Raw genomic sequence first — 57671 nt, 5'->3', positions numbered from 1 at the left:
CGGGCCCACGATCCCCTGCTCCACGGCGGCGCGGACCGCCGCGTCACGGCGGTCCGCGAGCTGTTCCCCGGCCGCGCTGTCATCCCCGGCCGCGCTGCCGCCGGCCTCTGCGTTCTCCCGTATCCCCATGAGATCCAGCCAACCACCGGCCTCGACGCCCCGCAGAGGTACGAAGGGATTGACTAGTTCTATTCAGCTGGACAGGATGTGAATAACGACATCACGAGGAGGCACGCCCATGTCCGGACCCCGTCCAGTCCGAGCGCCCCGCGGCACCGAGCTGAGCGCCCTGGGATGGCAGCAGGAAGCCGCCCTGCGGATGCTCCAGAACAACCTCGACCCCGAGGTCGCCGAGCACCCCGACAAGCTCGTCGTCTACGGAGGCACCGGCAAGGCCGCCCGTGACTGGCGCTCCTTCGACGCGATGGTCCGCACGCTGAAGACGCTCAAGCAGGACGAGACGATGCTCGTCCAGTCGGGCCGCCCGGTCGGCGTGATGCAGACCCACGAGTGGGCGCCCCGCGTCCTGATCGCCAACTCGAACCTGGTGGGCGACTGGGCGAACTGGGAGGAGTTCCGGCGCCTGGAGCAGCTCGGCCTCACCATGTACGGCCAGATGACGGCCGGCTCGTGGATCTACATCGGCACCCAGGGCATCCTCCAGGGCACGTACGAGACGTTCGCCGCCGTCGCCGCGAAGAAGTTCAACGGCACGCTGGCCGGCACCATCACGCTGACCGCGGGACTCGGCGGCATGGGCGGCGCCCAGCCGCTCGCCGTGACCATGAACGACGGCGTCGCGATCTGTATCGACGTCGACCCGCGCGCCATCGAGCGCCGGATCGAGCACAAGTACCTGGACGTGAAGGCCGACTCGCTGCAGCACGCCATGCGCCTCGCGGTCGAGGCCCGCGACGCGCGCCGGCCGCTCTCCATCGGTCTGCTCGGCAACGCGGCCGAGCTCGTTCCGCAGATGCTCGCCGAGGGCGCCCCGATCGACATCGTGACCGACCAGACCTCGGCCCACGACCCCCTTGCCTATCTCCCGCTCGGTGTCGACTTCGACGACATGGCGGACGCCGCGGCCAAGGACCCGGCCGGGTTCACGCAGAAGGCCCGCGAGTCCATGGCCAAGCACGTCGAGGCCATGGTCGGCTTCATGGACGCCGGGGCCGAGGTCTTCGACTACGGCAACTCGATCCGCGGCGAGGCCCAACTGGCCGGATACGAGAGGGCGTTCGCGTTCCCCGGCTTCGTGCCCGCGTACATCCGTCCGCTGTTCTGCGAGGGCAAGGGCCCGTTCCGCTGGGCCGCGCTGTCCGGCGAGGCCTCCGACATCCACAAGACGGACAAGGCGATCCTCGACCTCTTCCCGGAGAACGAGTCGCTGCACCGCTGGATCAAGATGGCCGGCGAACGCGTCCACTTCCAGGGCCTGCCCGCCCGGATCTGCTGGCTCGGCTACGGCGAGCGCGACAAGGCCGGCGAGCGCTTCAACGACATGGTTGCCTCAGGGGAGTTGCAGGCGCCGCTCGCGATCGGCCGCGACCACCTCGACTGCGGCTCGGTGGCCTCCCCGTACCGCGAGACCGAGGCCATGCTCGACGGCTCCGACGCCATCGCCGACTGGCCGCTGCTCAACGCCATGGTGAACGTGGCCTCCGGCGCCTCCTGGGTCTCCCTGCACCACGGCGGCGGCGTCGGCATGGGCCGCTCCATCCACGCCGGCCAGGTCTCGGTGGCCGACGGTACGAAGCTCGCGGGCGAGAAGATCCGCCGCGTCCTCACCAACGACCCCGGCATGGGCGTCATCCGGCACGTGGACGCCGGTTACGACATCGCCGAGTCGGTCGCGGACGACAAGGGCGTACGCGTCCCCATGCGCGAGGGCGACGACGCGTGACTTCCTCGTTCCAGGAGATGTGGGCCGATCTCGGGCCCATCGGGCGGGACGCCGGCAGCGGAGGCTACCGGCGTTTCGCCTGGACAGAGGCCGACCGGGACTGCCGCGCGTGGTTCCGGTCCGAGGCCGAAGCGCGCGGGCTGGCCTACGAGGTCGACCGCAACGGCAACCAGTGGGCCTGGCTCGGAGACTCCGGGGCGGGAGACGCGATCGTGACCGGATCGCATCTCGACTCCGTCCCGGACGGCGGCGCGTTCGACGGCCCTCTGGGTGTCGTCAGCGCGTTCGCGGCCCTTGATGAACTCCGCCACAGGGGAGTGGAGTTCACCAAGCCCCTCGCGATCACCAACTTCGGTGACGAGGAGGGCGCGCGCTTCGGTCTCGCCTGCGTCGGCTCCCGGCTCATGGCCGGGCAGCTGACGCGCGAGCAGGCGTACGAGCTGCGCGACGGCGACGGGGTGTCGCTGCCCGATGCCATGGAGCGGGCGGGGTACGACCCCTCGGCCATCGGCCGCGACGACGAGCGGCTCGCCCGTATCGGCGCGTACGTGGAGTTGCACGTGGAGCAGGGCCGCGCGCTCGACCTGAGCGGCGACCGCGTCGGCATCGCGAGCGCCATCTGGCCGCACGGCCGCTGGCGCTTCGACTTCCGCGGCGAGGCCAACCACGCCGGCACCACCCGGCTCGTGGACCGCCGCGACCCGATGCTGCCGTACGCGGAGACCGTCCTGGCCGCCCGCCGCGAGGCCGAACTCGCGGGCGCCGTCGCCACATTCGGCAAGATCGCGGTCGAGCCCAACGGCGTCAACGCGATCCCCTCCCTCGTACGGGGATGGCTGGACTCGCGCGCCCCCTCGCCGGACGACCTGGACGCCACGGTCACCGCGATCGAGAAGGCCGCTCGCGAGTACGCCGACCGGCACGGCGTGGACCTGGCCGTCGTACGGGAGTCCTTCACGCCCGTCATCGAGTTCGAGCACGCCCTGCGCGACGAGCTCGGGCGCCTGCTCGGCGGCGGCGGATCTCCGGTCCCTGTGCTCGGCACGGGCGCGGGACACGACGCGGGAATCCTCTCCTCTCGGATCCCGACGGCCATGCTGTTCGTACGCAACCCCACGGGCATCTCGCACTCCCCGGCCGAATACGCCGCGGAGGACGACTGCGTGGCGGGGGTGCTCGCACTGGCCGACGTACTGGAGGGACTCGCATGCAGGTGAGCACTTACTGGGCCGAACATGCCTGGCTGGACACCAACGTCGAGCCGGGGGTTGCGCTCGACGTGTCGGCCGACGGTCGTATTTCCGCTGTACGCAAGGGAGTCGGCGCCCCCGAGCCGGGCGCCGTCGTGCTGCGCGGCCTCACGCTCCCGGGCCTGGCGAACGCCCACTCGCACGCCTTCCACCGGGCCCTGCGCGGGACCGTGCAGGTGGGGTCGGGGACCTTCTGGACCTGGCGTGAGGTCATGTACCAGGTGGCGTCCCGGCTCACCCCCGAGTCGTACTTCCGGCTCGCGCGGGCCGTGTACGCGGAGATGGCGCTCGCCGGGATCACGGCGGTGGGCGAGTTCCACTATCTGCACCACGCACCGGGCGGGCGGCCGTACGACGAGCCCAACGCGATGGGCGAGGCGCTGATCGCAGCGGCCGGCGAGGCGGGCATCCGGATCACGCTGCTCGACACGGCATACCTTTCGTCCGGGTTCGGGGCCGCCCCCGACCGGCATCAGCAGCGGTTCTCGGACGGGTCCGCCGAGGCCTGGGCCGAGCGGGTGTCGGCGCTGAAGCCGGGCGAGGGTGTGCGGATCGGCGCGGCGATCCACTCCGTACGGGCCGTTCCCGCGGGCGAGTTGGGGACGGTGGCCGCGTGGGCGCGCTCCGCCGGCGCGCCCCTGCACGTCCATCTCTCCGAGCAGACGGCCGAGAACGACGCCTGCCTGGCCGCGCACGGCTGCACGCCGACGCGGCTGCTCGCGGACCACGGGGTGCTCGGGCCCTCGACGACCGGCGTCCACAACACGCATCTGACGTCCGAGGACATCGAGCTCCTCGGCTCCACGGGCACGGGCACGTGCATGTGCCCGACCACCGAGCGTGACCTCGCGGACGGCATCGGCCCGGCGGCCGCGCTGCAGCGCGCGGGCTCGCCCTTGTGCCTGGGGTCCGATTCACATGCGGTGATCGACCCCTTCGAGGAGGCGCGCGCGATGGAGCTCAACGAGCGGCTGCGGACGCGGACGCGAGGGCACTGGACGGCTGCGGCTCTGCTGCGTGCGGCGTCCGCGGACGGCTACTCGGCGTTGGGGTGGGGGTCGGGCTTCGGCCTTGAACCCGGTGCGCTCGCGGACTTCACGTGCGTGGCGCTGGACTCCGTACGGACCGCGGGCCCGTTGCCGCGCCTGGCCGCGGAGACGGTGGTGTTCGCGGCGTCGGCCTCGGATGTCCGGCACACGGTGGTGGGTGGGCGGCACGTTGTCCGTGACGGCGCGCATGTGGCGGTGCCGGACGTGGCGGGCGAGCTGGCCGCGGCTGTGGCGGCGCTGCGCGGCTGATTTCCCCTACCCGCCCCTTCCCGAAACCGGGGGCTCCGCCCCGGGCCCCCGTATCCGACCTTCGGCCGGATGGCCTCAAGCGCCGGCCGGGCTGAAGTTGAGAGGAACCATGACGACCACCGTCATCACGAACATCGGGAACCTGGTCACCAACGACCCCGAGCGAGGCGACGGCCCCCTGGGTCAGATCCGTGACGCAGCCGTCGTACTGGACGGTGAGACCGTCGCCTGGGTGGGCCCCACCACGAAGGCCCCAGCGGCCGACGAGGCGTACGACGCCGAGGGCCGAGCCGCCATCCCCGGGTTCGTGGACTCCCACTCCCACCTGATCTTCGCCGGCGACCGCACCCAGGAGTTCAACGCCCGTATGGAGGGCCGCAGTTACGAGGCGGGCGGCATCCGCACCACCGTGAAGGCCACGCGCGCCGCCACCGACGAGGAACTCGAGGCGAACCTCGTCCGCTACCTCGCCGAAGCCCGAAGGCAGGGCACCACCACCTTCGAGACCAAGTCCGGCTACGGCCTGACCACCCACGACGAGGCCCGCGCCCTGCGCATCGCGAGCCGGCACACCGACGAGGTCACCTACCTCGGCGCCCACATCGTGAGCCCCGACCTCGCCGACGACCCCGCCGCCTACGTGGACCTCGTCACCGGCGAGATGCTCGACGCCTGTGCCCCGTACGCCCGTTGGATCGATGTCTTCTGCGAGAAGGGCGCCTTCGACGGGGACCAGGCCCGCGCCATCCTCACCGCGGGCCAGGCCAAGGGCCTCATGGCGCGCGTGCACGCCAACCAGCTCACGTACGGCCCCGGCGTCCGGCTCGCCGTGGAGCTCGACGCCGCGTCCGCCGACCACTGCACCCACCTCACCGACGAGGACGTCGCCGCGCTCGCGGGCGGCAACACCGTCGCGACGCTGCTGCCGGGAGCCGAGTTCTCCACCCGCGCCCAGTGGCCCGACGCCCGCCGGCTGCTCGACGCCGGGGCCACGGTCGCGCTCTCCACGGACTGCAACCCGGGCTCGTCGTTCACGTCCTCGATGCCGTTCTGCATCGCCCTGGCCGTACGCGATATGCGGATGACCCCGGACGAGGCCCTGTGGTCCGCGACCGCGGGCGGCGCGCAGGCGCTGCGCCGCACGGACGTCGGCCGTCTGACCCCGGGCGCCCGCGCGGACCTCGCCCTGCTCGACGCCCCCAGCCATGTCCACCTGGCGTACCGCCCGGGCGTCCCCCTCGTCCGTGCCGTCTGGCAGCGCGGGCAGCAGGTGCCCGCCTAGCCCTGGCGGACCACGAAGCGGCAGGTACCCGGCCGGCGGGCGGAAGGGCGTGAGGCGCCCGCAAAGGCGTGAGCCGCCCGCAAAAGGCGTCAGGCGCCCTCCGAACGAACGGAGGGCGCCTGAGGAAACCTGGAGAGCCGCAGCTCACTCCTCGACCGTCAGCCCCTTGCGGAGGCGCCCGAGCGTGCGCGAGAGCAGCCGGGAGACGTGCATCTGCGAGATGCCCAGCTCCTCGCCGATCTCGGACTGCGTCATATTGGCCACGAAGCGCAGCGAGAGGATCTTGCGGTCACGCGCCGGCAGGGACGCGATCAGCGGCTTCAACGACTCGACGTACTCGATGCCTTCGAGTCCGTGGTCCTCGTAACCGATGCGGTCCGCGAGCGCACCCTCGGAGTCGTCCTCCTCGGGCTGGGCGTCGAGCGAGCTCGCGGTGTACGCGTTGCTCGCGGCCATGCCCTCGACGACCTCGTCCTTGCTGATGTCGAGCCGCTCGGCCAGCTCGCCCACGGTGGGCGCGCGGTCGAGCTCCTGCGCGAGCACGTCCCCGGCCTTGGCCAGGTCGAGCCGCAGCTCCTGGAGCCGGCGCGGTACGCGCACGGACCACGAGGTGTCGCGGAAGAAGCGCTTGATCTCACCGACGATGGTCGGCATCGCGAAGGTCGGGAACTCGACGCCACGGCTGAGCTCGAAGCGGTCGATCGCCTTGATCAGGCCGATGGTGCCGACCTGGATGATGTCCTCCATCGGTTCGCTGCGCGAACGGAAGCGGGAGGCGGCGAACTTCACCAGGGCGAGGTTGAGTTCCACGAGCGTGTTGCGGACGTACGCGTACTCGTGAGTGCCTTCCTCGAGCGTCTCGAGGCGGGCGAAGAGAGTCTTGGACAGGGCCCGTGCGTCCTGCGGGGCCACCTCGTCGTACGGCGGGATCTCGGGGAGGTCCGAGAGATCCGCCAGATCTGCGAGCTCCTCGCCGGTCTCCGCGGCGGACGGGGCTGTGTGGGGGGCCGCCGTGGCGCGGGGAGCGGGGATATGGGTTTCGGTGTCGATGTGGTCCGGTGGGGGTGTCGACGTCGCTTTGCGGGTAGGCGATGCGTCGAGCCGGGGTGACATGGTGTCCTCCATCGTTCTCGGCGTACGGCTGCCGATGCCAATGTGTGCGGTGCGGTGTGCGGCGCCTCCGAAGCCGGCCGTTGTGAACAGGTCTTCTTCTAGGCCTACCCGGTTTCCTCACCGGCTCGCAAGTGCGATTGCGTCCTAATTGTCCGATATCAGGTGGTTGTTCGGGTACCCGGAGTCGTTCGGAAGGCGTATGTTCAGAGGGGTCAACCACCAGCTCGGGACGCAGCGGAAGAGGAGCGGCATGGACCGCGGCACAGTCGGCAGCGCACATCGGGGCCGGCTTCAGGTCGGCGTGTGGAGCGAGGGCGCCAGTGCCGTCTTCGCGCCCGCGGGCGAACTTGATCACCACACCGCGGATCTCCTGCGTGAACCGCTCGAGCAGGCCATCGCCGAGGGAGTGACCAGGCTCGTCGTGGACTGCTCGCGGCTCGAGTTCTGCGACTCGACCGGACTCAACGTGCTGCTCGGCGCCCGTCTGAAGGTCGAGGCCGAAGGCGGCGGGGTCCACCTCGCGGGGATGCAGCCGGTGGTGGCCAGGGTGTTCGAGATCACGGGAGCGGAGGCGGTTTTCACCGTGCATCCCACCCTCGAGGCCGCGCTCAGGGAGTGACCGGACGGCCCGCCGTGATCGGCCGGAAGCCGCCCCGTGACCAGTGCGTCATCTGCATCACATTTTCCGTAGCGAAAAAGTGGGTGTTCGTACCGTCCGGGCGGGCAGGAGACGCATCGGAACCCGTTGGATGCGACAGGACAAGAACGTGCGGGGCCGTGGCCCCTGGTAACTACGACTGGTGAATCGGTGAGGTGAAGCGCTGATGAGCACCACCCGGCCCCTCTCGCCGGGCGACCGCGGTCCGGAGTCCGGTGCCGCCGGCCCGGCTGCGGATGCAGCGCCCGCCCGCCGTCAGGTGCGCAGGCTCAGCCTTGCGGGCGAGAGCGGTGTCGTGCCTCTCGCGCGTGACTTCACCCGGCAGGCCCTGCACGAATGGGGCTGGCTGCCCGCCGCGACCGCCGACCGCCGCGCCGCCGCCGAGGACGTCCTCCTGGTCGTCTCCGAGCTCGTCACCAACGCCTGTCTGCACGCCGAGGGCGCCCGCGAGCTGTGGATCGGCAGCGACGGCAAGGTCCTGCGCCTCGAGGTCTCGGACCAGGGCGCGGGCAATCCGGCCCCCCGCACCCCGCATCGCGCCGGCCGCCCCGGCGGACACGGCATGTTCATCGTCCAACGCCTCTGCCTCGACTGGGGCGTTGTGCGCACACCGGGGGTGTCGGGCAAGACGGTGTGGGCCGAACTCGCCTCACCCGTATAAGGGTTTCACACCTTCCCGATCGCGCCGCTCGAACCCTTTTCCGTACGAAAATGACGGTCTCCGAGCCCAAAAGCGCAGGTCAAAGGCCTCCACCAAACCGCCTCGTTGTTTGTCTTCCCATGTCTTGGCCCCGGGCGTACCTTGAGCGCCCAATCTGATGTGTCGTCAGTAACTTGCAGGGGCGAGGCCCCGAGTGCCGACGGCCTTCAACTCCCGGCATGAGGGGAATTCGAGGTGTCGTACCAGAAAAGCGCCGCCGCGCTTCTAGCCGCGGCCTTGGCCGGCTCGGCGGTACTGCTGGCCGCCCCCGCTGCTCACGCCACCGTGGTGGACGTCAACTACGACTGCAAGACGCCGATCGGTCCGAAGAGCGCCGTCTCTCCGGTCGACATCAAGGCGGAGAAGGCCGGCAGCGGCTACAAGATCACGATGACGTTCAACAAGGGTGTCTCGTCCAGCCCGATCGCTCTGGAGAAGGGCGTCATGAAGCCCAGCGCCCAGATCAAGCTGGGCGGTGCCGAAAGCGGCACCATCAAGGTCTCGGCGGGCGGCAACCCCGAGACCATTCCGGCGAACGCGCCGATCAAGATCCACCCGATGACGGGTACGTACACGCCCAAGGGCAGTGGCAAGGTCACCTTCACCGCGGGGACGCTCACCATCTCGGCGATGTCGACCACCACCACGTGCACGGCGAAGAACAACCCCAAGCCGTCCCTGGAAATGGACGTCAAGGGTTCGGGCGGTGGCGGTTCGACGGGTGACGCCGGCTCCAGCGGCGAGTCGCAGAGCTCCCCTGACGGCGGCGCCGAACTGCCGCAGACCGGCCCCGAGGACTCGGCGGTCGCGCTCGGCACGCTCGGCGGCACGGTGCTGCTCGTCGGTGCGGGCGGCGTTCTGTGGCTGACCCGGCGCAACCAAGCGGTCCGCCGGTAGGTCAGAGGTGGTGGTCCCACTGTCAGCGGTGGTGGTCCCACCGACAGAGGTGGTGGTCCCACCGACAGAGGTGGTGGTCCCACCGAAAGCGGTGGTGGCCCCACCGTCGCCGGTGGTGGTCACACCAACGCACCTGTAGGGCAACGCACTTGGAGCCGCCGATGCTGTCCGCTCACCGCACCGCCGCCGTATGCCTGCTGGCCGTGGCAGGCCTGCTCGGTCTGCCCGCGGGCAGTGCGGTGGCGGACACACCGGCGGACAAGCCCACCTGGTCCATCGCCCCGTCCTCCGGCAGCGGCACGCGCGCTGCCGAGGACGGGCGGCCCTACTTCTACATGGAGGGGGCGGCGGGCACCGTCCTCGAGGACACCGTCACGGTGACCAACCCGGGCGCCGTGCCCACCACGGTGAAGCTGCGGGCCGCGGAGGCGTACAACCGTGCGGACGGTTCCTTCGCGGTGCGCGACACCAAGGGCGCCGAGAAGGCGCAGGACGCGGGGAGTTGGCTGAGCTTCGCGGACGACGAGGTGAAGATCCCGCCGCGCACCGCCGCCAGGGTGCCGTTCTCGGTGGCGGTGCCGGACGGTGCGATGCCCGGCGACCATCCCGCCGCGGTCATCGCGCAGGTCGGCGAGCGCAAGCTGGGGGTGCGGGTGCATCTGCGGGTGAGCGGCCCGACGCTGTCGGCGGTCACGGTCGAGAAGGTGGCCATCGACGGCGACTGGATCACGTACTCCCTGGTGAACCGCGGCAACACGGTGCTCGCGCCGAAACTCGCGGTGCACGCCGAAGGTCTCTTCGGCGAGGTGCTCGACCGCGCCGCGCGCCCGCTGCCGGTGGAGCTGCTTCCCGGCCGCAAGGTGACGCTGCGCGAACCCTGGACGGACCGTCCTGCCTTCGATTCGGTACGGGTGGAACTCACGGTCTCGGCGGACGGCGCAGCCGAGGACAGCCAGGCCGCCGAGGTGCGCCTGGTGCCCTGGGCCGCGGTGGCGGGCGGGGCCGCACTGGTCGCCGGGGTCGCAGGGCTCGCGGTCTTCGCAGTACGGCGCAGACGCGCGCTCGAAGCGTTCAAGGCAGAACTCCAACCACAGGACGGACAGCGCGCGTTGGTTTCCGCAGGGCCGGTTTCCGCAAGGACGGATTCCGAAGGGCCGGTTTCCGCAGGGACGGATTCCGCAGAGACGGTCTCCGCAGGGACGGGAGAGATCAAGTGAACGTCGACCGTTGCCGCTCGAAGTGGCTGAGCCCCCTGGCGGCCGCACTCCTCGCGGCGCTGGCGTTCGTCACGCTTGTGCCGCAGAGCGCCACCGCGGCCGAGAAGCCCTCCCTGTCCGTCGACAAGGAGGAGGCGGGCAAGGGCGGTGACGTCACCGTCAGCGGCAAGGGCTGGAAGCCCGGCGCCCTGATCACGATCCTGATCTGCGGCCAGAACATGATCGGCGGCACCCCGAGCTGCGCCAACTCCGAGGGCGTGGCCATCAATACGAACGCCAAGGGCGAGTTCAAGCAGAAGGTCCCGGTCGCCGAGCCGCCGAAGGCCTGCCCCTGTGTCATCCATGTGGCGACCGTGACGGGCGAGAAGTCCACGGCCCAGATCCCCTTCAAGGTCGCGGGCCACCCGGTCAAGGCGCTGCCCGACCAGACCGCCGGCGGCAAGCTCGCCGTGCTCGCCGCACCCCGCTTCGAGGGCGACAGCGGCATTCTCAACTGGTTCGGCTCCCCGCAGAGCCGCAAACTCGTCGTGACCATGGGCAACTTGGGCTCAGCGCCCGTCAAGGACCCTGTCTTCAAGGTCGGCACCTCGCACGGCGTCTTCGCGCCGCAGTGGGAGGAGCAGCAGTGGAAGGGCACCATCGCCCCCGGCCAGAAGGCCCAGGTCGAACTGTCCGTCCAGCTCGACGCCGGCGCACACGGCGACTATCTGGTCTCCCTCCAGTACGGCGGCAAGGTGCTCGCCGAGCAGCCGTGGGGCGTGCCCAGGCCGTGGGGCGTGACGCTGTTCTGGATCCTGCTCTGCATCGTCGTACCGGCCGCCGTGTTCCGTATCGGCATGGCCGTCGTCGACCGGGTCCGCCCGCGCCGCAAGGGCAATAAGTCACGGCGGCTCGCGGAGGTCACGGCGAAGCTGCCGAAGGTGCTCAGGCCGACGACGGGCGTCGGCGGCGAGCACAAGAAGCCGCGCATCCCGCGGCGCCCGGGGGCCGATCCGGACGAGACGGCCCCCGTACCCACCCAGAACTCCGCGGCGGCCACGAACGGGACCGGCACCACCGCCACCCTGCCGTGGTTCACCCCGGACACCGCGCCGGGCGTACCGGCACAGCAATCCGCACCGCAAGAGAACCGCCCCAATCCACCAGCTTCATCAAAGAGGAAGGGCACTACGTGAACACTCAAAGGAGAGTGAGCGCGCTGGGCGTCGCGCTCATGCTCGGCGGCGCGGGAATCCTGCTGACCGCGGCCCCGGCGCAGGCGGCCGAGTCGACATGGAAGGCCAAGTGCACGCCGAGCATGGGCTCGGACCCGGTCGAGGGCACGTCGATCGCCGACATCACGGCGCCCGCCGAGGCGAAGGTGGGCGATGAGATCGAGGTGACCTGGAAGTTCGTCCAGGCCGCGTCGAAGAACCCCGACATCATCGACCTGCCCGCGGACTCGCTGCTTCCGACCGGCACGGTCAAGGCGGCGGGCGCGCAGACGGCCGACGTCAAGCTGGAGGGGCCGCGCAAGAACCCGGCGATCCCCAAGGGCGGCGATATGAAACTCGCCGACATGAAGGGCAAGTTGAAGCTCACCGCCCCCGGCGACCTGACGCTCACCCCGGACAAGTACAACGTCAACGCGCAGGTCATGGGCATGAGCGTGGACACCCCGTGCGAGCCCCTCGAGAAGGTGCCGACCGCGCTCACCATCAAGGTCACGGGCGAGGCGACCACCACGGGTGGCGACTCCGGTGGCGCGGCCACGGGTGGCGACTCCGGAGGTGCGGCCACGGGCGGTGACTCCGGCGGCGCGGCGACCGGTGGCGACTCGGGCGGTGACTCCGGAGGTGCGGCCACGGGTGGCGACTCCGGCGGCGCGGCGGCCGGCGGCGGCGACGCGGGCGGTGGCGGCGGCGGGAGCGACTTCCCGGGCAAGGAGGTCGCCACGACCTTCGAGTGCACCTCGCCGGGACCGGCGAAGATCGACGGCAAGGCGACCGTCAGTGCCAAGAAGAACGGCGAGAACTACGACCTCACCGTCGCGACGGCCAAGGGCGTGATGGACAGCCCGGCCGCGCTGCCGGCCGGTGCGATGAAGTCGTCCATGCAGGTCAAGGTGGGCGGCGACGACAACGGCACGGTCAAGGTCGAAGGCGCCGCGAACAAGGCGCCGATCAAGGCCGGCGACCCGGTGTCCCTCGAGCCCATGACGGGGACCTACAAGCCGGGCGCCAAGGGCAAGGCCGAGCTCAGCCCCGGTGACCTGACGATCAGCGTCACGCTCGGGGGCAACCCGATCACCATCCCGTGCAAGGCGACGAAGACGTCCGTGTCGCTGACGCTCGACGTCACCGACCAGGGCGGTGTCGCCGGCGGCGGCGACGCGGCCGGCGGTGCGGCGGGCGGCTCCCCGGCCTCCGGCGGCGGCCTCGCCGAGACCGGCGCCGAGTCCGACGGCGCCCTGCGCGCGCTCGGCCTGGTGGCCGGCACGGTGATTCTGCTGGGCGGCGCGGTCTTCACGTTCATGCCGCGGCGGCGTACGCAGTAAGTGGCTTTACGGTGCGGGGCGTTCCTCACGGTGAGGGCGCCCCGCACACTTTCAGCCCCTGCGGCGATTGAGCAGATCCGAACGAAGTTCGGATGCCGGGGCCCGGGGCGAAGCCCCGGTTTCGGGAAGGGGCGGGTAGGGGAAAAGCCCCCAGACCTCAACCCGCGCGCTCCCGCAGCCACCCCACCACCGCACCCCGCACGCTCGCAGAGGACAGCAGCGCGGCCCCGTGAGCGGACCCGGAAACCGTACGCACTGTCACGTCAGCAAGCCCCTTGCCCAGCGCCGCAGTCGCCAGATCACGCGAGTGCGCCGCCGGCACGAACTCCGCGACCGAGTGCACCAGGAACAGCGGCGCGTCCTCGGCCCCCGAGGCATACGTGGAAGCGGCCATGGAACGCCACTGCGCCGGACACGTGGAAGGCGTACACCCCGCGAGCCGTCGCGCTTCCGTGCGCAGCCTCCGCTGCTTGGCCGACGCCGAGGGACGCCCGCCATCCGTCCAGGCCCGCGAAGGCGTCGCCACCGGGGAGAGCGCGACGACCCCGCGTACCCGCGAAGCACCCTCCCCGTACCCGCCCGCGACCGTCGCGATCTGTCCGCCCGCCGAGGAGCCGAGCACCAGCGGGCGCATCCCGCTGTGCCGGGCCACCCAGTCGAGCGCGGCCAGCGCGTCCGTGCGCTGCGCGGGCCAGCGTGCGTCGGAGTTGAGCCGGTAGTCCACGTCGTAGACGCGGAAGCCCTGTCCGGCGAACCAGCGCGCCCAGTGGCTCCAGTCCGTGTCGTCGGCCCAGTAGCCGCCGTGCACGATGGCGAGGGCGGGGCCGTGGTCCCCGTACGCGGTGACCGTCTGGCGTGCGTGCGACCCGTACGAGAACTTCCGTACCACCGGATCGGAGGCGGCCGGAGCCGTCGAGGACGACAGCAGACCCACGGAGGCGAGCAGTGCGAGCAGACCGCCGGTCAGGGAAGGGCGCAAGGAGAGGCGCATATCCCGCATCGTCCACGGGGCGCGCCGCGGCGCACGGGAGAAACACGAAGGGCCACCGCACCGAGTGGTGCGATGGCCCTCCGTTCGAGTACCGCGTACGAGACGCTCAGCTCAGGAGCTGATTCAGCGGACCTCGCCCATCAGGGACTTGACCTTCTTGCGCGCCATGTAGATCGCGAAGCCGGCCAGGACCGCGGCGGCGGCCTCGAGGGCGACGACGCCCTTGCCGTTGAGGTCCACACCGGCGATGGAGAGCATGCCGGTCACGGAGTCACCGGCGGTGACGGCGAGGAAGAAGACACCCATCATCTGGGCGGCGTACTTGCGGGGCGCCAGCTTGGTGGTCAGGGACAGACCCACCGGGGACAGGCACAGCTCACCGAAGGTGTGCATCAGGAAGATCAGCACCAGCCACCACATGGAGACCTTGCCGTCGCCCGCCATGCCCATGGGGATGAGGAAGACGAAGAACGAGGCACCGATGATGACCAGACCCATCGAGAACTTCACGATGGTGTCGGGCTCGCGGTTGCGCCGGGCCAGGGCCAGCCAGATCGCGGCGAAGATCGGCGCGAAGATCATGACGAAGCCGGGGTTCAGCGACTGGAACAGCGTGTTCGGCATCTCCCAGCCGAAGATCGCGCGCTCGGTGGAGGTGTCACCGAAGAGCGACAGCGTCGAACCGCCCTGGTCGAAGATCATCCAGAACACGGCCGCGGCCACGAAGAACCAGATGAAGGCGTTCATCTTGGTCTGCTCTTCGCCGTTCAGGTCCTTGTCGGACTTGATGCGGGCGATCACGGCGATCGGGATGAGCAGACCGATGACGGTGATGGGGAGCAGCGCCCAGTTGAGGGTCAGGTCCCAGACACCGGTGAAGGCGACGACCAGGTAGAAGGCGGCGACCACGGCGATGGTGGCCAGCGTCTTGGTGATGACACCGCGCTTCTCGGGGGCGGTCAGCGGGTTCGGGACCTCGCTGGAAACCGGAGCCAGGTGGCGCGAGCCGATCATGAACTGGATGGCACCGAGCGCCATACCGACGGCCGCGAGACCGAAGCCCAGGTGCCAGTTGACCTTCTCACCGAGGATGCCGATCGCGAACGGAGCGGCGAAGGCACCGAGGTTGATGCCCATGTAGAAGATCGTGAAGCCGCCGTCGCGACGGACGTCCTTCGGGTCGGTGTAGAGCTGGCCGACCATCGTGGAGATGTTGGCCTTCAGGAGGCCGGAGCCGACGGCCACGAGGGCCAGACCGACGAAGAACATCGCCTGCGTGGGCAGCGCGAGGCTGACGTGACCGGCGACGATCACGACGCTCGCGATGGCGACCGTCTTGCGGGCGCCCCAGACGCGGTCACCGAACCAGCCGCCGGGCAGCGTGAAGAGGTACACCAGCGACACGTAGACCGAGTAGATCGCAGTGGCAGCCGCCGCCGTGTAGGCGAGACCGCCGCCCTGGGAGCCGGTCGCCGCGTCGGCGCCACCGGAGACCAGGTAGAGCACGAGCAGTGCGCGCATGCCGTAGTAGGAGAAGCGCTCCCACATCTCGGTCATGAAGAGTGTGGCCAGGCCGCGGGGGTGGCCGAAGAAGGTCTTCTCGCCGGTGGCGGAAGGCTTCGTCAGGCTGGACGCCATGGTCGTTCCTTGTTCGCTCGGGACGCGCCGCACGCAAGCGTGAGCGTGATGCGCGCCCGGTGGGGGGTGGCCGGCACCGGCGGCACAGCTCATCCCCACGCCCTGGGGGCCTCGTTCCGTGCGGAGACGAAGAAGTGAGCGGTGCGCTCCGGGATCCACGCCCCTCGCGCTTCTTCGCGCAAAGGGCCCGGCCCATAGGTCAATCACTGAACGCAAGGCTGACGATGCAACCTCGCCCCGTAAAAGAGACTTTCGGCTGATTAGGGGGGCCGAAAGTCCCATCTCGGGTTATAGGCGTTCGCACACCATAAGGAGATTAAGGGCGCGTATGGAAGGATTTGAGAGCTGGATCACAAGCATCGCTGGAACCGAACCCGCAATTCGAAGGTAACTCACGGCAAACGCTGCCAGTGTCGCAGGGCGCCCCCTTCGCTTGGCCCCTCCTGCCCCACAGGTGCGGAAGGCATGCCGGATGCCCGTATGCCCGCTGCCGCGGCCGACTACCATCAGGGCCATGACCCGTGTACTGCTCGCCGAGGATGACGCGTCCATCTCGGAGCCGCTGGCCCGTGCACTGCGCAGGGAGGGTTACGAGGTCGAAGTACGTGAGGACGGACCCACCGCACTCGACGCGGGCCTGCAGGGCGGTATCGACCTGGTCGTGCTCGACCTGGGACTGCCCGGGATGGACGGACTCGAGGTCGCCCGCCGGCTGCGCGCCGACGGGCACGCGATCCCGATCCTCATCCTGACCGCCCGCGCGGACGAGGTGGACACGGTGGTCGGCCTCGACGCCGGCGCCGACGACTATGTCACCAAGCCCTTCCGCCTCGCCGAACTCCTCGCCCGCGTCCGGGCCCTCCTGCGGCGCGGCGCCAGCGAGGTCAAGGAAGCGCCCGCGACCCACGGCGTACGGATCGACGTCGAGTCCCACCGCGCCTGGATGGGCGACGAGGAACTCCAGCTCACCGCCAAGGAGTTCGACCTCCTGCGGGTCCTGGTGCGCGACGCGGGCCGGGTCGTCACCCGCGACCAGCTGATGCGCGAGGTCTGGGACACCACCTGGTGGTCCTCCACCAAGACCCTCGACATGCACATCTCCTGGCTGCGCAAGAAGCTCGGCGACGACGCGGCCAACCCCCGCTACATCGCCACGGTGCGCGGGGTGGGCTTCCGCTTCGAGAAGAGCTGATGTTCTACGGGGGTGGGCGTCCCGCTCCCGTACGGAAAGGTCCCGCACTGTGCGCCGCCGTTTGATCAACTCCACCCTCGCCGTGGTGCTCGTCGTGATCGCCGTCTTCGGGGTCTCCCTGGTCATCGTGGAGACCCGGACGATCACCACCAGCGCCCAGGAGCGAGTGGAATCCGAGGCGGTGCGGCTCGCCTCCATCGTCGACTCCCGGATCATCGGCCACGAGGCGATCAGCGCCCAGGTCCTGGGCGACCAGGTCGACAGCGAGCGCTTCGCCCTGATCGAGATCCCCGGCCGCGACCCCATCCAGATCGGCACCCGCCCGGCAGGCGACGTCATCCAGGCCACCGAGCAGGGCGAGCAGGGCGAGACCGTCACGGTCCAGGAGCCCCGCTCCTCGGTGACCAACGAGGTCTGGCGCACCCTCCTGATGATCGCCGCGGTGGCCACCCTCGCCGTGATCGCGGCCGTCCTGCTCGCCGTACGCCAGGCCAACCGCCTCGCATCCCCGCTCACGGACCTCGCGGAGACCGCCGAACGCCTCGGCTCCGGTGATCCACGGCCTCGCCACAAGCGCTACGGCGTCCCCGAGCTCGACCGGGTCGCCGACGTCCTCGACTCCTCGGCCGAGCGCATCGCCCGCATGCTGACCGCGGAACGCCGTCTCGCCGCGGATGCCTCGCACCAGCTCCGCACCCCGCTGACCGCGCTCTCCATGCGCCTGGAGGAGATCACGCTCACGGACGACCCGGACACGGTGAAGGAGGAGGCGACCATCGCGCTCACCCAGGTGGAGCGGCTCACCGACGTGGTGGAGCGGCTGCTCACCAACTCCCGGGATCCGCGTACCGGTTCGGCGGTCTCCTTCGACCTGGACGAGGTCGTCAAACAGCAGCTCGAGGAGTGGCGCCCCGCCTACCGCAGCGCGGGCCGCGCCATCGTCCACTCGGGCAAGCAGAATCTGCAGGCGGTCGGCACACCGGGCGCGGTCGCCCAGGTCCTCGCGGCCCTGATCGAGAACTCCCTGATGCACGGTGGCGGCACGGTGGCGCTGCGCACCCGAATCGCCGGAAACCAGGTGGTCATCGAGGTCACGGACGAGGGCCCCGGCGTACCGCCGGAACTCGGCACCCGGATCTTCGAGCGCGCCATCAGCGGCCGCAACTCCACGGGCATCGGCCTCGCGGTCGCCCGCGACCTCGCGGAGGCGGACGGCGGCCGCCTGGAGATGCTGCAGGCCCAGCCGCCGGTGTTCGGCCTGTTCCTGTCCAGCACCCCGCGCAGGCCGGAGGCCACGCAGGAGGAGCGGACGGTCAGGTAGGCCGCGCCAAGCGGCAGCCCAGGAGCGGGGCGGTGGGCAGGAAGCCGCTCAGCGCCGGGCGGTGGCCAGGACGGCCCACTTCAGCGCCGGGCGGCCAGGAAGGCCGCTCAGCGCCGCGTGCGCTCCGGCTCGGAGCCCTCCAGGAACGATTCCGCGCTGGCCACGGCCTCACGGGCCGGCAGCGCACGGAACACCCACGTGCGGTACGACCAGAAGCGGAACAGGGTCGCGATTCCGATGCCGACGAACTTGAACACGTTGGACTGCAACGGGCTGTCCCAGCCGAATCCGTACGTCGCCGCGTACAGCACCCCGTTCTCGATGACGAGTCCCACGATCGAGAACAGCAGGAAGAGCGTCATCTCCTTGGTGCGGCTGCTCTTGTCCCGGTCACGGTAAGTGAAGTACCGGAACCCCACGTAGTTGCAGCAGATCGCCACGGCCGTCGCGAGGATCGAGGCGCGCACCACCGGGATCTCGGTCGTATGCCGCAGCAGGTTGAAGACGCCGAGGTTGACCAGCATGCCGACACCGCCCACGGCGCCGAACTTCGCGATCTCCCGCCAGAGCTGATCCAGTTGTGCGCGTAGTGCGCCACGCTCACTCATGGTGATGGGTCAGCCCCGTTCGGTCGTTTCCCCCGGCTATGTCGTCAAGCAATGCTAACCAGACTGTGAGATGTGACGCAGGACTCGTAGGTCTTTACGTATCCGGGGGCCCCTTACCCTGGAGGATGTGACGTTCCCCGTAGTCGGCATGGTCGGCGGTGGGCAGCTCGCGCGCATGACGCACGAAGCAGGCATCCCGCTCGGCATCAAGTTCAAGCTCCTCAGTGACACCCCCGCGGATTCCGCGGCGCAGGTCGTGAGCGAAGTCGTCATCGGCGACTACCGCGACCTGGACACGCTGCGTGACTTCGCGCGCGGTTGTGACGTGATCACCTTCGACCACGAGCATGTGCCGCTGGAGCACCTGCGCGCCCTGGAGGCGGACGGCATCGCCGTACGTCCGGGCCCGGACGCTCTGCGGTACGCGCAGGACAAGGGCGCGATGCGCGAGCGCCTCACCGAGCTCGGCGCACCCTGCCCGCGCCACCGCATCGTGCGCGATGCGGCGGATGTCGTCGCGTTCGCGGAGGAGGGTGAGGGCTTCCCCGTCATCCTCAAGACCGTGCGCGGCGGCTACGACGGCAAGGGCGTGTGGTTCGTACGTTCCGCCGAAGACGCCGCCGACCCGTTCAGGGCGGGTGTCCCGGTGCTCGCCGAGGAGAAGGTCGATTTCGTACGGGAGTTGGCGGCTAACGTCGTCCGCTCGCCGCACGGCCAGGCCGTGGCGTACCCGGTCGTGGAGTCCCGCCAGGTCGACGGCGTCTGCGACACCGTGATCGCGCCCGCCCCCGACCTCTCCGAGCAACTCGCGGGCCGCGCCCAGGAGCTGGCCCTGCGCATCGCTCATGAACTGGGAGTCGTCGGCCATCTCGCCGTCGAGCTCTTCGAAACGCCCGACGGCCGCATCCTGGTCAACGAGCTGGCGATGCGCCCGCACAACTCCGGCCACTGGACGATGGACGGCGCGGTCACCTCCCAGTTCGCCAACCACGTACGCGCCGTGCTCGACCTGCCGCTCGGCGACCCGCGCCCGCGCGCGAAGTGGACCGTGATGGCCAATGTCCTCGGCGGCGACTACCCGGACATGTACTCCGCGTATCTGCACTGCATGGCCCGCGACCCCCAGCTCAAGATCCATATGTACGGCAAGGATGTGAAGCCCGGCCGCAAGGTCGGCCATGTCAACACCTACGGCGAGGACTTGGGCGATGTGCTGGAACGCGCATCGCACGCCGCCGGCTACCTGCGAGGAACAATCGTCGAGTGAGCACCGCGAACGGAACAAACGGCATGAGCGCTGCACCCGTCGTCGGCATTGTCATGGGCTCCGACTCCGACTGGCCCGTGATGGAGGCGGCCGCGCAGGCGCTCGCCGAGTTCGAGATCCCGTACGAGGTCGATGTGGTCTCGGCGCACCGGATGCCGCACGAGATGATCGCGTACGGGGAGCAGGCCGCCGACCGCGGCCTCAAGGCGATCATCGCGGGCGCCGGGGGAGCGGCCCACCTGCCGGGCATGCTCGCCTCGGTGACCCCGCTGCCCGTGATCGGCGTCCCCGTACCGCTGAAGTACCTGGACGGCATGGACTCGCTGCTGTCCATCGTGCAGATGCCGGCCGGCGTCCCGGTCGCCACGGTCTCGGTGGGCGGTGCGCGCAACGCCGGACTGCTCGCGGCCCGGATGCTCGCCGCGCACGACGCGGAACTCCTCGGCCGCATGCGGGAGTTCCAGCAGGAGCTCAACGAGCAGGCCACCGAGAAGGGCCGCCGCCTGCGCGCCAAGGCGGAGGGCGCCGGGGCCTTCGGCTTCGCGAAGTAGCGCCCGGCCCGAGAGGAGAGCCATGCCCCCGGCGGTTACGTTGGGGGCATGACTTCCTCGCCCGCGGACCTCTCGCCGTACCTCTCCCAGGCCCTCGACCTGCTCGCCGAGCACCCCGTCGCCGACGGGCACAACGATCTGCCGTGGGCGCTGCGCGAGACCGTGCGCTACGACCTCGCGCAGCGCGATATCGCCGGCGATCTGCGCGGGCGGCTGCACACCGACATCCCGCGGCTGCGGGCCGGCGGGGTGGGCGCGCAGTTCTGGTCGGTGTACGTGCGCAGCGACATGGCCGGTGAGGACGCGGTCAGCGCGACCCTTGAACAGATCGACTGCGTCGACCAGTTGCTCGCCGCGTACCCGAAGGACCTGGTCCGCGCGCTGACCGCGGACGACATGGAGAAGGCCCGCGGCGAGGGCCGGATCGCCTCCCTCAAGGGCGCCGAGGGCGGCCACTCGATCAACAACTCCCTGGCCACCCTGCGCGCGCTGTACGCGCTGGGCGTGCGCTACATGACCCTCACGCACAACGACAACATCGCGTGGGCGGACTCGGCCACGGACGAACCCGGCGTCGGCGGTCTGTCGGCCTTCGGCCGCGAGGTGGTCCGCGAGATGAACCGCACGGGCATGCTGGTCGACCTGTCCCATGTTGCCGCGTCCACGATGCGTGACGCGCTGGACGAGTCGGTGGCGCCCGTGATCTTCTCCCACTCCTCCTCCCGCGCCGTCTGCGACCATCCGCGCAACATCCCCGACGACGTGCTCGCGCAGCTCCCCGCGAACGGGGGCGTGGCGATGGCCACCTTCGTACCGAAGTTCATCCTGCCCGCGGCCGTCGCGTGGACGCAGGCCGCGGACGAGAACATGCGCGCCCACGGCCGTCACCACCTCGACACCACCCCCGAGGCGATGGAGATCCACCGCGCCTTCGAGGCGGCCAACCCGCGCCCGGTCGCGACCGTCGCCACGGTGGCCGACCACCTCGACCACATGCGCGAGGTCGCCGGGATCGACCACATCGGCATCGGCGGCGACTACGACGGCACGGCGTTCACCCCGTCCGGCCTCGACGACGTCGCGGGTTACCCGAACCTGATCGCGGAGCTGCTGCGCCGCGGCTGGTCCTCCGCGGACGTGGCCAAGCTGACCTGGTCGAACGCGGTCCGGGTGCTGCGCGACGCGGAATCCGTCTCCCGCGACCTGCAGTCCCACCGCGGCCCGTCGAACGCGACCCTCGAGCAGGTGGACGGCCCGGTGGCCTGAGGTCCCCGCACCGGAGCGCACCCTTCGTCTTTCCGCCGGCTTGTGCCGGATCTCTGGGCCGCGGCGCGTGCCGTTCCTAGGGTGTCGCCATGACGGCTGACGAACGACCGAAGGTGTTCGAGAACCGCTTTCCCGAAGGGGTGGCGGCGCCGGGTGCGCCGGTGCGGGTCCAGGACCCTTGCACCTGCTTCCACCAGGGGCGTGAGAACCACAGCGGCGGCAAGGTCGGGTTCCACCCCGAGGTGCAGGACACGTCCGCGCCGGGATGGCTGCGGCTTCTGGAGCTCATAGACGAGGCGGTGGCCGACGGCAGGGAGGAGTTCCGTCCGCTGCCGCAGATGCGTCCCGAGGAGCGCCGGCAGCTCGTCACGCTCCCCGCGGAGATCGCGCGGCTGACCGCGGTGAAGAGCCTGGTGGTGTACGGCAGCAACCTGGTCAGGATCCCGCCCGAGATCGGTGCCATGAGCAGCCTGGAGGAGTTCGTCCCGTACACCTCGGGCCGCCTCCACTGGTTCCCGTACGAAATCACCCGGTGTCCGCGGCTGGTACGCAGCACGGTCAGTACGCGGGCGATCTACGGCAACTTCAAGTTCCGCGCCCCGTTCCCGCGGCTCCAGCCGCCTCGGGACTCGGTGACCGGTGCCGACCTGGCGCGGCTCGATCCGGCCCGCTGGGGGAGTACCGCGATCTCCACCTGCAGCGTCTGCGACGAGCCGCTCGCCGGGCGTGGACTGCACCAGGCGTGGATCTCGCTCGTCGTGGCCACCGACGTCCTTCCGCTGCTCGTCAACGCCTGCTCGGCCGACTGCCTGCACCGGCTTCCCAGCGGGGCCGGGAACCATCTCCCGACGGCTCATCAAGGCGGCCCGGTGGAACAGCCGCCGCCGCGCTGATCGCTCTGCGATACGAGGCCTCCGGGGGTACGTGCGTGTGACGCCGTACCCCCGTACGCACCACCCGCCGGGTCGCACCCATGGGCTCATGCCACCGTGTCGATACGCGCAGCCCACCGCACCCCCACGTGACCGGAGCCCCCGATGGCGGATCTGCAGGACGAGTCGCTGGCCCCAGGCGAGATCGGCAAGCTGGACGAGCCCCCGACCGCTCCGCCGAACACACAAGCCGGACCTCCGAGCACCGACGCCCCGCCGCGCACTGATGCCTCGCCGAGCACCGAGGCCGTGTCACGCGTCGATGCCCCGCCGCACACCGACGCCCCGCCGAGCACAGAAGCCGGGCCGCCGAGCACCGGCACCCCGCAGAGCCCTCTCACCCACGCCCGCACCCTGCTCAGGCAGCACCCCGTCGCCGACGGACACAGCGGGCTTCCCTGGGCGTTGCGGCAACTCTCCTGGTACGACCTGGAGTTGGGCGAAAGCGCCCTGCGCACCGACATCCCGCGCCTGCGCGAGGGCGGCGTGGGCGCGATGTTCTGGTCGCTCACCCTCCCGCCCGAGGCGAGCGGCGAGCGCGCCGTCTCCGCGACCCTCGACCTCATCGACCTGGCCGGCCACGTCATCGAGGCCAACCCCGAGGCCCTGCGCCTGACCCGCACCCCTTCGGACGCCGCCGACGCCCGCTCCCACGGCCGGATCGCCTGCCTGCTCGGTCCAGCCGAGGCACATGCGCTCGGCGACTCGCTCGGCGCCCTGCGCGCCCTCTACACCCTCGGAGTACGCAGCCTCGGCCTGTACGGAACCTCCTGGGCCGGCCCGGAAGGCCTCACCCGCTTCGGCGAGGAGGTCGTCCGCGAGTGCAACCGCCTCGGCCTGCTGATCGACCTCAGCGGCAGTTCGGAGCGGACCGTCGAGCGCACCCTCGCCGTCACCAAGGCCCCAGTGGTCTTCTCCCGCTCAGGCGCCGCGGCCCTCACCCCGCACCCGGCCAACCTCTCCGACGCGACGCTCACCGCTCTGCGTACGAACAAGGGCCTGTGCATGGTCCCGTGCGCCTCCGCCCGCACCGGCCCGACGCTGACCCGGATCGCGGACCACCTCGATCACGTACGCGAGGTGGCGGGCCCGGAGTGCGTCGCGCTCTCCGGTACGTACGACACGGCGGACGAGCCGGCCGAGGGCGTCGAGGACACCTCGCGCTTCCCGGAGCTGATCGCGGAACTGCTGCGGCGCGGCTGGACCGAACCCGACCTCGCCCAGCTCACCTGGGGCAATGCCCAACGAGTGCTCAGGGACGCGGACTTCACCGCCCGCGCGGCGCAGCAGCGGCGCCCACCGTCGACGGCCACGATCGAGCGCCTCGACCGGTAGGCCGCACGCAGGCATGACCCGTACGCCGACAGGCCGAGCGGCCCTTACGCCGCGGGCCGCCCCATCGCCCGGTACGTCCAGCCGGCCTCACGCCACAGGACCGGGTCGAGCGCATTGCGGCCGTCGAGGATGACCCGCTCGGCGGCCACCGCACCAAGGGCCGCCGGGTCCAGCTCGCGGAACTCGCGCCACTCCGTCAGATGCAGCACGACATCCGCGCCACGGACCGCCCCGAGCGCGGTGTCCGCGTACCCGAGGGTCGGGAAGAGGCGGCGGGCGTTGTCCATGCCCTTGGGGTCGTAGACCGTGACCTGGCCGCCCTGCAGATGGATCTGCCCGGCGACGTTCAGCGCGGGGGAGTCCCGTACGTCGTCGGAGTCGGGCTTGAACGTGGCGCCGAGCACCGCCACCCGCTTGCCCAGGAACGAGTCGCCGCCGACCGCCTCGCGCGCCAGCTCCACCATGTGCCCACGACGGCGCATGTTGATCGAGTCGACCTCGCGCAGGAACGTCAGCGCCTGGTCCGCGCCCAGCTCACCGGCGCGGGCCATGAACGCACGGATGTCCTTGGGCAGACAGCCGCCGCCGAAGCCGATCCCGGCGCGCAGGAACTTCTTGCCGATCCGGTCGTCGTAGCCGATCGCCTCGGCCAGCTTCACCACATCGCCGCCGGCGGCCTCGCAGACCTCGGCCATCGCGTTGATGAAGGAGATCTTGGTGGCGAGGAAGGAGTTCGCCGAGGTCTTCACCAGCTCGGCGGTGGGGAAGTCGGTCACGACGAACGGCGAGCCCTCGCCGATCGGCGTCGCGTACACCTCGCGCAGGAGCTTCTCCGCACGCTCGCTGCGCACCCCCACCACGAGCCGGTCGGGGTGCAGGGTGTCCTGCACGGCGAAGCCCTCGCGCAGGAACTCCGGGTTCCACGCCAGCTCCACACCCTCCGGCAGCAGCTCCGCGAGCCGGTCGGCCGAACCGACGGGCACGGTCGACTTGCCGACGACCAGGGACCCTTCCCGTGCGACGGGAGCGAGCGAGCCGAAGGCCGCGTCCACGTAGCTCATGTCGCACGCGTACTCGCCGTGCTTCTGCGGTGTGTTCACACAGACGAAGTGGACGTCGCCGAACGCGCCGACCTCCTCCCAGGAGGTCGTGAACCGCAGCCGCCCGCTGGAGCCCGGCAGCCCCACCACGTGCTGGGCGAGCAGTTCCTCGAGCCCCGGCTCGTACATCGGCACCTTGCCCGCCGAGAGCATCTCGATCTTCTCGGGTACGACATCGAGACCGAGCACCTCGAACCCGAGCTCCGCCATCGCCGCGGCATGGGTGGCGCCGAGATAGCCGGTGCCGATCACGGTGATCTTGAGGGACATGTGCGGTGCTCCTGAGGATGCGGGGCAGGACTGCCGCCCGAGCATAGTCGGGGATGCGGAGGGGAACATTCGCCCTCGTAACGGGGGCCTCGGTACGGGACCCGGTGGGGCGCCCGGCACGGGCCTTCACGCAAGGGCTTTCCCGCTGTCGCCAAGCTCACGTATCACCCAGGGGGCCTGGCCCCTAAAATCTGGGTTACTTAACGGTAGTTAGCAGCAGTGCACCTTGGGAGTGAGAGAACTTGGCGGGAAACGCTGAATTCGACCTGTACCGCCCGGCAGAGGAGCACGACATGCTCCGTGACGCGATCCGCTCGCTCGCCGAAGCGAAGATCGCGCCGTTCGCCGCGGCCGTGGACGAGGAGGCCCGCTTCCCGCAGGAGGCCCATGACGCGCTGGTGGCCAACGACCTGCACGCCGTCCACGTCCCCGAGGAGTACGGAGGCGCCGGCGCCGACGCGCTCGCCACGGTCATCGTGATCGAGGAGGTCGCCCGCGTCTGCGCGTCCTCCTCCCTCATCCCCGCCGTGAACAAGCTGGGCTCGCTCCCCGTGATCCTCTCCGGCTCCGAGGAGCTGAAGAAGAAGTACATGGGCCCGCTGGCCAAGGGCGAGGGCATGTTCTCGTACGCGCTGAGCGAGCCGGACGCCGGCTCGGACGCGGCCGGCATGAAGACCAAGGCCGTACGCGACGGCGACTTCTGGGTGCTCAACGGCGTCAAGCGCTGGATCACCAACGCGGGCGAGTCCGAGTACTACACGGTCATGGCCGTGACGGACCCGGAGAAGCGCTCGAAGGGCATCTCCGCCTTCGTCGTGGAGAAGAGCGACGAGGGTGTCTCCTTCGGCGCCCCGGAGAAGAAGCTCGGCATCAAGGGCTCCCCGACCCGCGAGGTCTACCTCGACAACGTCCGTATCCCCGCCGACCGCATGATCGGCGACGAGGGCACGGGCTTCGCGACCGCCATGAAGACCCTGGACCACACCCGCATCACCATCGCGGCCCAGGCCCTCGGCATCGCCCAGGGCGCCCTCGACTACGCCAAGGGCTACGTCCAGGAGCGCAAGCAGTTCGGCAAGCCGATCGCCGACTTCCAGGGCATCCAGTTCATGCTCGCCGACATGGCCATGAAGATCTCCGCGGCCCGCGCCCTCACCTACCAGGCGGCGGCGGCCTCGGAGCGCGGCGACGCGGACCTGACGTACCTGGGCGCGGCCGCCAAGTGCTTCGCCTCGGACATCGCGATGGAGGTCACCACGGACGCGGTCCAGCTCCTCGGCGGCTACGGCTACACGCGCGACTACCCGGTGGAGCGCATGATGCGCGACGCGAAGATCACCCAGATCTACGAGGGCACGAACCAGGTCCAGCGCATCGTGATGGCTCGCAACCTGCCGTAGCAGCTACGCGGCGCGCGACCTGCCGTAACGGCTAAGAGGTCACTGTCGACGGGCGTCCTTCGGGGCGCCCGTCGGCCGTTCCCGGGGCGCCGGCCCTTCGTATGTGCAGATGCCCGTCCGTGGGCCATGGCGGCCGGGCCGGCACGACCCGCTCGAAGCCGTAGCCGCTCTTCTCGGCGACTTTGCACGAGGCGGTGTTGCCGATCTGGTGGAGCAGGTCGATGCGCACGAGACCGTCTGCCGCGAAAATGTCGAAGGCCCATACGGTGAGGGCTTCGAGGGCCCGAGAGGCCACTCCCTGTCCCCTGGCGGCCGCGGTCGTCCAGTAGCCGACCTCCGCGGACTGGCGCGTCTCGTCGGCCAGCTTGAGCGCGACGTTGCCGAGCAGCACGCCGCCCTCAGAAGCGTCCTGCACCGCGAAGCTCAGATAGTCGCCCGACTCCCAGCCGCGGCGGCGGACCTCCAGCCACCTCGCGGCGTCGGAGGCGCCCGCCACCTGGGACCGCAGCCACTGCCGCATCGCGGGATCGCGGTACGACTCGGTCAGCGGCCCGATGTCGTCGTCGCGCCAAGGGCGCAGGACGAGTGCGGAGGCAGCCGCGGTCGCGGCCACTTCCAGGGTGACGGCCCTCACTCGGTGACGGTCACCTTCTCGTCGTTCTTCAACTGCTCCACCAACTGCTGCACCTTGGCCTTGTCCCAGACCAGGTTGCCGCCGCGGCTGCCCGAGATCGGCATGTTCATGGACTTGCCGTCGCCGCCCGAGACGCTCTTCATCGCCCAGAACATCTCCGCCACGTCGAACAGGCCCATGTCCTTGTCGACGACCAGGGTGTCAAGGCCCGCGCCCATCGTGGGGTACAGCTTGAAGGGGTTCAGGACCGTGCCCGGGGTCGCGACCTGGTTGGCGAGCGCCGAGAGGAACTTCTGCTGGTTCTTCGTACGGTCCAGGTCACCGCCGGCCAGGCCGTAGCGCTGGCGTACGAAGGCCAGGGACTGCTCGCCGTTCAGGGTGTGGGTGCCGGGCTCGAAGTCGGAGCCCGACTTCTTGTCCTTCATCGGCTTGTCGATCTTGATCTCGACGCCGCCGACCGCGTCCACGATGTTGGCGAAGCCGCCGAAGCCGATCTCCGCGTAGTGGTCGATCTTCAGGCCCGTGTTGTGCTCGACGGTGCGGACGAGCAGCTCGGGGCCGTCCTCCGCGTACGCGGCGTTGAGCTTCACGCGGCGGCCCGTGTTCGGGAAGGTCTTGCCGGACTCGGAGCCCACGAACTTCGGGATCTCGACATCCGAGTCACGGGGCAGCGAGATCATCGTGTTCCCGTTGTCGCCCACGTGCAGGATCATCATCGAGTCCGTGCGCTTGCCCTCGGCGGAGCCGGTGTGCAGGCGCTTCTTGTCCTCGGCGGACATGCCCTCGCGGCTGTCGGAGCCCACGATCAGGTAGTTGGTGCCCTCGCCGCCGCCCGGACGCTCGATGACCTTGGACAGGTCGACCTCGCGCTTGAGCTTGGAGTCCGCCCAGAAGTACGTGGCGACGGACCACACGAGCACGACCGTCACGAAAGTGATCAGGCCGATCTTTATCCGCCGGCGCCAGTCCGGAGCCGGCCGGCCGGCGTCGTAGTAGCCGTCGTCGCCCCGGCCGCCGCCGGCGCGGCCGCCACGGGACGTGCCGCCGTAGACCTGGCCGTCGCTGTAGCCGCTGTCGTAGCTGCCGCGCCCGTCGTCGTAGCCGCCGTTGTCGTAGCGGTCGTCATTGCCGTACGCGGGCTGCGACGGGACGCCGTACTGAGGTGCCGCCTGAGGCCTGGAGGCCTGGCCGCGCTGGACATGGCGCATCACGCGCGCACCCTCGGGCTGCGCGCTGCCGCTGCCACGCCCGTATCCACGGTCGCGGTCTCCGTTCCACCCCTGGGGCCAGTCATTCATGTCCCCCAGTGTGCAGGTTCCATAAAGGCCTAAGACAAGGGATGCCGTGAAACCGGACCACGGCTGTTGCAGAGCTGACACAAAGCGCCCACGACCAGCGCGGATAAACAACGGACATAGAGTGGACGGCATGACAGACCAGGCCCGTCCCCCTGAGGCGGAGATTCCGGGCAAGCCGACCTCGGCTTCGCGGACCACCCTCAGCCACATCATGACCCACAGCGACACCAACCTTCTGGGGACGGTGCACGGCGGCGTGATCATGAAACTGGTGGACGACGCGGCGGGCGCGGTGGCCGGCCGGCACTCCGGCGGCCCCGCGGTGACGGCCTCCATGGACGAGATGGCCTTCCTCGAGCCCGTACGGGTCGGGGATCTCGTGCATGTGAAGGCCCAGGTCAACTGGACCGGACGGACCTCGATGGAGGTCGGCGTCCGGGTCCTGGCCGAGCGGTGGAACGAGTCGACCCCGGCCCAGCAGGTCGGCTCCGCGTATCTGGTGTTCGCGGCGGTCGACGCCGACGGCAAGCCCCGCCGGGTCCCGCAGGTGCAGCCGGAGACGGAGCGCGACCGGCGCCGCTACCAGGAGGCGCAGATCCGGCGCACGCACCGCCTCGCGCGCCGCCGGGCGATCATGGAGCTGCGCGAGAAGCGGGCGGCCGAGGGCCTCGAGGACTGAGCCCAGCCCCGTCCTACCTCACTTACCGCAGACGACTTGGTCCCCGGTCACCACACCGAACTCGCCCTGGTGGATGTCCTCGGCCCGCACCGCCCGCACCTGCTTGAAGTCCGGTCCCGCCGTCACCTTCAGGGTCGCGCCCTGCCCCTTGACGGCCTTCAGCTCACAGCCGGGCAGCGCCGTCGCAAGGGAGCGGGCCGAGCGGTCCCAGCGCGGGTCGTACTCGACGAGCGTGCGCTTGACGGCGGCCGCGTCCTTCGGCGCCCCCGTCGTACGGAAGCCCGTCTTGCGCAGGGCCTTGTCCACGCGGCCGCCGAGGCCGGAGACGGATGTGCCGTTGGCGACCTGGACGCGGATCTGCTGCGGGGCCACATCCACCAGGACCGACTTGCGCTTCTTGCGCAGCGGCGCGAGCGGCTTGTCGTCGCGCAGCGCCTGGAACAGCTTCTCCGAGCGCTCCGGATCCCACTTCAGGGTGGAGCCGATCCCCTTCACCATGTAGCCCATCTCACCGATGGGCACGGAGGTGAACTCCGACGAGGCGGGTGTGAAGCCGCGCATCGCCCGGCCCAGGTCCAGCATCTCGTCCGTACCGAAGGACTTGTCCGCGCGTACGGAACTCAGGATGGTCCTGGTCACGTTGCGGAACTTCACGGGATTGAGCAGCACCCCGGATGAGGTCGCCTTGGCGATGACCGCGGCGAGGAAGCGCTGCTGGCGCTGCATCCGGCCGAGGTCCGCGGCGCCGTCGATATGCCGCGAGCGCACGTACTGCAGCGCCTCGCCCCCGCTGAGGTGGTGCTTGCCCGCGGCCAGATCGAGACCGGTGTACGAGTCCTTCATCGGGCTCGCGGTGCAGATCTCCACACCGCCGAGCACGTCCACCGTCTTCATGAAGCTGGTGAAGTCGACCTCGAGATAGTGGTCGATCTTGACCTTGGTCATGTGCTCGACGGTGCGCACGGTCAGGTTCGGCCCGCCCTCGGCGTAGGCCGCGTTCAGCTTGATCGGGTGCGCGTTGTGCTTCTCGCCGCTGTTGCGGTCGGTGTGCGCGGGCGCCTCGGCGTACGAGTCGCGCGGCAGGCTGACGATGCTGGCGCGGTCCCCGTCGGCGGAGATGTGCACGATCATGATCGTGTCCGTGCAGTGGCAGGGCGCCCCACCGAGGCGGTACTTGCGCCGCTCCTGCTCGGTGATCTTGTCGCGGCCGTCCGTGCCGACGAGCAGGACGTTCATGCCGTCGCCCCCGGAGGGACGATTCTTCATGTCCTTGAAGGGGTCGACCCGGTCGATCCCGGTGTCCAGGCTGGTCACCACCGCATGCCCGACGCCCGCCGCCGCGAGAACCGCCATCGAGAGGGTCGTCGCCATCCGCATGGCCCACTTGGGCCGGGCCGGCGGCCGCCTGCGCCGTCCGGGCGCCTGCCGTGCGGATCGCTGGACCGGCTGCCGAGGTCCTTGCCGGGGAGGTCGGGCGGGACTGGGCGGCACGGGCACAGGGGACACCTCCGCAGGCTGAACATATGGAGCAGAAGCGGGCGCAGGGACCGTGCAACCGTAGGCCCATACGAAATGCGGCCCGGGGAGGCCACCCGGGGGCCGCGCGCCCGTGTCCCCCATTCGCGGTAACGTGACGGGTGATGAGCGAGAATCCCCAGTCGACTGCAGTGCAGCCCACCCCCGTCTCCGTGATCATGCCGGTCCTCAACGAGGAGCGGCATCTGCGCGGCGCCATCCACGCGATCCTGCAGCAGGAGTACGCGGGCGAGATGGAGGTGGTGATCGCGCTCGGCCCGTCCACGGACCGTACCGACGAGATCGCCGCCGAGCTGGTGGCGGAAGACCCACGCGTGCACACGGTGCCCAATCCGACCGGCCGCACCCCCGCCGCGCTCAATGCGGCGATCAAGGCCTCGCGCCACCCGATCGTGGTGCGCGTCGACGGCCACGGGATGCTCTCGCCGAACTACATCGCCACCGCCGTACGGCTCCTGGAGGAGACCGGCGCGCAGAACGTCGGCGGCATCATGCACGCCGAGGGCGAGAACGACTGGGAGCACGCGGTCGCCGCCGCGATGACCTCGAAGATCGGTGTGGGCAACGCGGCCTTCCACACGGGCGGCGAGGCCGGACCGGCCGAGACCGTCTACCTCGGTGTCTTCCGGCGTGCGGCGCTCGAGCAGCAGGGCGGCTACAACGAGGAGTTCATCCGCGCCCAGGACTGGGAGCTGAACTTCCGTATCCGCGAGGCCGGCGGCCTCATCTGGTTCTCGCCGGAGCTCAAGGTCTCCTACCGTCCGCGTCCGTCGGTGAAGGCGCTCGCCAAGCAGTACAAGGACTACGGGCGTTGGCGCCATGTCGTCGCCCGCTACCACGAGGGCTCGATCAACCTGCGCTATCTGGCCCCGCCGACGGCGGTCTGCGCGATCGCGGCCGGTCTGGTCGTGGGCGCCGCGGTCACCCCGCTGGGCTTCGTGATCCCGGGCGGCTATCTCGCCGCGATCGCCGCGGGCTCGCTGCCCGCCGGCAAGGGACTGCCGCTCAAGGCACGGCTGCAGATCCCGGTGGCGCTCGCGACGATGCACATGTCGTGGGGTTACGGCTTCCTGACCAGCCCCAAGACGCTGGCCAAGAAGGTCATCGCGTCACGGCGGCCCGCGGTGCTGAGCCAGAACGCCTGACGCGCAGACGTACGAGATTCGCAGTCAGACGAGATTCACAGCCAGACGAGATTCGCAGACATACGAGAAGAGCCCCGGCCGTCGGATGCGGCCGGGGCTCTTCTCGTATGCGCAGGACGTGAGCGCTACCAGGTGAAGGCGGGGTTCACGTGCATGCAGGCGCCTTCGTCGGCGCCGTTCTCGATGTCCTTCTTGGCCGGCGCCTTCGGGGTCGGCTTCGGCGGGGTGTCGCCCTCGCGCCAGTCCGCGCCCACGATCAGCGTGACACCGGAGACATCCGTGGTCTGCTTGACCGAACTCAGCGGCAGGCCGAGGGACTTGGCGAGGGCCTGGGCGTCACCCTCCAGCTCGGGGCTGGGGAAGCGGATCGCCGTACGGGCCTGCGAGGTGTCGTCGCCTGGACCGGGCCGCTCGGCGGCCGCGAGGGTGTAGCCCTTGCCCTTGAGCAGGTCGGCGACCGCCGTGGCGCGGCCCTGGAGCGGGGCACGGGTCGCGTCGCCCGAGGCGTTCTGCACCACGACTCCGGTGTCCGCGGGCGGAGCGGCCGGGTCGTCGGAGAGCTCTTCCTTCTTCTTGGCGGCGTCCTTGCCGTCGAGGGCGATGTCGTCCCGTACGAGCTCGAAGAGGTCCGCAGCCTCGCCGGGCTTCGGCTGGACGCGGGCGCCCACGTATTCGTAGGGCATGGTCGTCATGTTGATACGGGAGTTCGGCACCTTCTTCAGCTCACCGCCCAGATCGGCGAGCTTCTGCACCGAACCCAGGCCGTCGTCGACCTTGAGCGCCTTGGTGGCCGCCTCCGCGAGGTCCAGCATCTCGGCCGGATTCGTGAGCCGGGCGCTGGACTTGAGCTCGCGGACCATCGAGTTCATGTACATGTGCTGGGCCTTGGCGCGGGCGATGTCGCTGCCGTCCTCGAAGCCGTAGCGCGTGCGCAGCCACTTCAGGGCGTCCTCGCCCTTGACCTCGGTGGTGCCCTTCTCCAGCTTGAGGCCGGAGCCTTCGCCCTTGGAGTTACGGGAGTGGATGTTGGCGTCCACGCAGACCGGCACGCCGCCGATGGCGTCCGCCATCGAGACCACGCCCGTGAAGTCGACCATCACGAAGTGGTCGACGCGGATGCCGGTGAGCTTTTCCCAGGTGCGCACCGTGCAGTCGGGACCGCCTCGGCCGAGGCTCACGTTCGTCATCTCCCGGGTCAGCGGCGGGACGGTCTCGCCGGTCTCCGGGTCCTGGCACTTGGGGATGTCGAGCAGCGTGTCGCGCGGCATGCTGACGACCGACATGTTGCTGCGGTCCGCGGACAGGTGCAGCAGCATCTGCACGTCGGCGAGCGGCTTCGCGCCGACGCTCTCCTTGTGACCGCCGAGCCTCAGATTCTCCTTGGAGTTTCTGTCGTCGGAACCGATCAGGAGGATGTTCAGCGGGGTCTGGCCGGCCGCGTTCGGCGTCGCCTTGGGCGCCCGGTGCTTGCCGTCCGACAGCGGAGCCGTCTCGATGTTGTTGTTGAGGTGCTGGTAGTACAGGTATCCGGCGCCGGCCGTCCCGAGTATCAGCACCGCGAACACCACCGCGGTCCAGCGCAGCGCGCGTCTGCGCCGGCTGCGGGGGCGCTGTGCCGCACGCCGCCGGTCGCGCCGGGTGGACGGTTCGTCCTCACCGGGCCCGCGGGGGCCGGGCACGCCCGACCCCTCGTACAGGCTGTCGTCCCAGCCCAGTTCACGCGCCTGAGGTGCGCGAGATCGTCGCGTACCTCTTCCGCGCACGCCGTTCTGCGTCATGCCAGTCCCCTCCCAGCCTGGCGCACCATATGACCCTCACCTGTGAATCCCCTCTGCCCCAGCAGACGGTTCAGGTGGCCCCCGGGTTCACTTGGCGCAGGTCTTCTTGTCAGCCTCGGTCTTGTCGAGATCGTCCGGTACCGCCACGGTCCCCACGGGCGTGCCGGGTTCCGAGAAGTCCTCTCCGAGGATCAGGACCATCGCAGGCAGTCCCTGATCATTGGTTTCGCTCTTGCCCGGCTTCAACGCCGAACCCGGAAGTCCCATCACCTCGGCCAGCTTGCGCGCCTGATCGGCCTGGTCGGGAGAGTACTCGAGCGTCGTCTTCGCCTGCTTGGGCTCGTGATTGCCGAGCTGGCTGGCCTTGTTCATGCCGTGCTCGGTCTGCAGATACGTGAGCGTCTTGCTCGCCGCACCCTGTGTGTCACTGCCGTTGTAGATGTTCACGCGGACATCGGCGGCCGCGGACTTGGTGCCCTTGAGGCGCGCGGCCTCGGCGTCCTTCTTCTTCTGCTTCGTCGCCGTCAGCGACACATCGCCCTTTATGGCCCCGAACAGCGGCTTCGCCTTGGACTCGTTGACCAGGACGGTGGCGCCGTCGGTGTTGTCGACGACCGGGACGGTGGTGAAGCTGATGTTCTTCAGATCCACCCTGCCGAGCTCCATGCCGAGCCCGCGGAGCTTGAAGACATCGCTGAGCGTGTCGTCGACGGTGAGCGCCTTCGTGGCGGACTCGGCCAGATCCAGCATGGCGCCCGCATCGGTCATCTTCGACTTCATCTTGCGCATCAGCGAACTGAGGAACTGCTGCTGCAACTTGATGCGGTCGAGGTCCGAACCGAAGCCCACCGCATGACGGGTCCGTACGAACGCGAGCGCGTCATCGCCCTCGACCGTACTGGTGCCCTTGGGCAGGTTCAGATGCGACTTCGGGTCCTTGATGGGCTTCTCCAGGCAGACGTCCACACCGCCGACGGCGCTGCTGAGCGTCTTGACCGCGTTGAAGTCCGCGACCATGAAGTTGTCGATCTTGATGCCGGTCAGCTGGGTGACCGTACGCATCGTGCAGCTGGGCGTACGGCCGGACTGGCCGAGGCTCACGTTGAAGCGTTCCTTCGGCGTGCCCGGGATGACCTTCTCGTTGCCGTCCTCCTGCTTGGTCGGGCAGTCCGGAATATCCACGATCATGTCGCGCGGAATGCTCAACGCCGTTGCGTTGGAACGGTCCTTGGAGACATGCAGCAGGATCGTGGTGTCCGCGTGCCCGGGGCTGCCCGAGTCGCCGTAGCCGTTGTTGCCCTTGCCGGTGCGCTTGTCGGTGCCGACGATCAGCACGTTGATCGCCCGGTCCTTGCTGTAGCCGCCCGTGCCCGCGCCGTCGTCGGACAGCGAGGTCAGGTTGCCGTTCAGATGCTCTATGTAGAAGTACGCGGTGGCGGCGCCGGCGACCACGAAGAACGCCAGCACACCGCCGGTCCACACGGCGATCTTCTTGCCCTTGGACTTCTTGGGCCTCGGCCTGCGCCGGCCCGCCGGACCCATCGGATCCTCGGGCATCCGCCGCCTGCGCTGCCCCGGAACGTCACCGGGCGGCGGGCCCTGCGGCCTGCGGCCGGGCCGGGCCTGGGGGCGGTTCGGGGCGAAGCCGGATCTGCGCGGCGAGGGGATCCCTGACTCCGGTGCGGAGGGGTGCAGTCGCAGTTCGTAGTCGCCGGTCTGCGGGTTCAGTACCCACTGGTCTGCGGGGTCGATGTTCTCCGCCCGCCCACGGCCTTGCGCATCCACGGTTGCTTGAGTCCTCCGTCGGTGCCTCGCGGCGCCTTCCCCCTCCAAGGCGTCCGGTCGATCGGTAGTGCAAGTGCGGATCGCTGCTTCATCGCAGTCGGGTGCACCGGATCGCTCACACTATCCGCCCAGGTCGGCGCCGAGGGACGACGGTGACAAATTCCACTGGCCTTACAACGGTCAATACGCCCCAATTCAAGGTCAACGGGCCCTTGCGCTTGGGGATCCCTTTACTAATCCCTTTCCTAACAGGTGGCTCCGGCGGCGGTGCTGCCGCGGAACGTCGGCTCCGGGGAAGGGGTTTGACCCGATTCGCGCTCCGCCTCGCGACCGGGCTTGTCCGCCTTGCCGTCGTCCTTGCCGTCGTCCTTGCGTTCGCCCTTGCCGCCATCGGAGGAGTTCTTCTTCTTGCGTGCGGCCGGATCCTCGTCGGCCGACTTGCCCTCGACCCAGTAGCCGTCGTCGACCCAGTACCCGTCGTCGCTCCAGTAGCCGGTGTCCACCCAGTAGCCGCCGTCGCCGTTCTCCGCGCCGTCCCGCTCGCCCGCGGGCTCCTCGCCCTCGGCCGACTCCTCGGTGGAGGCCTCCTCCGTCTCGGGCGCTTCCTCGGCGACTTGCAGTGGGGCGTCGTCGCGCAGCCGGTCGAAGAGTCGTCCGGCGTCGGGTTGTACGAGTTCGTCCCGGTTCGGGTCGTACAGATAGGACTGCCGGGGCACGGTCAGGAACTGCACCTTTTCCGTGGGGATGTTGCGCATGCTCCGTACGAGGTCATAGAGGTCGGTGAGGCCGGCGATCGCGGGGTCCGTGGTGAGGGAGGAGGTCGCCGCGTCCAGGACGGGGTAGAGCCGGGTCGGGTTGAGCAGTACGCCGTTGCTCTTCACCTTGTTCACCAGCGCAGCGAGAAAGGTCTGTTGGCGGTCCATCCGCTCGGTGTCGCTGCCGTTGCCCAACGTCTTGCGCGCACGGACATAGCCGAGCGCCTGCTCGCCGTTGAGCTTGTGCCGGCCCGCGGCCAGCTTGAGCTTGGCGTCCGGATCGTCGATCGGATCCTTGAGGCATACGTCGACGCCGTCGACGGCGTCCACCATCTTCTTGAAGCCGCGGAAGTCCACGATCATGTGGTGGTCCACGCGGATATCGGTGAGCGCCTCGACGGTACGGATCGTGCAGGCCGCGCCGCCCCACTCGAACGCCCAGTTGAACTGGGCGAATTGCTCCCTCGTCCGGCTTCCGTCGCGCTTGCGGCAGCTCGGGATGTCCACCATCACATCGCGCGGCAGCGAGACGGCGGTGGCGCTTTTCCGGTCGGCGGCCAGATGCAGCAGGATCGTGGTGTCCGAGCGGCCGCCGTCGGTGCCCGAATCCTTGCCGTACTGGTCGTTGCCTTCACCGGCCCGGGTGTCGGACCCGATCAGGAGGATGTTCTGCGCGTTGTGCGTGGAGGGCGCCGGCCGCTCCTTCTCGTAGCGCTCCAGTTCCTCGGCGGCGGTGAGGTCCTGGGTGATGTTCCCCTGCAGCCGCTTGTAGATCCCCCAGCCGACACCGGCCGTGGCGAGCACGAGCACCGAGACGGCGAGCGCGGCCCAGCGGAGCCAGTGCGGGCCGGAGGCCTTGGCCTCGGGCGGGGCGGGCGCTTCCTCGCCGGGCCCTTGCGAATCCTCGGGCGGCGTGGGCGCTTCGTGTCCGGGTCCCTGTGGAACCTCGGGCGGGACCGGCGTAGGCGCGTCGTCACCGGGTTCCTCCGGAACCTCAGGCGTGCCTGCGGTGTCGGTCACGACGGGGTCCACCCCTCACAGCGTCGGCATCACGGACGGCGCCCGGTGAAGGGCGCTTCCTCGACCATGACCCGAGGGCGTGGTCCGGCGCCTGCGGGCCGGTCCTGACCTGCGCCGGACGGGTGGACTTTGACCGGCTGCGACGACTCGGCGACCGACGGGAGGTCGGCCTTCCCGCGTGCGGCTTCGCAGTCGTCGGGGGCAGCTGTCCCGCGTGCGGCTTCGCGACCGCCGGAAGGTCAGCCCTCCCGACGCACCGTGACCCGCTCGCTCTCGACCCGCTTCTCCAGCGCCTCGGCCCCCAGCCGGTCCAGGTTCCGGCACAGCACCACCGAGGCGCCGGCGGCCAAGGGGGCGTAGAGCCCGGCGGAGAGGCCGTCCCAATTCCCGTACGAGAGTCCGGAGAGCACCCGGTCGCCGGGCCCGAGCCCCAGGCCGCGACCGTCGGCGAGGGCGCGCTCCACGATCTCGGCGCCCGTGAGCGCCGTATCGCCGATGACCAGGGCGTCGTCCGATGGGGACACGGGGGCGAACGGGGCGAACTGGTCGCCCTGGCCCGGCACCTCGACCGCATAGTCCAGGAACCCGTCCGGCGGCTGCGGGAAGCGGCCGCCGAGCGGCCGCAGCGCGAGCGCGATCCGCTCGCCGGAGCAGGCGAGGGCGGCGGCCAGTTGATCGGGCTCGGGACCGGAGACGACGAGATCGGCGTCCGCGGGGTCGCCGTCCACCACCGCTGTCACGCCGGTGGACGAACAGGCGAGCAGCCAGACCGCCGTCTGCCAGTGCGCGGGCAGCAGCAGCGCGAGCCGGTCGCCGGGCTCGGCGGAGAGCTCGCCCTGGAGCAGATTCGCGGTCTTGGCCACCCAATTGGCGAAGGTGGCGACGGACAATTCGACGCGCTCACCGGTCGCGTCGTCATAGAAGGTCACAAGCGGGCGGCCCGGGTCCGCGGCCAGCGCGGATCGCAGCAGGTCGGCAGGGGTGCGGTCGGTCGCGTTCACAGCGGCAAGCCTACGCGCGCGGCGCTCCGCCTCCCGTGGGGCGCTCCCCACGCGGGGCCGACGGACCGTCAATTCCCTTACGTCCACGACATGCGGGTATGCCAGGTTCCGCCCACCATCGACGCATGCGCGGATTTCTTGCTTCCTCGATCGGTGTGGCCTGCGCGGTCGCCCTGTCCCTGCCGCTCGCTCTGCCGGCGAGCGCGAACGAGTCGCTGCGCGATGCGGAGGCGGCCGCATCGCCGCGCGGCCCCGAAGCCGCCGAGTCGCTGCGCGAAACCCCAGTGGCCGGCTCGACCCAGTCGCTGCCCCTGAAGCCGCTCGCCTCGGACCGGGCGCTCGGCGCGGACGCCGCGCAGGGTGTCGTACGCCAGGAGGTCCTGCCCTTCGCCCTGGTGGGCGTCGTCTGGGACAACCCCGAGGCCGAACTGCACGGCCGGGTCGAGGTGCGCACCCGGGCCGCGGACACCCACGCGTGGTCGGCGTGGCAGCAGCTGGAGACGCACAACCACGAGCACGCCGCCGACCTCGACTCGGCGGAACGCGCCTCGGGCCGGCTGCGCGGATCCACCGCACCGCTGTGGGTGGGCCATTCGGACGGCGTCGAGGTCCGTGTCCTGGCGGACGCGTCCTCCGACCGTGCGGCGGCCCCCGAGCTGCCGAGGAACCTGCGGCTCGAACTCGTCGACCCCGGCGACGAGCCCACCCCGCCCCAGGGCCCGCTCGCGGACGGCCCGCGCAGCGTGCTCACCGCCGAGGCCGCCGCGAGCTGGGCCGTGAACGCGGAGATGGCGCCGCTCGGCGCCGCCATCATCCCAGAGCTGACCAAGGAGCAGACCGAGGCGGAACTGCTCGCCTCACGCGGCGAGACCACGGGCAAGCCGTTCGTCGGACCCCGGCCGCGGATCATCACCCGCAAGGGCTGGGGTGCGGACGAGAAGCTCCGCGAGAAGAACTTCGTCTATACGAAGGCGGTCCGTGCGGCCTTCGTGCACCACAGCGCGTCGGGCAACAACTACCGCTGTGCGCAGGCACCCTCAGTCCTGCGCAGTATCTACCGCTACCACGTCAAGAGCAGTGGCTGGCGGGACTTCGGCTACAACTTCGCCGTCGACAAGTGCGGAAACATCTACGAAGGCCGCGCGGGCGGCGTGGCCAAGCCCGTCTACGGGGCGCACACCCTCGGTTTCAACAGCAACAGCGTGGGCATCGCCGTCCTCGGGACGTACACCAACTCCGCACCGCCCGCGGCCGCGCTCAACGCGGTCGCAAAGCTCTCGGCGTGGAAGCTGGGCCTGTACGGAGCCAACCCGAAGGGCACGACGGTTCTGAAATCAGGCGGCAGCAACCTCTACAAGAAGGGGAAGAACGTCCGGCTCCATGTGATCTCCGGTCACCGCGACGGATTCGCCACGGAGTGCCCCGGCCGCCGTCTGTACAGCAAGCTCGGCAACGCGCGTCAGACCTCGGCGCACTATCAGGGCCGCTGACGCTTTGACGCACTCCGAGGCGTGAGCGACCGGACAAATTTCCTACCCAGAACTGCATACACTGGCCGATCCGTGACCTGGGCCGCCCGGCCCCCGGCAGGAAGCGAAACATCGGTGACTGAAGCGATCCTTCTGGTCGGCGGCAAGGGCACCCGGCTGCGTCCGCTCACGGTGAACACCCCCAAGCCCATGGTCCCGGCGGCCGGTGTCCCCTTCCTCACCCACCAGCTGGCCCGCGCCCGCGCGGCCGGGGTCACCCATGTCGTCCTGGCCACCTCCTATCTGGCCGAGGTCTTCGAGCCGCACTTCGGTGACGGCTCGGCCCTCGGCCTTGAACTGGAGTACGTCACGGAGGACGAGCCGCTCGGCACGGGCGGAGCGATCCGCAATGTCGCCCCGCGGCTGCGCTCGGCCCCCGACGAGCCGGTCCTGATCTTCAACGGCGACATCCTCACGGGACTCGACATCCGCGCGCTGGTCTCGACGCACTCGGCCACGGGCGCGGATGTGTCCCTGCACCTGACCCGGGTCGCGGATCCGCGCGCGTACGGCCTCGTCCCGACGGACGCCACGGGCCGTGTGACGGCCTTCCTCGAGAAGCCGCAGACGCCCGAGGAGATCGTCACCGACCAGATCAACGCGGGCGCGTATGTCTTCCGCCGCTCGCTCATCGACACCATCCCGGCCGGCCGCGCGGTCTCGGTCGAACGCGAGACCTTCCCGGGTCTGCTCGCCGAGGGAGCCCACCTCCAGGGCATGGTCGACTCCACGTACTGGCTGGATCTCGGCACCCCCCAGGCTTTCGTACGAGGCTCCGCGGACCTGGTCCTCGGCCGCGCCCCGTCCCCGGCCGTCCCGGGCCGCTGCGGTGACCGCCTGGTCCTGCCGACGGCGCGCGTCGCTCCGGACGCGAAGCTGACCGGCGGCACGGTCGTGGGCGAGGGCGCGGTGATCGGCGAGGGCGCCCGCGTCATGGGCAGCACGATCCTGTCCGGCGCCGTGGTCGAACCAGGTGCCGTGATCACGGACTCCCTGGTCGGCGAGGGCGCGCGGATCGGTGCCCGCACGCTGCTCGACGGTGCGGTGATCGGCGACGGCGCCTCGGTGGGCGCCGACAACGAACTGCGCGCCGGGGTCCGGGTGTGGTGCGGGGCGGTCCTGCCGGACGGCGGCGTGCGGTTCTCGTCTGACCAGTAGGTCCCGCCCGGCCGCCGGAGGTCCGGGGCGCGGCCCCACGTCCGCCTCTGACGCTGGCCCCCATCCCCGGTCAGCCGACCACCAGCACCAGCTTGGACCGCACGCCCCCGGCCTCACCGGCGCGGTGCGCCTCGGCGATCTCCGCGAGCGGAAAGGTCCGTACGGGCGGCAGCGCGAAGCGTCCGGTCCCGACGAGGTCGCCGATCTCGTCGAGCACGTACAGCGCGCGCCCCGAGTCCCCCCGGCTGAACCGCACCCCGTACTCCTGCGCGCCGGCAAAGTCGGCCACCGTCAGCACATGGTCGGCGCCGCCCGCGAGCGCGATCAGCTCGGGCAGTACCCCGCTGCCGGCGATGTCGAGCGCGCGGTCGACGCCCTCGGGCGCCAGCGCGCGCACCCGCTCGCTCATGCCCTGGCCGTAGGCGACGGGCTCCGCGCCCAGCGAGCGCAGGTAGTCGTGGTTCGCGGGGCCGCCGGTCCCGATCACCCGCGCGCCGCGCGCCACGGCGAACTGCACGGCGCAGCTGCCGACGCTTCCGGAAGCCCCGTTGACCAGGAGCGTGCTGCCGCTGTCCACGCCGAGCTGGTCGAGCGCGCGCATCGCCGTCTCCGTGGCGGCAGGCAGAGCGGCGACTTCGGTGAAGCCGAGGGATGCGGGGATGGGCGCGTAGTGGGACAGCACCGCCAGCTCGGCCTGCGCAGCGCCCGAGGCGTCGAAGCCGAAGACGCGTTCGCCGACGGTCACATCCGTGACGCCCTCGCCGAGCTCGTCGACGACGCCCGCCGCCTCGTAACCCAGCGTCTGCGGGAGGTCCTCGTCCATCAGCCCTTGGCGCTTCTTCCAGTCGCTCGCGTTGACACCGGCCGCGCGCACGGCGATGCACACCTGGCCAGGGCCCGGATGAGGTGCGGGCAGATCGACGATCTCGAGGACTTCCGGGCCGCCGAACCGGCTGAAACGGGCTGCCTTCATCCCTCGCTCCGATCATGAGTGTGCTGCGTCCACCGGTACGTAACGGTCCAATCCCGGAGGGTCCGGCGCAAGGCGAGCGGGCGTGGCCTGCCGGGCGCCGACGCATGCCGGTTGAGGGGAAGCGGCGAGGCGGGCGAAGAAAACCGCCTACCCTCGAAGGGCCCGACCCGCCCGACCCCCGATTCCCAGGACGCCCCGTTGGCAGGCCGCTTCCAGCCCCGCGCACCCCGCCCCACCCGCACCACCGTGCGCGGCGGCGACGCCCGTGTGCCCGGAGCGCGGACCGGTGCGGCGGTCACCGGCCGTACGCGCACCTGGAATCCCACCGGTCAGCTGGATCTCGGTCTGGTCGTGGGCCCGATGCGGCGCGGTCCCATGGACCCCACCTTCCGTGTCATCAACGGCGCCGTGTGGCGGGCCACCCGTACCCCCGAGGGTCCGGCCACGCTCCGTATCGCCGCGAGAAGCACCGGCATCGAGGCCCAAGCCTGGGGTGCCGGCGCCGACTGGCTGCTCGACGGGCTGCCCCGGCTCCTGGGCGACACGGACGACCCCACGGTCTTCGCCCCGAGGCACCGCCTCGTCGCCGAGTCCCACCGGCGCCGCCCCGGCCTGCGCCTGTTGCGCACCGGGCTCGTCATGGAGTCCCTGATCCCGTCGGTCCTCGAGCAGAAGGTCACCACCGAGGAGGCGTACCGCGCCTGGCGCATCCTGGTCCGCAAGTACGGTGAGCCCGCCCCCGGCCCGGACGGCATGCCCGATCTGCACGTCATGCCCGAGCCGCACACGTGGCGCATGATCCCGTCCTGGGACTGGCACCGTGCCGGTGTCGACAACAAGCGTGCCCAGACGATCCTGCGTGCGGTCCGTGTCGCCCCGCGCCTCGAAGAGGCCATGGCCCTCGACCCCGAACAGGCCCGCAAGCGCCTGGAGTTGGTGCCCGGGATCGGCCCGTGGACCTCCGCCGAGACGGTCCAGCGCTCCCACGGAGCCCCCGACGAGGTCACCGTCGGCGACCTGCATCTGCCGGGCATCGTGGGCTACGCGCTGGCCGGCGAACGCGACGCCGACGACGCCCGCATGCTCGAACTCCTCGAGCCCTATCGGGGCCAGCGCCACCGAGCCGCGCGCTACATCCTGCTCACCGGCCGCACCCCGCCGCGCCGCACCCCGAAGATGCCGAAGACGGACATCGGGAAGCTCTAGCGGCGCCCTCCCTCCCGGCGCCGAAGGCCGGGGGGAGCTAGCGCACCTCGATGAAGTCGGAAGCCTCCCGAGGCGGCCGGGACTTGGGCGCCGAAGCGGCGTGTCCGACGGCCACGGCTCCCATCGGATCCCAGTCGTCCGGCAGCCCGAGCACTTCCCGTACGACCTCACGGCAGAACATCGTCGACGAGATCCATGCCGACCCGAGCCGCTCCCCGGCCAGCGCCACCAGGAAGTTCTGGATGCCGGCCCCGGTCGCGACCACGAACATCTCGCGCTCGGCGGCATCGCGCCGCGCATGACCGTACGTATGGGACCCGTCCATCACCAGGCAGGGCACCACCAGATAGGGCGCCTTGCGCAGCACGTCCCCGCGCCGGACCCGCTTGGCGATCGACTCCTCGGACTTGCCGTCCCGCCGCAGATCCTCGATCCACTTCTCGCGCATCGCGTCGAGCAGCCGCACCCGCGAGGACTCCGACTCCAGGAGCACGAACCGCCAGGGTGTCGTGTGGTGCGGCGCCGGGGCCGTCACGGCCGCCGCCACCGCACGCCGGACCGCGCCCGGATCGACCGGCTCGTCGGTGAACTCCCGTACGGTCCGCCGCTGCGTGACCGCTTCCCGTACCGCTTCGGAGGTGCCGAGCCGGAACATGTCATCGGCCGCGGTCCGCACCAACTCCCGTGCCCCGGCATCGGATTCGCCTACGGCGCCCGGCAGCCCGCGAACCACCGCGACCGGCAGTCCGGCCGCCTTGCCCTTCACCAGGTCGCCCGCGGCGGCCAGTTCATCGGCGGTGGCCACGACCGTCGCGCTCAGCGGATTGCCGTACGCGTCCGTGCCGCCGCGCAGATCATCGAGGACCCGCACCCCGGCGGCACCGATCGCGACATCGGTCAGCCCGTTGCGCCACGGCCGCCCGAAGGTGTCCGTGACGAGCACACCGACCTCGACGCCGAGCGCGTCACGCAGCCCGTCACGGATCGCGCGCGCCGAGGCATCGGGGTCCTCGGGCAGCAACAGCACGGTCCCCGGAGGGGTGTTGGACGCGTCGACCCCGGCCGCGGCCATGACGAGGCCCTGCCAGTTCTCGACGATACGCAGCGTCCCGCGCCGCGCCACGACCCGTACGGTCTCCGCGTCGATGGCCTCCTCGCGGGAGTCCGCGGTGATGATCCGCCCCTCCGCCTTGGACACGATCTTCGAGGTGACGAGCACGATGTCCCCGTCGGCGAGCCCCGGTTCGGCATCGGCGATCAGCTTCGCGAGGTCGTCACCGCGCTGCACCTCGGGCAGCCCGGGCACGGCCCAGACGTGAAAGGCCGGTGCGTCGCTCACCCTCGTACCTCTTCGGCCAGCTCGAGGGCGGCCCGCGCCATCTCCGTGGTCGCGGCCAGGTCCGTCATCATCAGCGGCACGGCCCTGCACCGGATCCCGGCGGTCTCGACCCGCTCGACCGCCCCCTTGTCGACGGTGTCGACCAGCCAGCCGTCGAGCAGCCCCGACCCGTAGTGCTCGGCGACCGCCGCCGCGCTGGACTCCACCCCGACCGCGGCGAGCACCTTGTCGGCCATCCCGCGCACGGGGGCGTCACCGACGATGGGGGAGAGGCCGACGACCGGCACCCCCGCGTCGGCGATGGCCTCGCGGATGCCCGGCACGGCGAGGATGGTGCCCACGCTGACCACGGGGTTGGACGGCGGGAACAGCACCACATCGGCCTCGGCGATCGCTTCGAGCACCCCGGGCGCCGGCTTGGACTGCTCGGCGCCGACGGGCACGACGGCAAGGGCCTCGACGGAGGCGCGCAGCCGCACCCAGTACTCCTGGAAGTGGATGGCCTTCTGCTCGCCGTCCAGCTCGACGGCGACATGCGTCTCGACCCGGTCGTCGGACATGGGGATCAGCCGGACACCGGGCTGCCACCGGTCGCACAGCGCCTCGGTGACCGCACTCAGCGGATAGCCCGCGGCCAGCATCTGACTGCGCACGATGTGCGTGGCGAAGTCACGGTCGCCGAGCCCGAACCACTCGGGCCCGACCCCGTACGCGGCGAGCTCCTCCTTGACCTTGAAGGTCTCGTCCGTACGCCCCCAGCCCTGCTCCTCGTTGATCCCGCCACCGAGCGTGTACATCACGGTGTCGAGGTCGGGGCAGACCTTGAGCCCGAACAGATGGATGTCGTCACCGGTGTTCCCGATCACCGTGATCTCCGCTTCGGGCGCGGCCGCCTTGAGACCACGCAGAAAACGGGCACCACCGATGCCGCCGGCCAGAACCACAATGCGCTGCATGCGGACAGTCTGTCAGGCAGCCCCGACCGGGGTCCTGCCGCCTGTGGATAACTCCCGCCGAAGCCAGGGAAGTCCGAGGTCAGGAGCGCGCGGCCGCGTACGGCTCGGCTGCGCTGTGCATCGGCATCTCGGTCAGGCCGGGGGAGTAGATGTGCAGGCTCACGGCCGGCTCCAGGCTGTCGTTGACGATCCCGTGGACCGAGCGCGGCGCGTACACCTGTTGCGCCCCGACACCGAGCGCCCGAGTCCCGCCGCGGGTGTGCTCGGTCAGCTCACCGGCGAGCACGGTCAGCACACCGGAGGACGGCCCGTGGTCGTGCAGCCCGGTGCCCTGTCCCGGCACCCAGCTCAGGAGCCAGACCTCGTAGCCCGGCCCAGTGCGCAGGCGGTGGTACCAGCGGCTCGTCGCGTCGTACTGCACCAGGTGCTCCCACTGGGAGCGGTCGGCGGCGATGGAGCGCGCGAGTCCGACGAACTCGGCCACGGTCGACGGGTGCTCGGGGGCGGGCTGCAGGAGGTGCGGGACCTCGAGGATGTCGCCGGCGATCTGCAGGTCGCTGTCGCTGTTCATAAGGTGCGGGGTTCCTCGGCGGGGAGAAGTGCTGGCGTCGCGGTCTTACGTCCGGGTCGCGGACGGTCTGCCATGGAGGCGTTGCCCTGAGGTGGGGGCGGTGGCTCGGATCATGCGGCCACGGGGCCGGATCGGCGAGCGGAGAATCAGCCGGAGCTCGTTGGGCTCAACAGCTGGGACAGCAACAGCAACAGCTGGCGAGGGCAGCACTGCGGAACCCACTGCTGTGGGTCCGGGTGAGCGCCAAGTTCGCGAGCATGCCCACCAGGAGACCGGTTCACACACGGACTGTCAACTCGATGTCCGTATTGCGAGATATCTTTCACCGTATCCGGTTGTCCTGTCTGCTGAAAGGTTTGTGCAGAAGCCGCACAGGACAAGTGGCGCAGTGTCCGGGTGTGAAACCGCCCGGAAGGGTAGAAGGGCCGCTGTCCCGTGATCCGACTGTGATCCGTTTCGCTTCGGCCCTCGCTCTGCAACGAGATCAAACTCCAACGCGTCCTTCTGTATGTCGGATGGATGTACGGGGTTGGCCAAAGGTAAGTGTCTGGGTTTATGGCGATTTGAACACTTTCCGCAAAGCCTTGGTTCCGCAGAGTGAATAAGGGGCCCAATAGCAGATCTCGGCTTGACTGGCCCGGATCGGCACACTTGTAATTTCACTCGTGTCGTTCAGCCGAAATCGGTAACGGCATCATCACGGGGCTGCACAGACAGACGAGGGGCGCACATGACCGAGTCGTTCCAGCAACTGCTGGTCGAGGACGCGGAAGCGGAAGAGGAACTCGGCTGGCAGGAGCGCGCGCTGTGCGCCCAGACCGATCCCGAGTCCTTCTTCCCGGAGAAGGGCGGCTCCACCCGGGAGGCCAAGAAGGTCTGCCTGGCCTGCGAGGTCCGCTCCGAGTGCCTCGAATACGCGCTCGCCAACGACGAGCGCTTCGGCATCTGGGGCGGCCTGTCCGAGCGTGAGCGCCGGAGGCTGAAGAAGGCGGCGGTCTGAGGCCGAGCCCGATCCGGCACCGGGCGGCGGTCCGAAGCCGGCGGTCGAGCGCGAGGCCGCGGTCCGAAGCGGAGCCGCACAAGCTCGATCAAACCGCACACAGCCATACGTAAGGAACGGTCCGTCGTCCGTGGGTTATCCACAGGCGGCGGACCTCGTTGTTTGGTTGCCGTTAGTGTGGGGCCCCGTCCGAGACGCCCCGTGCCCCCCGCTGGGCACAGGCGTCCACCGCAGTCCATCGAACCGGGGCCTGTACCTCGATGTCCGTGCACAGCTCACCGGCCGGTGCCTATGGCGCCGCCGCAGTCGACCCGAACCGCCCGGCGCTGTTCGATCCCACGCGCGCGCCTGAACACCCGCGGCACGTGGTCACCGCCGTGCTGGTCTCGCACGACGGCGCCCGCTGGCTCCCCGAGGCCCTGACCGGCCTGCTCGGCCAGGAGCGCCCGGTGCAGAACGTGATCGCCGCCGACACCGGCAGCGGTGACGACTCCGCACGGCTGGTCACCGACGCCCTGGGCGCCGACCGCGTGCTGCATCTCGCCCGCAGGTCCGGCTTCGGCGCGGCCGTGGACGAGGCGGCCCGTACGGCGGGGACCCTCAGCCCCGACGAGCTCCCGTATCTCAAGCGCCCCAGCGGCTGGGACCCGGTCAGCAGGAGCTGGCGCGACGACGCCTACGACCTGCCCGACCTGCCGTACGGCGAACCGGTGCAGTGGCTCTGGCTCCTTCACGACGACTGCGCACCCGAGCCCGACGCGCTCGCGGAGCTCCTGCGCGTGGTGGAGAACGAGCAGGAGCTCGGCCGCGAAGTCGCCATCGTCGGACCCAAGCTGCGCGGCTGGTACGACCGCAGGCAGCTGCTCGAGGTCGGCGTCTCGATCGCCAACAGCGGCCGCCGCTGGACCGGCGTCGACCGCCGCGAGCAGGACCAGGGCCAGCACGATCAGGTGCGGCCCGTCCTGTCCGTGTCCAGCGCGGGCATGCTGATCCGGCGCGATGTCTACGAGGAGCTGGGCGGGTTCGACCGCCGGCTGCCGCTGATGCGCGACGACGTCGACCTGTGCTGGCGCGCCCACCAGGCGGGCCACCGCGTGCTGATCGCGCCCGACGCGGTGCTGCGGCACGCCGAGGCCGCCTCGCGCGAGCGGCGCACCGTCGACTGCGTGGGCCGCACGAGCGCGAGTCCGCACCGGGTGGACAAGGCGGGCGCCGTCTACACGCTGCTCGCCAACGCGCGTGGCGCGGTGGTGCCTTGGGTGCTGCTCCGGCTCGTCCTCGGCACGTTCCTGCGTACGCTCGCGTATCTGGTGGGCAAGGCGCCGGGCCAGGCGGTCGACGAAGTCACCGGATTCTTCGGCACGTTGCTGCGCCCCGGCCGCATCTTCGGGGCCAGACGGCGCCGACGCAGTGTGGTGGAGGCGGCCGAACTGCGGCCGCTGTTCCCGCCGCCCGGCGCGACCGTGCGGCTCACCGTCGAACAGGTCGCGTCCCAAGTCGTGGGCCGCACCGACCCCGAGGTCTCCGCCGGCCGCCATGGCGCGGTCGAGTCCGGACCCGGCGGCGATGACGCGGACTTCTTGGAGATCGAGCAGTTCGCGCGGCTCAAGCGGGTCGCGCGCAAGCCGGGGCCGATGCTCTTCGTCGTCCTGCTCTTCGTCTCGCTGATCGCCTGCCGCGCCCTGATCGGCGGCGGCGCGCTCGCCGGCGGCGCCCTGCTTCCGGCGCCCTCGGACGCCTCCGAGCTGTGGTCGCGCTACCTGGACAGCTGGCACGCGGCCGGTACGGGCGGCACCGAGGCGGCGCCCCCGTATCTCGCCGTGATCGCCGCGCTGGCCACGGTGTTCTTCGGCTCGACCGGGCTCGCGGTCACCGTGCTCCTGGTCTGCTCGGTGCCGCTCGCCGGTTTCACCGCCTACTTCGCCTCCCGGCCGCTGGTCGAGTCGCGACTCCTCCGCGCCTGGGCGTCCGTCGCGTACGCCTTCCTGCCGGCCGCCACGGGCGCGCTCGCGGGCGGACGGATCGGCACCGCCGTGCTCGCCGTGCTGCTGCCGCTGATGGCCCGCGCCGGGATCGCGGCGAGCGGGCTGCTCGCGCAGGACCAGGGGGCGCGCGGCAGTTGGCGCGCGACCTGGGCGTACACCTTGCTGCTCACCGTCACCACCGCCTTCACCCCGATCGTCTGGCCCCTGGCCCTGCTTCTCGGCATCGGGCTGCTCGTGCTGCGGCGCGACGACATCACGGCGTACGGGCTGCGCTTCCTCGCCCAGATCGGCACGCCGCTCCTGGTGCTCGCGCCCTGGTCGCTGTCGCTCCTTCCGTTCGGCTTCTTCCGCGAGGCGGGCCTCGACTTCGGTATCGGCTCGGCGGGCGCGCTCGATCTGCTCGGGGCGAGCCCCGGCGGTCCCGGCACCGTCGGCGGACTGCTCCTGATCGGCATCGTGCTCGCGGCGCTAGGCGCGCTGCTGCGCGGGGAGCGGGTGCTGCCCATCCGTATGGCCTGGATCGTGGCGCTGCTCGGCTTCTTCTTCGCCGCGTTCTCCAACGCCTCCACCTGGGCCGGTCCCGCCACACTCGTGCAGGGCCTGGCGCTGCTCGCGGCCGCCGTGCTCGGGGCCGACGGGGCGCGCTCCCGGGTGGCCGAGCAGAGCTTCGGCTGGCGGCAGCCGGTCGCGGCGCTGATCGCGCTGGCCGCCGCCGCGGCACCGCTGCTCTCCGCCGCCGGCTGGATGATCCGCGGCGCCGACGGCCCGCTGCGGCGCACCGACCCCGCCCAGGTCCCGGCGTTCGTCGCCGAGGAGGCGGGCACCCGCGACCAGGCCCGCACCCTGATCCTCGCCGGTGACAACCCGGACGTGGTCGCGTACACGCTCGTACGAGGTGCCGGCGCCCGGCTCGGGGACGCCGAGCTGACAGCGCGCGGCAAGGGCGGCGAGCTGCTCGACGAGACCGTGGCCCGGCTCGTGGCCGGTTCGGGCGCCGACCAGGCCGATGAACTCGGCGCGTTCGCGGTGCGTTACGTCCTGGTCCAGGACGGTGCGCCGCGCCAGGTCAGCCGCGTACTGGACTCGACGCCCGGTCTGTCGCGCGTGAGCCAGCAGGACGGCACCTCTCTGTGGCGGGTCGACCGGCAGGTCTCGCGGGCCGCGATCGTCTCCGGCGACGAGGAGCCCAAGCCCGTCGCCGCGGGCCCGGTCGAGGTGCACACCGAGATCCCGCCGGGCGACGCGGGCCGCGTGCTTCGGCTCGCCGACTCGGCGGCCGAGGGCTGGACGGCCACGCTCGACGGAGAGCCGCTCGCCAAGAAGACGGTCGACGGCTGGGCGCAGGGCTTCGAACTGCCCGCTTCCGGCGGCCGGTTGGCCGTCGTCCACGAGGACTCCGGCACCCACACCGGTTGGCTCTGGGCCCAGGGCGCGCTCGCGCTCGTACTCGTCGTGCTCGCACTGCCGGGCCGCCGCCGCACCGTCGACGACGACCTTCCGCAGGAGCCCGTCGCGCTGCCGGCCCAGGCCGCAGCGGGCGAGGGCCGCAGGGCGCGCAGGATGCGGGCGCAGGCCGAGCAGGCCGCACAGACCCAGGAGCAGCCCGAGTCCGCGGAGGTCCCGGCGCAGGCGGCGTACGGCGAGTGGGGCGAGCAGCAACCGGTGTCCGCCGGTGAGCAGTTCCAGGGTTACGAGGCGGGCTCCTACCAGCAGCCGTACCAGGCCGACCCGTACCAGGCGGGCCAGAACCCGGACGGCGGCGGCCAGTTCGACCCGTACGGCTATGACGGCCAGGGCTATGGCCAGGGCGGATACCAGGCCGGCTCGTTCCCGGCTCAGGGCACGTACGAGCAGAACGCCGGGGGGTACGACGAGCGCGGGACCGGCGGCTACGACGCCTCGGGCTACCCCGGCGGCACGGACGCCACGTACGGCAGCGGCACCGACACCACCTACGGCGGGGGCTTCGGCTCCGGCTCGTACGAAGGGCAGTCGCAGCAGTACGAGGGGCAGGCCGCGCAGTCGTACGAGGGCAATGAGCCCCAGTCGTACGACGGCGGTGATCCTCAGGCGTACGAGGGCAATGAGCCTCAGGCGTACGAGGGCCAGGACCCGGACCCGTACGGGCAGAGCCGCCAGACCGACCAAGAGCGCCCCGACGGGAGCCGGCAGTGAACCGCACCACCCTGTCCCTGATCGCAGCGGGCACCGCGCTCGCCGCCGTGACCGGATTCGCGGCGCTCAACGCCCCGGACGGCGGCGACACCGCACCGGGCAAGGCGGCCGAACGGCGGCCGGTGGACCGTTCCTCGCTGCTCTGCCCCGCGCCCAGCGCGTCGGAGCTGGCCGAGACGGCCTACACCTCGTTCACCCCGAAGGCCAAGGGCGCCGACGGCAAGGGGGACGCCCGACTGGAGCGCGCCGCAAAGAAGTTGGACGCCTCCGGGGACGACGCGCAGGACAAGGAAGACAAGGACAGCGCGGACGGCGGGGACAGCGGGGAGAAGGCGGACGAGAAGGACGGCAAGGACGCCAAGCCGGCCCTCGAAGCCACGTCGGTCGGCAAGCCCGTCACCGCGAAGGCCGCCGGCGCCGAGTCCCCGGCCTTGATCGGCTCCGCCCAGGGCGCGCTCGCGCCCGGCTGGACCGTGCAGCAGACCACCGAGATGCCCGCGGGCAACGGCCGCGGGCTGCTCGGTCTCAACTGCGGTGCGCCCGACACCGACTTCTGGTTCCCGGGCGCGAGCACCGCCGAGGAACGCGCCGATTACGTGCACCTGTCCAACCCCGACGCCACGGCGGCGGTCGTCGACATCGAGCTGTTCGGGCCCGAGGGCGCGCTCAAGTCCGAGGTGGGCGAGGACATCACGGTGCCGCCGCACTCCAGCGTGCCGGTGCTGCTCTCGACGCTGACCGACGAGGCCGAGGCGAATGTGACCGCCCATGTCACCGCGCGCACCGGCCGGATCGGCGCCGCAGTACAGGTCTCGGACCAGAAGCTGGGCGCCGACTGGCTGCCCGCGGCGGCCGATCCGAGCGGCAGCGTCGTGCTCCCCGGCATCCCGAAGGACGCCGAGTCGGTACGTCTGGTGGCCTTCGCGCCCGGTGACGAGGACGCGGACCTGAAGATCTCCCTTGCGGGGGCGACCGGTTCGATCACCCCGGCCGGCAATGAGTCGCTGCACGTGAAGAGCGGTATGACGGCCGCGGTGGACCTCGGTGACGTAACCAAGGGCGAGGCGGGTTCGCTGGTGCTCACGCCCACCGACCGGTCCGTTCCGGTGGTGGCGGCGCTGCGCGTGACGCGGGGCACGGGCGCCAAGCAGGACGTGGCGTTCATCCCGGCCACGGCCTCCGTGGGCGAACGCGCGACCTCGGCGGACAACCGCGCCAAGGGCTCCACCCTGAGCCTCACCGCTCCCCACGGCGAGGCCAAGGTGCGGGTCACCGCCTCGGACGGCAGCGGCGGCGGTACGTCGGTCACCCAGACGTACACCGTGCGCGGCGGCACCACCTTGGAGGTCGAGCCGAAGGTGCCCAGCGGTCTGAAGGGGGCGTACGCGCTGACGGTCGAGACGCTGTCCGGCACGGTCCATGCGGCGCGCACACTCGAACTCCCGGCGGATGGCGTGCCGATGTTCACGGTGCAGACGCTGCCGTACGACCGGGGGATGGTGTCCGTACCGGAGGCGGAGCAGGACCTGTCGGTGCTGCAGAAGTAGCGGTGCGGGCGAGGGCGGTTCCGTCCTCGCCGAACCGGGACGCGGCTCAGTCCTCGCCGAACCGGGACGTGGCTCAGTCCTCGCCGTACCGCGACGTGGTTCAGTCCTCGCCGTACCGCGGATCCACCGACTCCGGGGACAGGCCCAGGAGTTCGGCGACCTGCTCGACCACGACCTCGTGCACCAGGGCCGCCCGCTCGTCGCGGCTCTTGGTGCGGATCTCCACCGGGCGGCGGTAGACCACCACGCGGCCCGGCTTGCCGTCCTGCGCCGGGATGATGCCGCCGAGCGGCACCCCGCCGCCGCCGAAGTCCTCGTCCGGGGCGCCGGCCGGTGCCTGGGTCCTCGGCACTTCGAGGACCAGGAACTCGATGTCGGCGAGCTGCGGCAGCCGCCGCTCCAGGCGCTCCACGGAGTCCTGCACCAGATCGGTGAACAGCTCGGCCCGGCTCGCCGACAACGGCACCTGCGGGGGCGCGACGGGCCCGCGCATGCCACGGCCGTGACGGTCGCGGCGGCGGGGCCTGGGCTCGGTGGGGCGGGGCGGTACGGGGCTGTCCATCACTGCTGAAGCGTAGTCCTCCGGGCTGACAGCCGCTGATCCCGGCGCGGGGCGTCACCCGGGCGGTGCCGCCGGGCGGTGCGGCGTTCGGCGGGCGCGCTGTCACTTCCTGATCGTTCGGATCGCTGTTGCGCTCGATTCCATACAGCTGGAAGACCGCACTTCTCATGGCAAATGACGGCATTTGCATCGAGTGGTGACCGGATTCAACACCCTTCACTGCCGCACCGGATGGGCTCCGCGCAGGTCAGCGGGGAGGCCACGAAGGGCTGTGTGGGCGGGCTCACAGCACGACACGGTGGAGTGACCTCGTGGAGAGTCGTCGCGGCCCGCTCAAGAGTGCGGTACCGTCCAACGTCGTGAGCCTCGTACGTCGCTGTTCGCGCACCGCCTGCGGCCGTCCCGCCGTCGCGACGCTGACGTACGTCTATGCGGACTCGACCGCCGTGCTCGGTCCGCTCGCCACGTACGCGGAGCCGCACTGCTACGACCTGTGCGCCGAACACTCAGAGCGTTTGACCGCCCCGCGCGGCTGGGAAGTCGTCCGTCTCGCGGACGGCTCCGCCCCGCCCCGCCCGAGCGGCGATGATCTCGAAGCCCTCGCCAATGCCGTACGTGAGGCCGCCAGGCCCCAGGAGCGTGCGGCCGGGGACAGCGGGGGGCGTTCCGGCGCCGACCCGATGGAGGTCGCGCGCCGAGGGCATCTGCGGGTGCTGCGGTCGCCGGAGTCCTGACCGGCTCCCAAGTGCCCGACGGGTACGTCCAGTTCCTCGTGACCGCCCTCGAGCAGTTCCTGGTGACCGTCCTCGAGCAGTTCCTGGTGACCGCCCTCGAGTCCGTGATCTGCCGGCGGGCCCGATCTCCGTAAACGGTCCCGCGTATCCCCACACTTCCTTCAACTCCCTTTGCTGTACGGGCCATTGACTTGCCCTTGTCGTGGACACGACGCTTTTCACCGCGACCCGGGAGGCCCGTGTGTTCATCCAGGATCTGGAACCCGTCGCCGATTCGCTCGCGCTGTCCGCGCTGGTCGCGACGCTGCCCCTCGTCACCGTGCTCGTGCTGCTCGGCGCGGTCCGTCTGCGGGCCCATCGCGCCGGCCTGACCGGGCTCGCGGTCGCGGCGGCCGTGGCCTGGCTCGCGTACGGGATGCCGGTGGTGCAGACCGTGTCGGCGGCCGCCCAAGGGGTGCTCTTCGGGCTCTTCCCGATCATGTGGATCGTCGTCAACGCCCTGTGGGTGTACCGGATGACGGTCCGCACCCAGCACTTCGACATCCTGCGCCGCTCCTTCGGCCGGCTCTCCGACGATCCCCGTATCCAGGCGCTGGTCATCGCGTTCTGCTTCGGCGCGCTGCTCGAAGCGCTCGCCGGGTTCGGGGCGCCCGTGGCCATCAGCGCGGTGATGCTGGTGGCTCTCGGTTTCGAACCGGTGAAGGCCGCCGTGGTCGCGCTCGTGGCCAACACCGCACCGGTCGCCTTCGGCGCCATGGGCACGCCTGTCGTGACGCTTGCGCAGGTCACCGGGCTACCGCTGGACAGCGTGGCCTCCGTCGTCGGACGGCAGACGCCGCTGCTCGCGCTCGTCGTGCCGCTCGTCCTCGTCTTTCTCGTGGACGGCCGGCGCGGGCTGCGCGAGACCTGGGTGCCCGCCCTGGTCTGCGGAGTCGCCTTCGCCGTGGCCCAGTTCGCGGCCTCCAACTATGTCTCAGCCCAGCTCGCCGACATCGGCGCCGCACTCGCGGGCGCGGCCGCGCTCATGGCGCTGCCCGGGGCACGCAAACCGGCCGCGGAACCCGTACGGGCGGCGGTCCTCACCGGCGTACGCAGCGAGGACCTGGACATCGAGGACCCGCGCCGTGAAGTGGTGCGGGCCTACGCTCCGTACGGTCTGATCGTCGCCGTCTTCTCGCTCGCGCAGATCCCGCCGGTGAAGGACTTCCTGGCCAGGGCAACCCAGGTGTTCGACTGGCCGCTGCTCGATGTGGAGGGCCCGGACGGTGAGCCGGTCGGGGCCAACGTGTTCACGCTGCCGCTGGTGTCGACGGGCGGAACCCTTGTGCTGCTCGCGGGAGTTGGCACGGCCGCTGTGATCGGGGTGCGCGTACGGCCCGCCGTGCGGGAGTGGCTTGGCACGGTGTACGAGCTGCGGTTCGCGATCCTGACCGTGACCTCGGTGCTCGCGCTCGCCTATGTGATGAACCTGTCCGGTCAAGCCGCCGTGATCGGTCACTACGTGGCGGCGGCAGGAGCGGGGCTCGCCTTCCTTTCACCTGTCCTCGGCTGGTTCGGGGTGGCGGTTTCCGGATCCGATACGTCGGCGAACGCACTGTTCGGCGCACTGCAGGTGACCGCGGCACGCCAGTCGGGTCTGTCGCCCGATCTCCTTGCGGCGGCGAACAGTTCGGGCGGTGTCCTCGGCAAGATGATCTCGCCGCAGAACCTGACGATCGCGTGCGCGGCGGTCGGGCTCGCGGGCAAGGAGGGCGATCTGCTGCGCAAGGTGCTGCCCTGGAGCATCGGGTTGCTCCTGGTGATGTGCCTGATCGTGGTGCTGCAGAGCACTGCCTTACTGGGGTGGATGCTGCCGTGAGGAGAGCACGGCCGTTGAGCAGGATCGCCGACCGCAAATGGACTGTCGACCCTCACTTTCGGCCCGCGCGGTGAGTTATCCACAGGCTGGTACGGGGGCTTGCGGGCGGCAGGTAGTTTTGGGGCAATCGGCACTGAATTCCAGAGAGGCTTGGACTGTGGTTGATCTGACACAGATCGTGAAGGCGTACGACGTTCGCGGCGTCGTGCCCGACCAGTGGGACGAGCAGCTCGCGGAGCTGTTCGGCGCCGCGTTCGCCCGGGTCACCGGCGCCGACGCGATCGTCGTCGGGCACGACATGCGCCCCTCGTCCCCCGGTCTCTCACGCGCCTTCGCCCGCGGTGCGTCCGCGCTCGGCGTCGCGGTCACCGAGATCGGCCTCTGCTCGACCGACCAGCTGTACTTCGCCTCAGGTGACATGGATCTGCCCGGCGCGATGTTCACGGCTTCGCACAACCCCGCGCAGTACAACGGCATCAAGATGTGCCGCGCCGGTGCTGCCCCGATCGGCCAGGACACGGGCCTGACCGAGATCCGCGAGCTGGTCGAGCAGTGGGCCGAGTCCGGCGCCCCGGAGCCGGCCGCGACCCCCGGCGAGATCACCGCACGCGAGACGCTCACCGACTATGCGGCGTATCTGCTCCGCCTGGTGGACCTGACCTCGATCCGTCCGCTGAAGGTCGTGGTGGACGCGGGCAACGGGATGGGCGGCCACACCGTGCCCACCGTCTTCGAGGGCCTGCCGCTCGACCTGGTGCCCATGTACTTCGAGCTGGACGGCACCTTCCCCAACCACGAGGCCAACCCGCTGGACCCGGCCAACATCGTGGACCTGCAGAAGCGGGTGCGGGAGGAGGGCGCCGATCTCGGCCTCGCCTTCGACGGTGACGCCGACCGCTGCTTCGTCGTCGACGAGCGCGGCGAGCCGGTCTCCCCGTCCGCGATCACCGCGCTGGTCGCCGCACGTGAGCTGGCGAAGGCCGGCGGCAAGGGCACGGTCATCCACAACCTGATCACCTCGTGGTCGGTCCCGGAGGTCGTCCGCGAGAACGGCGGGACGCCGGTCCGCACCCGCGTCGGCCACTCCTTCATCAAGCAGGAGATGGCCCAGACCGGGGCGATCTTCGGCGGCGAGCACTCGGCGCACTACTACTTCAAGGACTTCTGGAACGCGGACACGGGCATGCTCGCCGCGCTCCACGTCCTCGCCGCGCTCGGCGGGCAGCAGGGCACGCTCTCCGACCTGGTGGCGCAGTACGACCGCTACGCCGGCTCCGGCGAGATCAACTCCACGGTCGACGACCAGGCGGCCCGCGCGGCCGCGGTGAAGTCCGCGTACGAGGGCCGCGAGGGCCTCACCCTCGACGAACTGGACGGCCTCACGGTCGCGTCCGCCGACTGGTGGTTCAACCTCCGCGCCTCCAACACGGAACCGCTGCTCCGCCTGAACGTCGAGGCGCGCGACGCGGCGACGATGGAGCGGGTGCGGGATGAGGTTCTGGGGTTGGTGCGGGGCTGAGGTTGCCCTGGGCCGGTCATCTCAGCCTCTCCGGCCGACTCACCTCTCCGGACCAACTCAGCCCCTGCGGCACCCCAGCCCCTGCGGCGATTGAGCAGATCCGAACGAAGTTCGGATGCGGGGGCCCGGGGGCGGAGCCCCTGGTGGGGGCAAGGGGCGAAGCCCCAAGGGGGTGCAGGGGGCGAAGCCCCCGCGGGAGATCG

Annotated in this window: 47 protein-coding genes and 1 pseudogene (1 of these 48 running past the window's edge); 30 read left to right on the top strand and 18 right to left on the bottom strand. The window is 70.6% G+C overall.

The window, feature by feature from the left end:
* Positions 1–129, bottom strand: partial view of a diaminopimelate decarboxylase gene (locus tag ABT367_RS05125; RefSeq protein ID WP_352249720.1) — the 5' end (the start) only. It extends 1257 nt beyond the left edge of the window; 129 of the gene's 1386 nt are visible here — the first part of the coding sequence; its start codon is at positions 127–129; its stop codon lies beyond the left edge, outside the window.
* A 109-nt stretch (positions 130–238) separates the two neighbouring features.
* Here ABT367_RS05125 and hutU point away from each other — a divergent pair, with 109 nt between their 5' ends.
* The 4 genes from hutU (at position 239) to hutI (ending at position 5733) form a co-directional block, all read left to right on the top strand.
* The gene (gene hutU / locus ABT367_RS05120; RefSeq protein WP_352249718.1) at positions 239–1903 is read left to right on the top strand and encodes a urocanate hydratase; all 1665 of its coding nucleotides are present in this window, start codon (positions 239–241) and stop codon (positions 1901–1903) included.
* Between the two features lie 17 nt (positions 1904–1920).
* A complete protein-coding gene (locus tag ABT367_RS05115) occupies positions 1921–3120 on the top strand; it encodes an allantoate amidohydrolase (protein WP_352249808.1) in 1200 nt (399 codons plus the stop codon).
* On the top strand, positions 3111–4451 hold the full coding sequence (locus ABT367_RS05110; RefSeq protein WP_352249716.1) for a formimidoylglutamate deiminase: 1341 nt from the start codon (positions 3111–3113) through the stop codon (positions 4449–4451). The genes ABT367_RS05115 and ABT367_RS05110 overlap by 10 nt, the downstream gene beginning before the upstream one ends.
* 109 nt (positions 4452–4560) lie before the next feature.
* Positions 4561–5733 (top strand): imidazolonepropionase, encoded by a 1173-nt coding sequence (hutI, locus tag ABT367_RS05105; RefSeq protein WP_352249714.1) that lies wholly within the window; start codon positions 4561–4563, stop codon positions 5731–5733.
* A gap of 144 nt (positions 5734–5877) precedes the next feature.
* Here hutI and ABT367_RS05100 read toward each other — a convergent pair whose 3' ends face one another.
* On the bottom strand, positions 5878–6858 hold the full coding sequence (locus ABT367_RS05100) for an RNA polymerase sigma factor SigF (RefSeq protein ID WP_434975403.1): 981 nt from the start codon (positions 6856–6858) through the stop codon (positions 5878–5880).
* A gap of 238 nt (positions 6859–7096) precedes the next feature.
* Here ABT367_RS05100 and ABT367_RS05095 point away from each other — a divergent pair, with 238 nt between their 5' ends.
* The 6 genes from ABT367_RS05095 (at position 7097) to ABT367_RS05070 (ending at position 12854) form a co-directional block, all read left to right on the top strand.
* A complete protein-coding gene (locus ABT367_RS05095) occupies positions 7097–7465 on the top strand; it encodes an STAS domain-containing protein (protein WP_199550802.1) in 369 nt (122 codons plus the stop codon).
* 205 nt (positions 7466–7670) lie between these two features.
* Positions 7671–8165, top strand: coding sequence for an ATP-binding protein (locus ABT367_RS05090; protein WP_199550803.1), 495 nt, complete (start codon positions 7671–7673; stop codon positions 8163–8165).
* A gap of 234 nt (positions 8166–8399) precedes the next feature.
* A complete protein-coding gene (locus ABT367_RS05085; RefSeq protein ID WP_352249712.1) occupies positions 8400–9101 on the top strand; it encodes an LPXTG cell wall anchor domain-containing protein in 702 nt (233 codons plus the stop codon).
* Positions 9102–9262: 161 nt separating this feature from the next.
* Complete coding sequence (locus ABT367_RS05080; protein WP_352249710.1) at positions 9263–10318, top strand: COG1470 family protein; 1056 nt, start codon at positions 9263–9265, stop codon at positions 10316–10318.
* On the top strand, positions 10315–11493 hold the full coding sequence (locus ABT367_RS05075) for a hypothetical protein (protein ID WP_434975402.1): 1179 nt from the start codon (positions 10315–10317) through the stop codon (positions 11491–11493). The genes ABT367_RS05080 and ABT367_RS05075 overlap by 4 nt, the downstream gene beginning before the upstream one ends.
* A 14-nt stretch (positions 11494–11507) precedes the next feature.
* A complete protein-coding gene (locus tag ABT367_RS05070; RefSeq protein ID WP_352249708.1) occupies positions 11508–12854 on the top strand; it encodes a hypothetical protein in 1347 nt (448 codons plus the stop codon).
* A gap of 157 nt (positions 12855–13011) precedes the next feature.
* On the opposite strand, the gene ABT367_RS05065 is transcribed toward ABT367_RS05070, so the two are convergent.
* On the bottom strand, positions 13012–13845 hold the full coding sequence (locus ABT367_RS05065) for an alpha/beta hydrolase family protein (RefSeq protein ID WP_352249707.1): 834 nt from the start codon (positions 13843–13845) through the stop codon (positions 13012–13014).
* A 123-nt stretch (positions 13846–13968) separates the two neighbouring features.
* Positions 13969–15483, bottom strand: a complete 1515-nt coding sequence (locus ABT367_RS05060) for a peptide MFS transporter (RefSeq protein WP_352249705.1) — start codon at positions 15481–15483, stop codon at positions 13969–13971.
* A 514-nt stretch (positions 15484–15997) separates the two neighbouring features.
* On the opposite strand from ABT367_RS05060, the gene ABT367_RS05055 reads away from it, so the two are divergent.
* The gene (locus tag ABT367_RS05055) at positions 15998–16675 is read left to right on the top strand and encodes a response regulator transcription factor (protein WP_052581568.1); all 678 of its coding nucleotides are present in this window, start codon (positions 15998–16000) and stop codon (positions 16673–16675) included.
* Positions 16676–16724: 49 nt separating this feature from the next.
* Entirely contained in the window at positions 16725–17996 is a 1272-nt protein-coding gene (locus ABT367_RS05050) for an ATP-binding protein (protein ID WP_352249703.1), read from the top strand.
* 107 nt (positions 17997–18103) lie between these two features.
* Here the strand turns inward: ABT367_RS05050 and ABT367_RS05045 are convergent, their stop codons facing one another.
* Positions 18104–18604, bottom strand: a complete 501-nt coding sequence (locus ABT367_RS05045; RefSeq protein ID WP_352249701.1) for a GtrA family protein — start codon at positions 18602–18604, stop codon at positions 18104–18106.
* Between the two features lie 127 nt (positions 18605–18731).
* Here ABT367_RS05045 and ABT367_RS05040 point away from each other — a divergent pair, with 127 nt between their 5' ends.
* The 5 genes from ABT367_RS05040 to ABT367_RS05020 all read left to right on the top strand — a co-directional run bounded on the left by ABT367_RS05040 (position 18732) and on the right by ABT367_RS05020 (position 23955).
* Complete coding sequence (locus ABT367_RS05040) at positions 18732–19871, top strand: 5-(carboxyamino)imidazole ribonucleotide synthase (protein WP_352249699.1); 1140 nt, start codon at positions 18732–18734, stop codon at positions 19869–19871.
* 23 nt (positions 19872–19894) lie between these two features.
* On the top strand, positions 19895–20422 hold the full coding sequence (purE, locus tag ABT367_RS05035; protein WP_352249697.1) for a 5-(carboxyamino)imidazole ribonucleotide mutase: 528 nt from the start codon (positions 19895–19897) through the stop codon (positions 20420–20422).
* 48 nt (positions 20423–20470) lie between these two features.
* Complete coding sequence (locus tag ABT367_RS05030; protein ID WP_352249695.1) at positions 20471–21688, top strand: dipeptidase; 1218 nt, start codon at positions 20471–20473, stop codon at positions 21686–21688.
* A gap of 89 nt (positions 21689–21777) precedes the next feature.
* Entirely contained in the window at positions 21778–22581 is an 804-nt protein-coding gene (locus ABT367_RS05025; protein WP_352249693.1) for a leucine-rich repeat domain-containing protein, read from the top strand.
* Between the two features lie 144 nt (positions 22582–22725).
* Positions 22726–23955, top strand: coding sequence for a membrane dipeptidase (locus tag ABT367_RS05020; protein WP_352249691.1), 1230 nt, complete (start codon positions 22726–22728; stop codon positions 23953–23955).
* A 44-nt stretch (positions 23956–23999) separates the two neighbouring features.
* On the opposite strand, the gene ABT367_RS05015 is transcribed toward ABT367_RS05020, so the two are convergent.
* A complete protein-coding gene (locus ABT367_RS05015) occupies positions 24000–25325 on the bottom strand; it encodes a UDP-glucose dehydrogenase family protein (RefSeq protein WP_352249689.1) in 1326 nt (441 codons plus the stop codon).
* A gap of 293 nt (positions 25326–25618) precedes the next feature.
* Between ABT367_RS05015 and ABT367_RS05010 the strand changes: the two genes are divergently transcribed.
* Positions 25619–26725 carry an acyl-CoA dehydrogenase family protein gene (locus ABT367_RS05010; protein WP_352249687.1) on the top strand — a complete coding sequence of 369 codons (1107 nt, stop codon included), beginning with the start codon at positions 25619–25621 and terminating at the stop codon, positions 26723–26725.
* A 31-nt stretch (positions 26726–26756) separates the two neighbouring features.
* Here the strand turns inward: ABT367_RS05010 and ABT367_RS05005 are convergent, their stop codons facing one another.
* Positions 26757–27359 (bottom strand): GNAT family N-acetyltransferase, encoded by a 603-nt coding sequence (locus tag ABT367_RS05005; protein WP_352249685.1) that lies wholly within the window; start codon positions 27357–27359, stop codon positions 26757–26759.
* Positions 27356–28657, bottom strand: a complete 1302-nt coding sequence (locus ABT367_RS05000) for an LCP family protein (protein WP_352249683.1) — start codon at positions 28655–28657, stop codon at positions 27356–27358. Before ABT367_RS05000 ends, ABT367_RS05005 begins: the two co-directional genes overlap by 4 nt.
* A gap of 130 nt (positions 28658–28787) precedes the next feature.
* Here ABT367_RS05000 and ABT367_RS04995 point away from each other — a divergent pair, with 130 nt between their 5' ends.
* Positions 28788–29336, top strand: a complete 549-nt coding sequence (locus tag ABT367_RS04995) for an acyl-CoA thioesterase (RefSeq protein WP_352249681.1) — start codon at positions 28788–28790, stop codon at positions 29334–29336.
* An 18-nt stretch (positions 29337–29354) separates the two neighbouring features.
* On the opposite strand, the gene ABT367_RS04990 is transcribed toward ABT367_RS04995, so the two are convergent.
* Positions 29355–30827, bottom strand: coding sequence for an LCP family protein (locus ABT367_RS04990; RefSeq protein WP_434975401.1), 1473 nt, complete (start codon positions 30825–30827; stop codon positions 29355–29357).
* 149 nt (positions 30828–30976) lie between these two features.
* On the opposite strand from ABT367_RS04990, the gene ABT367_RS04985 reads away from it, so the two are divergent.
* Complete coding sequence (locus tag ABT367_RS04985) at positions 30977–32017, top strand: glycosyltransferase family 2 protein (protein WP_352249677.1); 1041 nt, start codon at positions 30977–30979, stop codon at positions 32015–32017.
* A 125-nt stretch (positions 32018–32142) separates the two neighbouring features.
* Here ABT367_RS04985 and ABT367_RS04980 read toward each other — a convergent pair whose 3' ends face one another.
* From ABT367_RS04980 to ABT367_RS04965, 4 genes and pseudogenes are all read right to left on the bottom strand, one after another.
* On the bottom strand, positions 32143–33795 hold the full coding sequence (locus ABT367_RS04980) for an LCP family protein (protein WP_352249675.1): 1653 nt from the start codon (positions 33793–33795) through the stop codon (positions 32143–32145).
* An 87-nt stretch (positions 33796–33882) separates the two neighbouring features.
* Positions 33883–35580 carry an LCP family protein gene (locus ABT367_RS04975; protein WP_352249673.1) on the bottom strand — a complete coding sequence of 566 codons (1698 nt, stop codon included), beginning with the start codon at positions 35578–35580 and terminating at the stop codon, positions 33883–33885.
* Between the two features lie 542 nt (positions 35581–36122).
* Positions 36123–37355, bottom strand: a pseudogene (locus ABT367_RS04970) (LCP family glycopolymer transferase); the annotation flags it as partial.
* Positions 37356–37594: 239 nt separating this feature from the next.
* Positions 37595–38356, bottom strand: coding sequence for a TIGR03089 family protein (locus tag ABT367_RS04965; protein ID WP_352249669.1), 762 nt, complete (start codon positions 38354–38356; stop codon positions 37595–37597).
* A 125-nt stretch (positions 38357–38481) separates the two neighbouring features.
* On the opposite strand from ABT367_RS04965, the gene ABT367_RS04960 reads away from it, so the two are divergent.
* Positions 38482–39846 carry a peptidoglycan recognition protein family protein gene (locus ABT367_RS04960; protein WP_352249667.1) on the top strand — a complete coding sequence of 455 codons (1365 nt, stop codon included), beginning with the start codon at positions 38482–38484 and terminating at the stop codon, positions 39844–39846.
* Positions 39847–39960: 114 nt separating this feature from the next.
* Complete coding sequence (locus tag ABT367_RS04955) at positions 39961–41043, top strand: NDP-sugar synthase (RefSeq protein ID WP_352249665.1); 1083 nt, start codon at positions 39961–39963, stop codon at positions 41041–41043.
* A 70-nt stretch (positions 41044–41113) separates the two neighbouring features.
* Here the strand turns inward: ABT367_RS04955 and ABT367_RS04950 are convergent, their stop codons facing one another.
* Positions 41114–42016 (bottom strand): NADP-dependent oxidoreductase, encoded by a 903-nt coding sequence (locus ABT367_RS04950; protein ID WP_352249663.1) that lies wholly within the window; start codon positions 42014–42016, stop codon positions 41114–41116.
* Between the two features lie 198 nt (positions 42017–42214).
* On the opposite strand from ABT367_RS04950, the gene ABT367_RS04945 reads away from it, so the two are divergent.
* Positions 42215–43222: a DNA-3-methyladenine glycosylase family protein gene (locus ABT367_RS04945; protein ID WP_352249661.1), complete on the top strand. Its 1008-nt coding sequence runs from the start codon at positions 42215–42217 to the stop codon at positions 43220–43222.
* Between the two features lie 37 nt (positions 43223–43259).
* On the opposite strand, the gene ABT367_RS04940 is transcribed toward ABT367_RS04945, so the two are convergent.
* The 3 genes from ABT367_RS04940 to ABT367_RS04930 all read right to left on the bottom strand — a co-directional run bounded on the left by ABT367_RS04940 (position 43260) and on the right by ABT367_RS04930 (position 46088).
* Positions 43260–44561: a coenzyme F420-0:L-glutamate ligase gene (locus ABT367_RS04940; RefSeq protein WP_352249659.1), complete on the bottom strand. Its 1302-nt coding sequence runs from the start codon at positions 44559–44561 to the stop codon at positions 43260–43262.
* The gene (cofD, locus tag ABT367_RS04935) at positions 44558–45517 is read right to left on the bottom strand and encodes a 2-phospho-L-lactate transferase (RefSeq protein ID WP_352249657.1); all 960 of its coding nucleotides are present in this window, start codon (positions 45515–45517) and stop codon (positions 44558–44560) included. The genes ABT367_RS04940 and cofD overlap by 4 nt, the downstream gene beginning before the upstream one ends.
* 79 nt (positions 45518–45596) lie before the next feature.
* On the bottom strand, positions 45597–46088 hold the full coding sequence (locus tag ABT367_RS04930) for a cysteine dioxygenase (RefSeq protein WP_352249655.1): 492 nt from the start codon (positions 46086–46088) through the stop codon (positions 45597–45599).
* 730 nt (positions 46089–46818) lie between these two features.
* Here ABT367_RS04930 and ABT367_RS04925 point away from each other — a divergent pair.
* The 3 genes from ABT367_RS04925 to ABT367_RS04915 all read left to right on the top strand — a co-directional run bounded on the left by ABT367_RS04925 (position 46819) and on the right by ABT367_RS04915 (position 52795).
* Positions 46819–47088 carry a WhiB family transcriptional regulator gene (locus tag ABT367_RS04925; RefSeq protein WP_165336270.1) on the top strand — a complete coding sequence of 90 codons (270 nt, stop codon included), beginning with the start codon at positions 46819–46821 and terminating at the stop codon, positions 47086–47088.
* Positions 47089–47348: 260 nt separating this feature from the next.
* A complete protein-coding gene (locus ABT367_RS04920; protein ID WP_352249653.1) occupies positions 47349–51248 on the top strand; it encodes a glycosyltransferase in 3900 nt (1299 codons plus the stop codon).
* Positions 51245–52795: a DUF5719 family protein gene (locus tag ABT367_RS04915; RefSeq protein WP_352249651.1), complete on the top strand. Its 1551-nt coding sequence runs from the start codon at positions 51245–51247 to the stop codon at positions 52793–52795. Before ABT367_RS04920 ends, ABT367_RS04915 begins: the two co-directional genes overlap by 4 nt.
* Positions 52796–52895: 100 nt before the next feature.
* Here the strand turns inward: ABT367_RS04915 and ABT367_RS04910 are convergent, their stop codons facing one another.
* A complete protein-coding gene (locus tag ABT367_RS04910; protein WP_352249802.1) occupies positions 52896–53357 on the bottom strand; it encodes a metallopeptidase family protein in 462 nt (153 codons plus the stop codon).
* Between the two features lie 311 nt (positions 53358–53668).
* Here ABT367_RS04910 and ABT367_RS04905 point away from each other — a divergent pair, with 311 nt between their 5' ends.
* The 4 genes from ABT367_RS04905 to ABT367_RS04890 all read left to right on the top strand — a co-directional run bounded on the left by ABT367_RS04905 (position 53669) and on the right by ABT367_RS04890 (position 57468).
* Complete coding sequence (locus ABT367_RS04905) at positions 53669–54091, top strand: DUF3499 domain-containing protein (RefSeq protein WP_352249649.1); 423 nt, start codon at positions 53669–53671, stop codon at positions 54089–54091.
* An 11-nt stretch (positions 54092–54102) separates the two neighbouring features.
* On the top strand, positions 54103–54225 hold the full coding sequence (locus tag ABT367_RS04900; RefSeq protein ID WP_352249647.1) for a hypothetical protein: 123 nt from the start codon (positions 54103–54105) through the stop codon (positions 54223–54225).
* Between the two features lie 107 nt (positions 54226–54332).
* Positions 54333–55949, top strand: coding sequence for an L-lactate permease (locus ABT367_RS04895; RefSeq protein ID WP_352249800.1), 1617 nt, complete (start codon positions 54333–54335; stop codon positions 55947–55949).
* Positions 55950–56106: 157 nt separating this feature from the next.
* On the top strand, positions 56107–57468 hold the full coding sequence (locus ABT367_RS04890; protein WP_352249645.1) for a phosphomannomutase/phosphoglucomutase: 1362 nt from the start codon (positions 56107–56109) through the stop codon (positions 57466–57468).
* Positions 57469–57671 lie beyond the last annotated feature (203 nt).

The sequence above is a fragment of the Streptomyces mesophilus genome (assembly GCF_040300965.1).
Classification (GTDB): domain Bacteria; phylum Actinomycetota; class Actinomycetes; order Streptomycetales; family Streptomycetaceae; genus Streptomyces; species Streptomyces mesophilus_A.
The sequence above is the reverse complement of the archived record's forward strand: the minus strand, read 5'-3'. Positions and strand labels throughout refer to the sequence as shown.

Excerpts from the sequence above, each read along its gene's own strand:
- ABT367_RS04920 (WP_352249653.1), top strand. The coding sequence starts at position 47,349 with ATGTCCGTGCACAGCTCACCGGCCGGTGCCTATGGCGCCGCCGCAGTC.
- cofD (WP_352249657.1), bottom strand. The coding sequence starts at position 45,517 with ATGCAGCGCATTGTGGTTCTGGCCGGCGGCATCGGTGGTGCCCGTTTT.
- ABT367_RS05065 (WP_352249707.1), bottom strand. The coding sequence starts at position 13,845 with ATGCGCCTCTCCTTGCGCCCTTCCCTGACCGGCGGTCTGCTCGCACTG.
- ABT367_RS05020 (WP_352249691.1), top strand. The coding sequence starts at position 22,726 with ATGGCGGATCTGCAGGACGAGTCGCTGGCCCCAGGCGAGATCGGCAAG.
- hutI (WP_352249714.1), top strand. The coding sequence starts at position 4,561 with ATGACGACCACCGTCATCACGAACATCGGGAACCTGGTCACCAACGAC.
- ABT367_RS05080 (WP_352249710.1), top strand. The coding sequence starts at position 9,263 with ATGCTGTCCGCTCACCGCACCGCCGCCGTATGCCTGCTGGCCGTGGCA.
- ABT367_RS04960 (WP_352249667.1), top strand. The coding sequence starts at position 38,482 with ATGCGCGGATTTCTTGCTTCCTCGATCGGTGTGGCCTGCGCGGTCGCC.
- ABT367_RS05095 (WP_199550802.1), top strand. The coding sequence starts at position 7,097 with ATGGACCGCGGCACAGTCGGCAGCGCACATCGGGGCCGGCTTCAGGTC.
- ABT367_RS04950 (WP_352249663.1), bottom strand. The coding sequence starts at position 42,016 with ATGAAGGCAGCCCGTTTCAGCCGGTTCGGCGGCCCGGAAGTCCTCGAG.
- ABT367_RS04930 (WP_352249655.1), bottom strand. The coding sequence starts at position 46,088 with ATGAACAGCGACAGCGACCTGCAGATCGCCGGCGACATCCTCGAGGTC.
- ABT367_RS04925 (WP_165336270.1), top strand. The coding sequence starts at position 46,819 with ATGACCGAGTCGTTCCAGCAACTGCTGGTCGAGGACGCGGAAGCGGAA.
- ABT367_RS05110 (WP_352249716.1), top strand. The coding sequence starts at position 3,111 with ATGCAGGTGAGCACTTACTGGGCCGAACATGCCTGGCTGGACACCAAC.
- ABT367_RS04985 (WP_352249677.1), top strand. The coding sequence starts at position 30,977 with ATGAGCGAGAATCCCCAGTCGACTGCAGTGCAGCCCACCCCCGTCTCC.
- ABT367_RS04980 (WP_352249675.1), bottom strand. The coding sequence starts at position 33,795 with ATGACGCAGAACGGCGTGCGCGGAAGAGGTACGCGACGATCTCGCGCA.
- hutU (WP_352249718.1), top strand. The coding sequence starts at position 239 with ATGTCCGGACCCCGTCCAGTCCGAGCGCCCCGCGGCACCGAGCTGAGC.
- ABT367_RS05045 (WP_352249701.1), bottom strand. The coding sequence starts at position 18,604 with ATGAGTGAGCGTGGCGCACTACGCGCACAACTGGATCAGCTCTGGCGG.
- ABT367_RS05010 (WP_352249687.1), top strand. The coding sequence starts at position 25,619 with ATGCTCCGTGACGCGATCCGCTCGCTCGCCGAAGCGAAGATCGCGCCG.
- ABT367_RS05025 (WP_352249693.1), top strand. The coding sequence starts at position 21,778 with ATGACGGCTGACGAACGACCGAAGGTGTTCGAGAACCGCTTTCCCGAA.
- ABT367_RS04910 (WP_352249802.1), bottom strand. The coding sequence starts at position 53,357 with ATGGACAGCCCCGTACCGCCCCGCCCCACCGAGCCCAGGCCCCGCCGC.
- purE (WP_352249697.1), top strand. The coding sequence starts at position 19,895 with ATGAGCGCTGCACCCGTCGTCGGCATTGTCATGGGCTCCGACTCCGAC.
- ABT367_RS05100 (WP_434975403.1), bottom strand. The coding sequence starts at position 6,858 with ATGGAGGACACCATGTCACCCCGGCTCGACGCATCGCCTACCCGCAAA.
- ABT367_RS05015 (WP_352249689.1), bottom strand. The coding sequence starts at position 25,325 with ATGTCCCTCAAGATCACCGTGATCGGCACCGGCTATCTCGGCGCCACC.
- ABT367_RS05060 (WP_352249705.1), bottom strand. The coding sequence starts at position 15,483 with ATGGCGTCCAGCCTGACGAAGCCTTCCGCCACCGGCGAGAAGACCTTC.
- ABT367_RS04995 (WP_352249681.1), top strand. The coding sequence starts at position 28,788 with ATGACAGACCAGGCCCGTCCCCCTGAGGCGGAGATTCCGGGCAAGCCG.
- ABT367_RS05000 (WP_352249683.1), bottom strand. The coding sequence starts at position 28,657 with ATGAATGACTGGCCCCAGGGGTGGAACGGAGACCGCGACCGTGGATAC.
- ABT367_RS05030 (WP_352249695.1), top strand. The coding sequence starts at position 20,471 with ATGACTTCCTCGCCCGCGGACCTCTCGCCGTACCTCTCCCAGGCCCTC.
- ABT367_RS05055 (WP_052581568.1), top strand. The coding sequence starts at position 15,998 with ATGACCCGTGTACTGCTCGCCGAGGATGACGCGTCCATCTCGGAGCCG.
- ABT367_RS05115 (WP_352249808.1), top strand. The coding sequence starts at position 1,921 with ATGTGGGCCGATCTCGGGCCCATCGGGCGGGACGCCGGCAGCGGAGGC.
- ABT367_RS05090 (WP_199550803.1), top strand. The coding sequence starts at position 7,671 with ATGAGCACCACCCGGCCCCTCTCGCCGGGCGACCGCGGTCCGGAGTCC.